The organism is Pseudomonas mosselii (assembly GCF_005796105.1).
GTDB lineage: Bacteria > Pseudomonadota > Gammaproteobacteria > Pseudomonadales > Pseudomonadaceae > Aquipseudomonas > Aquipseudomonas mosselii_C.
This window is the reverse complement of record NZ_VAUO01000012.1, coordinates 1-57,152: the sequence shown is the minus strand read 5'-3', so window position 1 is coordinate 57,152 and position 57,152 is coordinate 1. Positions and strand designations below refer to the sequence as shown.

At 64.1% G+C, this 57,152-nt stretch carries 54 protein-coding genes (1 of these 54 running past the window's edge); 36 read left to right on the top strand and 18 right to left on the bottom strand.

All coding sequences use genetic code 11. From position 1 onward, the window contains the following. The 5 genes from FEM01_RS20155 to FEM01_RS20135 form a co-directional block, all read right to left on the bottom strand. Positions 1–804, bottom strand: the 5' portion of a protein-coding gene (locus FEM01_RS20155; RefSeq protein WP_171031000.1) for a glycosyltransferase. It extends 1,752 nt beyond the left edge of the window; the window shows 804 of its 2,556 coding nt (coding positions 1–804); it begins with the start codon at positions 802–804; its stop codon lies beyond the left edge, outside the window. A 439-nt stretch (positions 805–1,243) separates the two neighbouring features. After that, positions 1,244–3,157, bottom strand: a complete 1,914-nt coding sequence (speA, locus tag FEM01_RS20150; RefSeq protein WP_138221231.1) for an arginine decarboxylase — start codon at positions 3,155–3,157, stop codon at positions 1,244–1,246. A 151-nt stretch (positions 3,158–3,308) separates the two neighbouring features. Further along, the gene (locus tag FEM01_RS20145) at positions 3,309–3,680 is read right to left on the bottom strand and encodes a translation initiation factor Sui1 (protein WP_138221230.1); all 372 of its coding nucleotides are present in this window, start codon (positions 3,678–3,680) and stop codon (positions 3,309–3,311) included. A gap of 213 nt (positions 3,681–3,893) precedes the next feature. After that, complete coding sequence (locus FEM01_RS20140) at positions 3,894–4,430, bottom strand: NUDIX hydrolase (protein ID WP_138221229.1); 537 nt, start codon at positions 4,428–4,430, stop codon at positions 3,894–3,896. A gap of 1 nt (position 4,431) precedes the next feature. Continuing rightward, positions 4,432–5,499, bottom strand: coding sequence for a DUF2333 family protein (locus FEM01_RS20135; RefSeq protein ID WP_138221228.1), 1,068 nt, complete (start codon positions 5,497–5,499; stop codon positions 4,432–4,434). A gap of 247 nt (positions 5,500–5,746) precedes the next feature. Here FEM01_RS20135 and FEM01_RS20130 point away from each other — a divergent pair, with 247 nt between their 5' ends. From FEM01_RS20130 to FEM01_RS20060, 14 genes are all read left to right on the top strand, one after another. Beyond that, complete coding sequence (locus tag FEM01_RS20130; RefSeq protein WP_138221227.1) at positions 5,747–7,363, top strand: response regulator; 1,617 nt, start codon at positions 5,747–5,749, stop codon at positions 7,361–7,363. A 154-nt stretch (positions 7,364–7,517) separates the two neighbouring features. Next, complete coding sequence (locus FEM01_RS20125; RefSeq protein WP_138221226.1) at positions 7,518–9,479, top strand: methyl-accepting chemotaxis protein; 1,962 nt, start codon at positions 7,518–7,520, stop codon at positions 9,477–9,479. A gap of 81 nt (positions 9,480–9,560) precedes the next feature. Then, on the top strand, positions 9,561–11,330 hold the full coding sequence (locus FEM01_RS20120) for a protein-disulfide reductase DsbD (RefSeq protein ID WP_138221225.1): 1,770 nt from the start codon (positions 9,561–9,563) through the stop codon (positions 11,328–11,330). A 177-nt stretch (positions 11,331–11,507) separates the two neighbouring features. Further along, a complete protein-coding gene (gene aroQ, locus FEM01_RS20115) occupies positions 11,508–11,960 on the top strand; it encodes a type II 3-dehydroquinate dehydratase (RefSeq protein WP_011535870.1) in 453 nt (150 codons plus the stop codon). 100 nt (positions 11,961–12,060) lie between these two features. Next, a complete protein-coding gene (gene accB / locus FEM01_RS20110; protein WP_138221224.1) occupies positions 12,061–12,522 on the top strand; it encodes an acetyl-CoA carboxylase biotin carboxyl carrier protein in 462 nt (153 codons plus the stop codon). A 17-nt stretch (positions 12,523–12,539) separates the two neighbouring features. Then, the gene (accC, locus tag FEM01_RS20105) at positions 12,540–13,895 is read left to right on the top strand and encodes an acetyl-CoA carboxylase biotin carboxylase subunit (RefSeq protein ID WP_138221223.1); all 1,356 of its coding nucleotides are present in this window, start codon (positions 12,540–12,542) and stop codon (positions 13,893–13,895) included. A gap of 399 nt (positions 13,896–14,294) precedes the next feature. Next, on the top strand, positions 14,295–15,173 hold the full coding sequence (prmA, locus tag FEM01_RS20100; RefSeq protein ID WP_138221222.1) for a 50S ribosomal protein L11 methyltransferase: 879 nt from the start codon (positions 14,295–14,297) through the stop codon (positions 15,171–15,173). A gap of 42 nt (positions 15,174–15,215) precedes the next feature. Further along, positions 15,216–16,538: a DUF3426 domain-containing protein gene (locus tag FEM01_RS20095; RefSeq protein ID WP_138221221.1), complete on the top strand. Its 1,323-nt coding sequence runs from the start codon at positions 15,216–15,218 to the stop codon at positions 16,536–16,538. 202 nt (positions 16,539–16,740) lie between these two features. After that, entirely contained in the window at positions 16,741–17,754 is a 1,014-nt protein-coding gene (gene dusB / locus FEM01_RS20085; RefSeq protein WP_138221219.1) for a tRNA dihydrouridine synthase DusB, read from the top strand. Further along, the gene (fis, locus tag FEM01_RS20080; protein ID WP_008093076.1) at positions 17,751–18,071 is read left to right on the top strand and encodes a DNA-binding transcriptional regulator Fis; all 321 of its coding nucleotides are present in this window, start codon (positions 17,751–17,753) and stop codon (positions 18,069–18,071) included. Before dusB ends, fis begins: the two co-directional genes overlap by 4 nt. A 79-nt stretch (positions 18,072–18,150) precedes the next feature. After that, entirely contained in the window at positions 18,151–19,758 is a 1,608-nt protein-coding gene (gene purH / locus FEM01_RS20075; protein WP_138221218.1) for a bifunctional phosphoribosylaminoimidazolecarboxamide formyltransferase/IMP cyclohydrolase, read from the top strand. Positions 19,759–19,940: 182 nt separating this feature from the next. Then, the gene (gene purD, locus FEM01_RS20070; RefSeq protein ID WP_138221217.1) at positions 19,941–21,236 is read left to right on the top strand and encodes a phosphoribosylamine--glycine ligase; all 1,296 of its coding nucleotides are present in this window, start codon (positions 19,941–19,943) and stop codon (positions 21,234–21,236) included. Positions 21,237–21,372: 136 nt separating this feature from the next. After that, positions 21,373–24,135, top strand: a complete 2,763-nt coding sequence (locus FEM01_RS20065; RefSeq protein WP_138221216.1) for a hybrid sensor histidine kinase/response regulator — start codon at positions 21,373–21,375, stop codon at positions 24,133–24,135. Between the two features lie 69 nt (positions 24,136–24,204). After that, on the top strand, positions 24,205–24,798 hold the full coding sequence (locus FEM01_RS20060) for a MarC family protein (RefSeq protein ID WP_138221215.1): 594 nt from the start codon (positions 24,205–24,207) through the stop codon (positions 24,796–24,798). Positions 24,799–24,867: 69 nt separating this feature from the next. On the opposite strand, the gene FEM01_RS20055 is transcribed toward FEM01_RS20060, so the two are convergent. The 7 genes from FEM01_RS20055 to cobG form a co-directional block, all read right to left on the bottom strand. Then, complete coding sequence (locus FEM01_RS20055; RefSeq protein ID WP_138221214.1) at positions 24,868–25,491, bottom strand: hypothetical protein; 624 nt, start codon at positions 25,489–25,491, stop codon at positions 24,868–24,870. After that, positions 25,478–26,095 carry a hypothetical protein gene (locus FEM01_RS20050; protein ID WP_138221213.1) on the bottom strand — a complete coding sequence of 206 codons (618 nt, stop codon included), beginning with the start codon at positions 26,093–26,095 and terminating at the stop codon, positions 25,478–25,480. Before FEM01_RS20050 ends, FEM01_RS20055 begins: the two co-directional genes overlap by 14 nt. 63 nt (positions 26,096–26,158) lie before the next feature. Further along, the gene (locus FEM01_RS20045) at positions 26,159–26,848 is read right to left on the bottom strand and encodes a hypothetical protein (protein WP_138221212.1); all 690 of its coding nucleotides are present in this window, start codon (positions 26,846–26,848) and stop codon (positions 26,159–26,161) included. 94 nt (positions 26,849–26,942) lie between these two features. After that, positions 26,943–28,640 carry a precorrin-3B C(17)-methyltransferase gene (cobJ, locus tag FEM01_RS20040; RefSeq protein ID WP_138221211.1) on the bottom strand — a complete coding sequence of 566 codons (1,698 nt, stop codon included), beginning with the start codon at positions 28,638–28,640 and terminating at the stop codon, positions 26,943–26,945. Then, entirely contained in the window at positions 28,637–29,371 is a 735-nt protein-coding gene (locus FEM01_RS20035) for a precorrin-2 C(20)-methyltransferase (protein WP_138221210.1), read from the bottom strand. Before FEM01_RS20035 ends, cobJ begins: the two co-directional genes overlap by 4 nt. Beyond that, entirely contained in the window at positions 29,368–29,994 is a 627-nt protein-coding gene (locus FEM01_RS20030; protein ID WP_138221209.1) for a precorrin-8X methylmutase, read from the bottom strand. Before FEM01_RS20030 ends, FEM01_RS20035 begins: the two co-directional genes overlap by 4 nt. After that, positions 29,987–31,297: a precorrin-3B synthase gene (cobG, locus tag FEM01_RS20025; protein WP_138221208.1), complete on the bottom strand. Its 1,311-nt coding sequence runs from the start codon at positions 31,295–31,297 to the stop codon at positions 29,987–29,989. The genes FEM01_RS20030 and cobG overlap by 8 nt, the downstream gene beginning before the upstream one ends. Positions 31,298–31,445: 148 nt before the next feature. Between cobG and cbiE the strand changes: the two genes are divergently transcribed. From cbiE to cycA, 13 genes are all read left to right on the top strand, one after another. Continuing rightward, positions 31,446–32,657: a precorrin-6y C5,15-methyltransferase (decarboxylating) subunit CbiE gene (gene cbiE / locus FEM01_RS20020; RefSeq protein ID WP_138221207.1), complete on the top strand. Its 1,212-nt coding sequence runs from the start codon at positions 31,446–31,448 to the stop codon at positions 32,655–32,657. Next, a complete protein-coding gene (locus FEM01_RS20015; protein ID WP_138221206.1) occupies positions 32,650–33,744 on the top strand; it encodes a cobalt-precorrin-5B (C(1))-methyltransferase in 1,095 nt (364 codons plus the stop codon). Before cbiE ends, FEM01_RS20015 begins: the two co-directional genes overlap by 8 nt. Beyond that, complete coding sequence (locus tag FEM01_RS20010) at positions 33,741–34,469, top strand: cobalt-precorrin-6A reductase (protein WP_138221205.1); 729 nt, start codon at positions 33,741–33,743, stop codon at positions 34,467–34,469. Before FEM01_RS20015 ends, FEM01_RS20010 begins: the two co-directional genes overlap by 4 nt. Before the next feature lie 83 nt (positions 34,470–34,552). Then, the gene (vapB, locus tag FEM01_RS20005) at positions 34,553–34,783 is read left to right on the top strand and encodes a type II toxin-antitoxin system VapB family antitoxin (protein WP_138221204.1); all 231 of its coding nucleotides are present in this window, start codon (positions 34,553–34,555) and stop codon (positions 34,781–34,783) included. Further along, positions 34,783–35,193, top strand: a complete 411-nt coding sequence (gene vapC, locus FEM01_RS20000) for a type II toxin-antitoxin system tRNA(fMet)-specific endonuclease VapC (protein WP_138221203.1) — start codon at positions 34,783–34,785, stop codon at positions 35,191–35,193. Before vapB ends, vapC begins: the two co-directional genes overlap by 1 nt. Positions 35,194–35,368: 175 nt before the next feature. Continuing rightward, complete coding sequence (locus tag FEM01_RS19995; protein WP_138221202.1) at positions 35,369–35,806, top strand: NfeD family protein; 438 nt, start codon at positions 35,369–35,371, stop codon at positions 35,804–35,806. Between the two features lie 27 nt (positions 35,807–35,833). Then, positions 35,834–36,688: an SPFH domain-containing protein gene (locus FEM01_RS19990; RefSeq protein WP_138221201.1), complete on the top strand. Its 855-nt coding sequence runs from the start codon at positions 35,834–35,836 to the stop codon at positions 36,686–36,688. Between the two features lie 231 nt (positions 36,689–36,919). Next, positions 36,920–37,309 (top strand): DUF2946 domain-containing protein, encoded by a 390-nt coding sequence (locus FEM01_RS19985; RefSeq protein WP_138221200.1) that lies wholly within the window; start codon positions 36,920–36,922, stop codon positions 37,307–37,309. 46 nt (positions 37,310–37,355) lie between these two features. Continuing rightward, positions 37,356–37,838: a copper chaperone PCu(A)C gene (locus FEM01_RS19980; RefSeq protein WP_138221199.1), complete on the top strand. Its 483-nt coding sequence runs from the start codon at positions 37,356–37,358 to the stop codon at positions 37,836–37,838. 17 nt (positions 37,839–37,855) lie between these two features. After that, positions 37,856–38,287, top strand: a complete 432-nt coding sequence (locus FEM01_RS19975) for a DUF2946 domain-containing protein (protein WP_138221198.1) — start codon at positions 37,856–37,858, stop codon at positions 38,285–38,287. Between the two features lie 67 nt (positions 38,288–38,354). Then, on the top strand, positions 38,355–40,421 hold the full coding sequence (locus FEM01_RS19970) for a TonB-dependent copper receptor (RefSeq protein ID WP_138221197.1): 2,067 nt from the start codon (positions 38,355–38,357) through the stop codon (positions 40,419–40,421). A gap of 58 nt (positions 40,422–40,479) precedes the next feature. Continuing rightward, positions 40,480–41,844, top strand: coding sequence for a PepSY-associated TM helix domain-containing protein (locus FEM01_RS19965; RefSeq protein ID WP_138221196.1), 1,365 nt, complete (start codon positions 40,480–40,482; stop codon positions 41,842–41,844). Positions 41,845–42,101: 257 nt separating this feature from the next. Further along, on the top strand, positions 42,102–43,517 hold the full coding sequence (gene cycA, locus FEM01_RS19960; RefSeq protein ID WP_138221195.1) for a D-serine/D-alanine/glycine transporter: 1,416 nt from the start codon (positions 42,102–42,104) through the stop codon (positions 43,515–43,517). 122 nt (positions 43,518–43,639) lie between these two features. Here the strand turns inward: cycA and FEM01_RS19955 are convergent, their stop codons facing one another. After that, positions 43,640–43,939 carry a hypothetical protein gene (locus FEM01_RS19955; RefSeq protein WP_138221194.1) on the bottom strand — a complete coding sequence of 100 codons (300 nt, stop codon included), beginning with the start codon at positions 43,937–43,939 and terminating at the stop codon, positions 43,640–43,642. 524 nt (positions 43,940–44,463) lie between these two features. Here FEM01_RS19955 and urtA point away from each other — a divergent pair. The 6 genes from urtA to FEM01_RS19925 all read left to right on the top strand — a co-directional run bounded on the left by urtA (position 44,464) and on the right by FEM01_RS19925 (position 50,668). After that, positions 44,464–45,729, top strand: a complete 1,266-nt coding sequence (gene urtA, locus FEM01_RS19950) for an urea ABC transporter substrate-binding protein (protein WP_138221193.1) — start codon at positions 44,464–44,466, stop codon at positions 45,727–45,729. A 127-nt stretch (positions 45,730–45,856) separates the two neighbouring features. Further along, positions 45,857–47,344, top strand: a complete 1,488-nt coding sequence (gene urtB / locus FEM01_RS19945; protein ID WP_138221192.1) for an urea ABC transporter permease subunit UrtB — start codon at positions 45,857–45,859, stop codon at positions 47,342–47,344. After that, the gene (urtC, locus tag FEM01_RS19940) at positions 47,344–48,423 is read left to right on the top strand and encodes an urea ABC transporter permease subunit UrtC (RefSeq protein ID WP_138221191.1); all 1,080 of its coding nucleotides are present in this window, start codon (positions 47,344–47,346) and stop codon (positions 48,421–48,423) included. Before urtB ends, urtC begins: the two co-directional genes overlap by 1 nt. Continuing rightward, positions 48,420–49,277, top strand: coding sequence for an urea ABC transporter ATP-binding protein UrtD (urtD, locus tag FEM01_RS19935; RefSeq protein ID WP_138221190.1), 858 nt, complete (start codon positions 48,420–48,422; stop codon positions 49,275–49,277). The genes urtC and urtD overlap by 4 nt, the downstream gene beginning before the upstream one ends. 145 nt (positions 49,278–49,422) lie before the next feature. Further along, the gene (gene urtE / locus FEM01_RS19930; RefSeq protein ID WP_138221189.1) at positions 49,423–50,121 is read left to right on the top strand and encodes an urea ABC transporter ATP-binding subunit UrtE; all 699 of its coding nucleotides are present in this window, start codon (positions 49,423–49,425) and stop codon (positions 50,119–50,121) included. 31 nt (positions 50,122–50,152) lie between these two features. Then, complete coding sequence (locus tag FEM01_RS19925; protein WP_138221188.1) at positions 50,153–50,668, top strand: GNAT family N-acetyltransferase; 516 nt, start codon at positions 50,153–50,155, stop codon at positions 50,666–50,668. A 242-nt stretch (positions 50,669–50,910) separates the two neighbouring features. On the opposite strand, the gene FEM01_RS19915 is transcribed toward FEM01_RS19925, so the two are convergent. Further along, positions 50,911–51,216: a chaperone modulator CbpM gene (locus FEM01_RS19915; protein WP_138221187.1), complete on the bottom strand. Its 306-nt coding sequence runs from the start codon at positions 51,214–51,216 to the stop codon at positions 50,911–50,913. Between the two features lie 2 nt (positions 51,217–51,218). After that, a complete protein-coding gene (cbpA, locus tag FEM01_RS19910) occupies positions 51,219–52,172 on the bottom strand; it encodes a curved DNA-binding protein (RefSeq protein ID WP_138221186.1) in 954 nt (317 codons plus the stop codon). A gap of 163 nt (positions 52,173–52,335) precedes the next feature. Between cbpA and FEM01_RS19905 the strand changes: the two genes are divergently transcribed. Next, positions 52,336–53,604: an Hsp70 family protein gene (locus FEM01_RS19905; RefSeq protein ID WP_138221185.1), complete on the top strand. Its 1,269-nt coding sequence runs from the start codon at positions 52,336–52,338 to the stop codon at positions 53,602–53,604. Positions 53,605–53,695: 91 nt separating this feature from the next. Here the strand turns inward: FEM01_RS19905 and FEM01_RS19900 are convergent, their stop codons facing one another. The 3 genes from FEM01_RS19900 to FEM01_RS19890 all read right to left on the bottom strand — a co-directional run bounded on the left by FEM01_RS19900 (position 53,696) and on the right by FEM01_RS19890 (position 56,037). Beyond that, positions 53,696–54,703, bottom strand: a complete 1,008-nt coding sequence (locus FEM01_RS19900) for an AI-2E family transporter (protein WP_138221184.1) — start codon at positions 54,701–54,703, stop codon at positions 53,696–53,698. Positions 54,704–54,773: 70 nt separating this feature from the next. Next, entirely contained in the window at positions 54,774–55,058 is a 285-nt protein-coding gene (locus FEM01_RS19895; RefSeq protein WP_138221183.1) for a PsiF family protein, read from the bottom strand. Between the two features lie 88 nt (positions 55,059–55,146). Then, complete coding sequence (locus FEM01_RS19890) at positions 55,147–56,037, bottom strand: esterase/lipase family protein (protein ID WP_138221182.1); 891 nt, start codon at positions 56,035–56,037, stop codon at positions 55,147–55,149. A 123-nt stretch (positions 56,038–56,160) separates the two neighbouring features. Between FEM01_RS19890 and osmE the strand changes: the two genes are divergently transcribed. Both osmE and FEM01_RS19880 read left to right on the top strand, forming a co-directional pair. Next, positions 56,161–56,502 carry an osmotically-inducible lipoprotein OsmE gene (osmE, locus tag FEM01_RS19885; RefSeq protein WP_138221181.1) on the top strand — a complete coding sequence of 114 codons (342 nt, stop codon included), beginning with the start codon at positions 56,161–56,163 and terminating at the stop codon, positions 56,500–56,502. A gap of 32 nt (positions 56,503–56,534) precedes the next feature. Beyond that, entirely contained in the window at positions 56,535–57,062 is a 528-nt protein-coding gene (locus FEM01_RS19880; RefSeq protein WP_416781024.1) for a ferritin-like domain-containing protein, read from the top strand. Positions 57,063–57,152 lie beyond the last annotated feature (90 nt).

The following is a 57,152-nucleotide window of genomic DNA, read 5'->3' as shown; positions in this document are numbered from 1 at the left end:
CACATTGTAATCCACCCCCATATTCTTGAATTGACTGACCACACCTCTAATATACTCCGCCTGCTGATATTCATCGGCAGGCATTGTATTCAGCGCATGCCCGCCAGAGGGCCATCCCACTTCGCCGACATAGATCTTGCGCCCCGGAAATGCTGAACTCACCTTATCCACCGCGCTCACCGTGTGGTTCACAGCCTCAGCAAGGTTAACCCCTTCCCAAAAGGGAAGTATATGTATGGTAATTTCATCTACGCAGTCGGCCAAGGAGGGATGACTCAACCATATGTGCCAAAGTTCCGCTGTCGTCACCGGAAGCCCTGTTAACAACTTCACCTCATGTATGTATTCCTTGAGCCGCCTCAATGGCATATCATGCCTGAATAAAACTTCATTCCCCACCACGACCCGCACAATGTTATTGCACCTACGCAAGATCACTGCTGCCCTAGCAATCTCCATTGAATTCTTTCTTTCATCATCACAAATCCAGACACCCAAACTGACCTTCATGCCCAACAAACCCGCGATACGTGGTATCCATGCCTGAGCACCGGAAACCGAGTAAGTTCGAATGTGCGGCAGATAGCGACTGAGCACAGTCAACTCGCGAATGACTTGCTTGAGTGTTACCCGCTTGCGCCGTTGAAAGGAGCGACTGTTTGAATACGGCGTATAGGAAGCACTCTCAATAGGATGCATCGGCGGGATGTCTTTTACCTTGCGGGCCTGCAGCAACACTTTGAAGATGAGCACCGAAAATAGCGCTGTTCCATTGATAAGAACCCCCCACTGCATCACACTCATCTCACACCTCATTATCTAGGCGCAGAAGCAGAACAGCGCTTCCCGTCGTGACATGCTCAAGTGATTCGACGTTAAGGCATCACTGAGAGTGATCATGACCTTGTACGACTACTCACACAGCTGACATTTTTGCCAGTTGACAATTGAACATAGCGCTCGGCGGTTGCCTTAAATGATTGCACGGTGCGGGAACGCGTTGAAAACGATGAAAAGAAGACAATCAGTGAACTTAGTCAGCCATCAACGCTGATGGTAACGACTCATTCGGCAGGAGGTAGAAGAGGGGTTGTCTCTGCGGGCAGCTATCGGTGTGTTTGTGGATCACCACCCACGGTCAACAAGACCACAGGTGGTGAGCGTTTCCAAAATCCAGATCCCGCTGATCGCAGGCCCCTACCATTCAAGTAAGCCGGGATGATGAAAATCCTGGCTTACTCGCTCAAGAAGACAAGTACGAAGACCGCGTCAACCCCAACCGCAGCGCATCCAGGAACTGGGTGCGTTCGCGGGCGCTGATCTTGGCGCTGGCGACCTTGTCGCGGTAGTGGGTCATCAACTCCTCCGGCGACAGGTGCACGTAGCGCAGCATGTCCTCGATGGTGTCGTGGGTCTCGATACCGGCGTGGTACACGCTGCCGTCGGCATTCTGGTAGATGTTCACCGAGTCGGTGTCACCGAACAGGTTGTGCATGTCGCCGAGGATTTCCTGATACGCGCCCACCAGGAACACACCCAACAGATAATCATCGCCGACCTTCACCGCATGCACCGGCATGCTCGTCTCGATGCTCTGCTCATCGACATACTGGTTGATCTTGCCGTCGGAGTCGCAGGTCAGGTCCTGCAGCACCGCGCGACGCATCGGTTCTTCGTCCAGGCGGTGCAGCGGGATGATCGGCAGCACCTGGCCAATCGCCCAGGTATCGGGCAGGCTCTGGAACACCGAGAAGTTGCAGATGTACTTGTCGGCCAGCTTGTCGTTGAGTTCGTCCAGCACCTGGCGGTGCGAGCGCTGGCGGGCCTTGAGCGAGTTGTGCAGGCGGCGGCACACGGCGAAGTAGCACTGCTCGGCCAGGGCCTTCTCGGACAGGCTGATCTTGCCGTCGGCGTACTGCGCTGCCACGTCGCCCATGTAGTGGGTGGCGCGCCAGTAGGTCTCGGTGACCATCTCAATGTCGGTCGGGCCGAGCAGGTCGGCCAGCCACTGTACGGTCTCGGGCAGGCTTTGCTTGTTCTCGATCACCGGCACTTCGTCGTTGTGGCTTTCGACGTCGGTCACCTGGATCACCAGCATGGCGTGGTGCGCGGTCAGCGAGCGGCCACTCTCGGAGAAGATGTGCGGGTGCGGCAGGCCCTGCGCGTCGCAGAACTCCTTGAGCATGCCCACCACCACGCCGGCGTAGTCGTCCATGTCGTAGTTGATCGAGCTGGCGTTGCGCGAGTGGGTACCGTCGTAGTCCACGCCCAGGCCGCCACCAACGTCGATATGGTCCACCGGCAGGCCCAACGCGCGCAGTTCACCGTAGTAGCGAATGGCTTCCTTGAAGCCGTGCTGGTAGTCGGCCAGGTTGGCGATCTGCGAACCCATGTGGAAGTGCAGCAGGCGGATGCCTTGGTCGAGCCCAGCGTCACGGAAGCGCTGCACCACCGAAATCAGCTGCGCGGCAGACAGGCCGAACTTGGACTTTTCACCCCCGGTGTCGGCCCACTTGCTCGAGGCCAACGACGACAGGCGCACGCGCAGGCCCACCTGCGGCTTGACCTTCAGCTCTGCGGCTTCTTCGATCACCAAGGCCACTTCGGACTCTTTCTCGATGACGATGAATACGTTATGGCCCAGCTTCTGGCCCATCAGTGCCAGGCGGATAAACTCGCGATCCTTGTAGCCGTTACAAACGATGGTGCCGCCTTTGGGCGCCAGCGCCAGCACGGCGAGCAGCTCGGGCTTGGAGCCGGCTTCCAGGCCGATGGAAACGTTCTGGGTGGCGATGATGTTCTCCACCACCGCTTCTTGCTGGTTGACCTTGATCGGATACAGCGCGGTGTACTGGCTCTGGTACTCAAGCCGCGCGATATTGGCGTCGAAGGCGCCGGTCAGCTGGCGTACGCGGTCTTGCAAGATGTCCGGGAAACGCACCAGCAACGGCAGCGACAGGCCGCTTTGGCGCAGCTCCTGAACCTGCTCGAAAAGGTCGATCGGGGCGCTGCCCGGACCGTTGGGGCGCACTTCGACGCGCCCGGCGTCATTGATGGCGAAATAACCTGCGCCCCAATGGCGGATGCCATAAACACTGCGGCTGTCGGCCACGGTCCACTGGCTACCATCGTCTTTGCGTGTGCGTCGTACGGACATTCACGTCCCCCATTGATAAGTCGAAGACACTGCCCAGCAGTGGGCGGGCGCAGTGTAGAAGCTGAAAATGACGATTCGTCCATGCCCGGTGGTAGACCCCGTGCACGGAAACGAGTTTAGAAAGCGCTGGGCAAAAAATCGCGTCACGGCCTCAGCCGCCGGACTTTTTCGCCTTGAAACCCTGTTTGATCAGCTCGCCGAGGAGCAACTCGACATGGTCGCCCTGGATCTCGATGACCCCATCCTTGAGCGCGCCACCAGTGCCGCAGCGGCGCTTGAGCGTGCTGGCGAGTTCCTTGAGCTGATCGAGGGGCAGCGGTACACCGCTAATGGTGGTGACGGTCTTGCCGCCACGGCCCTTGCTTTCACGGCGCACGCGCGCGATACCATCACCTTCGGCGACGAACTGCTGCTTGCACACACAGGCATCCACCGGCTTGCTACAGTCAGGACAGTGCCGACCGGCATCGGTGGAATAGACCAGACCGCCAAGGGCGGCGAAGGAAGAAGCTTTCTTGGACACTTTTGTTCCTCTTTGCCGAGGACAAAAAAACTGGTCGACGGGAGCCGACCGCGAAGCCCCACTCTGGCAGGGGCGGCGCTACTGCCGCAAGATCTTGCGACAGCCCGAAAAGGGCGCGCAGTGTAACGATAAATCCGCCGGTTGCTAAGTACCGGATTGCGGCATTTTGCGCAGGTTTAGCGACCTCATCGGCTTATCGCCCAAGCCGTGCGCCTACACGGTATTGGCGAGGTAGCGCTGCAAGGCCACCAGCGAGTCCGGGCAATACGGCAAGCGCGCGCTCTCCTGCTGGGCTTGGGCCACCGGCATGAACCGCGCCTCCATCACCTCTTCGGGCTGCAAGCGCAAAGGCCCGTCCCACACCGCCGAGAACACCGCGCACCAGAGCCGGTTGCCCGGCTGGTCGAAGTGAAACTTCTCGTGAAAGCGCAGCGCCACGCCACTCACACCCAGTTCTTCTTCAAGCTCGCGGGCCGCCGAATCTTCATAGCTTTCCAAATACCCCACCATGCCACCTGCCGCCACATCCCAATACCCCGGATACAGCGCCTTGCTCAGCGTGCGGCGGTGCACGCACAGCTCACCGGCACGGTTGAACAACAGGATGAACGTGCAGCGCCCGATCAGGCCACGCTCGCGCAGTTCAGCCCTGGGCAATGCGCCCAACAGCTGATCATGCGCGTCGACCCAAGCCACCAGCTCGGCATCAGAGGCCGCGCGATGCGCGACCTCGGCGGGGTTGATGGGCATCTCAGCCTTGCGACAGCAGCTGGCGCAGGTCGATCACGGCAGCGTTGGCGCGGGAAATGTAGTTGGCCATGACCAGCGAGTGGTTGGCCCACATGCCAAAGCCGCTGCCGTTGAGCACCATTGGACTCCACAGCGCCTCCTGCGAGGCCTCCAGCTCGCGGATGATCTGCCGCACGCTGACAGTCGCGTTCTTTTTCGCCAGCACATCGGCGAAGTCCACCTCGATGGCACGCAGCAGGTGCGACAGCGCCCACGCTTGGCCACGGGCCTCATAGAACACGTTATCGATCTGCAACCACGGGGTTTCGACCACTTCCTCGTCAACCTGCGGCGCCTGGCCGGCAACCACGGTTTCGGTCTTCAGGTTGCTGTTGAGCTTGACCCGACCCACGCTGGCCGACAGGCGCTGCGACAGCGAGCCCAGGCGGGTGGCGACATCACCCAGCCAGTTGTTGAGGTTGTCGGCACGGGTGTAGAAGATCGCGCCCTGGTCGCCCTTGGCCAGGCGGACCTGGTAACGGGTCAGCGACTTGATGCCCTCTTCGAACTCCGACTCACTCGACGGCAGGATCCAGCTCTTGTTGTCGAAGTTGAAACGCGGCTCGGCCTTGGCCAGGTCGGCGTCTTCGGTGGACTGCGACTGGGAACGGGCGAAGTCCTTGCGCAGCGCGCGCGACAGGTCACGCACCTGGACCAGCACGCCATATTCCCAGCTCGGCATGTTGTCCATCCACAGGCCTGGCGGGAAACGGTCATTGGAGATGTAGCCGCCCGGCTTGTCGAGCAGGGTGCCCGCGACGGTCTTGAGGGTCTCGATGGTGGTGTAGCCGATCACCATCTGCTGGCCGTTGCGCTCAGCGGCAGTCTGGGCGTTCTGCTGCACCGGGAACAGCGCAGGCTCCTCGCTCCAGTACCAGCCTAAGCCGATGCACACCACCAGGTACAAGCCGATCACCGTGCCCAAGGCACGGCTCCACAGGCCGCCCAGGTAGCTGCGGGTGGCTGAGGCACGGGGTTCTGCGCGCTCGCGGGGCTCAGCGTTGGCCTCACGATTTTTCCAGTCCAGCATGGCATTGTCCTTGAGATTCACGACGGTTCAGGGCTTGGACCACCGACAGCTGTCAGGGTGCCACGGCAAGCCCGAATGCCAGCACTATAAAGCAGACGCCGCCTTTCGTATAAGCGACCAACAGGTCAATAACTGAATAATGCTCCCTGAACACTTTGTTGACACTAGGCACTCGCTTGCCGGAAAAGCGGTGCTAGCATAGAGCCATCATCGAACCTGCACCCCTCCTCCAATAAGTAGTCAGGACATGACCCAGCCAGCCGAGCCGAGCCACGAGCGCCTCAAGCAGCATTTCGCCCAACGGGTCATTCACCAAGCCCGACAAATCCTCGAAATCTGGCAACGCCAGCAGCGCGGCGAGTGGTCGAGTGCCGGCCTGGGCGAGCTGTGCGAAGCCAACCTGCGCCTGCAACGCTACGCCGAACGCTTTGAGCAACCTCAGCACTGCAGCCTGTCGCAATCCATCGCCCAGACGCTGCAAGCTATCGAGGCGAACGGCGCACGCCTGAATTCAGAACTCATCGGCGAGCTGAACAACCTGATGCAGCGCCTCTCGCGCACAGGCCTGCGCAAGGGCGACCAACTCGACAACGTGCCACTGCCACCGCTGCGCAAGCCGGTGTATATCGTCTTGCAGGACCATGACCGCGCAGAACGCCTGGCCCAGCAACTGGAGTTCTTCGGCCTGAGCGTGCAAGCCTTGTGCAGCCCCGAAGCATTCCACGCCTCCATGAGCGAGCGCTTGCCTGCGGCGATTGTCATGGACGTCGACTTCGCCGGTCCAGGCGCTGGCCTGCAACTGGCCGCACAGGCGCAGCGAGCACTGGAGCAATCGATCCCACTGCTGTTCTTCAGCCTTCACGAGACCGATACGCTGACCCGCCTGGCGGCGGTACGCGCCGGCGGCCAGGAGTTTCTCACCGGGACCCTGGAGGCTTCGAGCCTGCTGGAGAAAGTCGAGCTGCTGACCAGCGCCACCCAGTACGATCCGTTCCGCGTGCTGGTGATCGACGACTCCCGCGCCCAAGCCCTGCACACCGAGCGCCTGCTCAACGGTGCCGGTATCATCACCCGCACCCTCACCGAGCCGGTACACACCATGCGCGAGCTGGCAGACTTCCAGCCCGACCTGATCATCCTCGACATGTACATGCCCGATTGCACCGGCACCGAGCTGGCCAAGGTGATTCGCCACAACGACCGCTACGTCAGCGTGCCGATCATCTACCTGTCGGCCGAGGATGACCTGGACAAGCAACTGGACGCCATGAGCGAGGGTGGCGATGACTTTCTGACCAAGCCGATCCGCGCCCGCCACTTGGTCACCACCGTGCGTAACCGTGCGGCCCGTGCCCGCCACCTCAAGGCACGTATGGTCCGCGACAGCCTGACCGGGCTGTACAACCATACGCACATCCTGCAACTGCTCGAAGACTGTAGCTTCCGTGCACGCCGCGAAGAGCAGCCGCTGAGTTTCGCGATGCTCGACATCGATCATTTCAAGAAGATCAACGACCGCCACGGCCACCCTATGGGCGACCGGGTGATCAAGAGCCTGGCGTTGTTCCTCAAGCAACGCCTGCGCAAGACGGACTTCATAGGTCGCTACGGCGGCGAGGAGTTCGCCATCGTCATGCCCAACACGCCGCTGGAGGCTGCGCATAAGGTGCTCGACGAAATCCGTCGACGGTTCGCCGAGATCCACTACCCCGCCCAGCCGCATGACCTGCAATGCACATTCAGCGCAGGCGTGGTACAGCTGGATGAACAGCTCGATGCACCGAGCATGGCCAGCGCCGCCGACGAGGCGCTGTACCGGGCCAAGCATGCAGGACGCAACTGCGTGGTGCGGGTCGACCTGTAACGCTCGGGGGCCGGACCGGCGAGGCCGCTAAAGCCACCAAAATGGCACTGTGCCACTTTTTATGGCGCCAAGCCCCTGTCGTCATCACCTCGTCATAAAACAGCAATAACTTCAGGCCCGACCTCTCCACTCCCCCCGCAGGAAGTTCGCGGCTATGCGCCTGAAGTGGCTGACCAATTTCAACACCCTGTTGCTGGTGACCGTGTGTATCGCCCTGGGCACCACCCTCTGGTGGTCGCAGCGTGCGCTGGAGCGCCCCTATCAGCTGATGGAACGTTACCTGGGCCTGTCCCAGCAGTTCCAAAACGATGCGGCGCGTAATATCCAGGCGTACCTGGGCAGCGGCGACGCCCTGCGCCATTCGGCAGCGGTGGAAGCCAACACCCGCTTGCAAACGGCCCTGGCCGACTGGCCCGAGGAACTGGCCGGCAAGCTACGCCCCAGCCTGGACAACCTGCAGGCCTTCACCGGCAACGAACTGCTCGCCGCTGGCAAGCTGGCCGGCGACCCACAAGCCCTGCTGCTGCAAGCCGAGCGTGAGCTGGGGGCGAATTTCGAACAACTGGCCAGCTACGCCCGAGACAGCGGCAGCAGCGAGAGCGAGCGTTACCTCGCGCCGCTGTTCGATGCCTCGCTGCACCTGGGGCGCCTGTCGCTAGCCCGCGACAAGCTGGTCAGCAGTGGCCGCGCCGAGCTGGCCAGCGAGGTCGAGCGCGAACTGCAACTGATCGTCACCCAGGCCCAACGGATCGACAGCCTGCCGTTGCTGGGAGTGACCCGCGCCGCCGAATCCAGTGCCGACGACTTCGCCGCGATGATGGGCCTGGCGTCCCAGGGCAGCAGCCAGCAGGAAGACGTCGCGGTCGGCCTGAAACGCGAGTTACAAAGCCTGCTCAACCGCTACCCGGCCGAACTGCAACGCACCCGCGAGCAGATCGAGCGGCGCACTGCGCTGGCCGCCAGCACCAACCAACAGCTGGACGCGGTGCAACAGGCCATCGCCGGCCTTGAGCCCGAGGTTCGTGGCCAGCATGCGAAGATCGCCGCCGAGGTGCGCATCATGCAGGGATTGATGATCGCCCTGATCCTGTTGATCGCCCTGTTGATCGACACCCTGCAACGGCGCCTGGCACGCACCCTCACCGGGTTGGCACCGGCCCTGTCCCGCTGGGCCGAGGGCGACTTCGCCCAGCCCATCGCCCTGGGCAAGACCAACCGCGAGCTGCACGATATCCAGGACTCGCTCAACCGCCTGCGTCAGTACTTGGTGGAGCTGGTCGGCACCCTGCGGCACAACGCCGAACAGGTCGCAGGCAGCAGCCACGCCCTGGCGGGCATGAGCAGCGCGCTGCACGAGGGTGCCGAGCGCCAGGCCGGCGATACCGCGCAGATTCGCGATGCACTGGGCGAACTCGAAGCCACCATTCAGCAAGTAGCCGGTGATGCCAGCGCCGCTGCCGATGCCAGTCGCGATGCCGGCCGTGCGGTGGAACAGGGCCAGGCGGTGATCGGCCAAAGCCTGTCGGGCCTGCGCTCGCTGGTGGACGAGGTGCAAGGCAATGCGCGCATGATCGAACAACTGGCCGAAGAGTCAGCCACCATCGGCGGCGTCCTCACAGTGATCCGTTCGATTGCCGAACAGACCAACCTGCTGGCCCTCAACGCCGCCATCGAAGCGGCAAGGGCCGGCGAAATGGGCCGTGGCTTTGCCGTGGTCGCCGACGAAGTGCGCTCGCTGGCCCAACGCACCACCGGTGCCACCGGCGAGATCCAGGCACTGATCGACCGTTTGCAGCAGGCGGCGCGCGACTCGGTGCAGGGCATGCGGGCTCAGCTTGAGCACGCTGAAGCCACCGCTGACCAGGCCCAATCGGCCGACGGCGCGCTCGACGAGATCGTCGCTGCGATTCGAACCATCGCCGACACCGCAGTGCGCATCGCCGACGTGACCGCACAGCAGAGCGGTGCGGTGAGCGAGATCCGCGATCACAGCGAACGGATTCACGCACTCGGCGGCGACAACCTGCAACGCATCGGTGAAGGGCGCGAGCAAGGCGAGCAACTGCTCAAGCTAGGAGGCGAGCTGAATACGGCGGTGCGCGCATTCAGGCTCTGAGTCCGCCCCCGGTCAGGCGCAGGCCCCAAGCCCTGCCAACTCCGTTATCATGCCCGCCAGGTTCCACCTCGCGAGTCCGCCATGCGCCGCCTGTTTCTGCTGCTGTTCCTGCTGCTGGCCAGCCCCACCTTCGCCAGCAGCCTGCTCGACAACCGCCCCAGCGCCACACTCGGCGCAGCCTCCCTGTCCAATAACGCCGACTTCCTGCCGGTGCAGGAGGCTTTCAAGCTAAGCCTGGTGCAGGCCGATGCCCACAGCGTCAAATTGCGCTTCATCGCCACCGACGGCTACTACCTCTATCGCCACCGCTTGCAGTTCCGAGCCGAGCCTGCGGACATCACGCTCGGCGCGCCGAACATCCCCCCTGGCGAGGCCAAACACGACGAGTTCTTCGGCGAGGTCGAGGTGTACCACGGTGTGCTCGACATCGAACTGCCACGCAGCGACGCCCGCGCCTTCACCCTGGTGGTCGGCTACCAGGGCTGCGCCGACAAGGGCCTGTGCTACCCACCACAAACCGAGCGCCTGAGCATCGATGGAGAAGGCGCGCCAAGCACTACCGCTGGCGTGGCCGCAGCGGGTTGGAGCTGGAAGTCGCTACTGCTGTTCTTTCTCGCCGGCCTCGGCCTGACCTTCACGCCCTGCGTGCTGCCCATGCTGCCGATCCTCTCCGGCGTGGTGCTGCGCGGCCAGGTCGGTGGCCTGCGCGGGCTGTCACTGTCGCTGGCATACGTGCTGCCGATGGCAGCGAGTTTCGCCGTGCTGGGTGCGCTGATGGGGCTGTTCGGTGCCGGGTTGAACCTGCAAGCACGCCTGCAATCGGCCTGGGTACTGGTGCCGTTCGCGGCGTTCTTCGTGCTGTTCGCCCTGGCCATGTTTGGCCTGTTCGACATCAAGCTGCCGCAGGCGCTGAGCAACCGTCTGGACAACCTCGCCAACCGTACCCAAGGCGGCTCGTTGCTGGGCGCCGCAGTGCTGGGCGTGCTTTCCAGCCTGCTGGTCTCGCCGTGCGTATCGGCGCCGCTGGCCGGCGCCTTGCTGTACATCAGCGCCAGCGGTGATGCCCTGGGCGGTGCGCTCAAGCTGTTCGCCCTGGGCCTGGGCATGGGCGCGCCGCTGTTGCTGATCGCCACCGGCGGTGCCGCCTGGCTGCCGAAAAGCGGTGCGTGGATGAACAGCGTGAAAAATACCATCGGCGTACTGCTGCTGGGTCTGGCCATCGGCCTGCTCAGCCGAGTGCTGCCAGGGCCGGTCACACTGCTGCTGATCGGGTTGCTGGCGGCCGGCGTAGCGCTGTTCCTCGGCGCCCTGGAACTGGTAGTGAAAACCCCGCGCCAGCGCCTAGCGCAACTGCTAGGCCTGGCGCTGCTGGTGTATGCCCTGGCCTGCTGGTACGGCGCCCTGAGCGGTCAAGGCGATCCGCTGCGTCCATTGCCACCACCGCCTGGCGCCGCTGCGCAGACAGCGTCCAAGGCCGACGCCTGGCAGACCCTCACCCGCGCCGCCGCCCTCGACGCCGCGCTGGCCGAAGCCAAGGCGGCGGGCCAGCCGGTGCTGCTGGACTGGTATGCCGACTGGTGCATCAGCTGCAAGGTCATCGAGCACGAGGTACTCAACGCGCCACAGGTCCAATCTCAACTGGGCACGTTCCGCCTGCTGCGCCTGGATATCACCCAAAGTAACGCCGAACAGCGCGCCCTGCTCGACCGCTACGGCCTGTTCGGCCCGCCGGCACTGATGTTCTTTGCCGCGAACGGCAGCGAAATAACCGCCGATCGGGTGGTAGGCGAGATAAACGCCGGCGATTTCGCAGAAGTTTTGACACGCGTACGCGGCCAACTCGGTCTATAACTTCCCCCTGGCGGTGAAAAATCTGGTTGCAAGTGACCAGAGTTAATCATCTGGTCACATATTTTGCGCGAATCTCGGGCATCGTGCTGGCTATTGCCGGGAACTGGACACCCGACGCAGGTTACGGCATAGTCGCCGCGCTATGTCGAATTGCCCTACAAAACCAAGGAATAGCAGATGGCAACCCTACTGGTGCTGCACGGCCCCAACCTGAACCTGCTCGGCACGCGTGAACCGGGCCATTACGGCGCAGCCACCCTTGCGCAGATCAATCAGGACCTGGAGCAGCGCGCACGCGCCGCCGGCCACCACCTGCAATACCTGCAGAGCAATGCCGAGTACGAATTGATCGACCGCATCCACGCCGCGCGCAACGAAGGCGTGGACTTCATCCTGATCAATCCGGCCGCTTTCACGCACACCAGCGTCGCATTACGTGACGCGTTGCTTGCGGTGAGCATCCCATTCATCGAAGTGCACCTCTCCAACGTGCACAAGCGTGAACCGTTCCGTCACCACTCCTACTTCTCCGATGTCGCCGTAGGGGTGATCTGCGGCCTGGGCGCCACCGGCTACCGGTTGGCCCTGGAGTCTGCGCTGGAACACCTGGCTGCCAACGCACAGCCCTGATGACACAAGGTCTTGGCCCCTATGGGCCGAGGCTCAGAAGAAACGTTTTCGACACGTTTTCAAATTACGTCCCCGACCGAACCTTGGGAGTTGATGATTAATGGATATCCGTAAAGTCAAGAAGCTGATCGAACTGCTGGAAGAGTCTGGCATCGACGAACTGGAGATCAAGGAAGGCGAAGAGTCCGTTCGCATCAGCCGTAACAGCAAGACTCCAGCCGGCGCCCAGTACTTCGCAGCCCCTGCACCGGTTGCAGCGCCCGTCGCTGCTGCCCCGGTTGCCGCAGCAGCCCCGGCCGCCGAAGCCGCCGCCGCGCCAGCCCTCAAAGGCACCGTGATCCGCTCGCCGATGGTCGGTACCTTCTACCGCAAGCCATCGCCGACCTCGCCGAACTTCGCTGAAGTCGGTCAGGCCGTGAAGAAAGGCGACACCCTTTGCATCGTCGAAGCCATGAAAATGATGAACCACATCGAAGCCGATGTGGGCGGTGTGATCGACGCCATCCTGGTAGAAGACGGCCAGCCGGTTGAGTTCGACCAGCCGCTGTTCACCATCGTTTGATTCGCGGAGAGCCAACGATGTCTGGGAAGCTCGAAAAAGTTCTGATCGCCAACCGCGGGGAAATTGCCCTGCGGATCCTGCGTGCCTGCAAAGAGCTGGGTATCAAGACTGTCGCCGTGCACTCCACGGCCGACCGTGAACTGATGCACCTGGGCCTGGCAGACGAGTCGGTCTGTATCGGCCCTGCATCGTCCAAGGATTCCTACCTGCACATTCCAGCGATCATCGCCGCTGCCGAAGTGACAGGCGCCACCGCCATCCACCCGGGCTACGGCTTCCTCGCGGAAAACGCCGATTTCGCCGAGCAGGTGGAAAAATCCGGTTTCGCCTTCATCGGCCCGAAAGCCGACACCATTCGCCTGATGGGCGACAAGGTTTCGGCCAAGGACGCGATGATCAAGTCGGGCGTACCGACCGTGCCGGGCTCCGACGGCCCGCTGCCGGAAGACGAAGAAACCGCACTGGCGATCGCCCGTGAGGTTGGCTACCCGGTGATCATCAAGGCCGCCGGTGGCGGTGGTGGTCGCGGCATGCGCGTGGTGCACAAGGAAGAGGACCTGATCGCCTCGGCCAAGCTGACCCGTACCGAAGCTGGTGCCGCGTTCGGCAACCCGATGGTCTACCTGGAGAAGTTCCTGACCAACCCACGTCACGTGGAAGTCCAGGTACTGTCCGACGGCCAGGGCAACGCCATCCACCTGGGCGACCGCGACTGCTCGCTGCAGCGCCGTCACCAGAAGGTCCTGGAAGAAGCCCCGGCCCCAGGCATCGACGAGAAGGCCCGTCAGGAAGTCTTCAAGCGTTGCGTCGACGCCTGTGTCGAGATCGGCTACCGCGGTGCGGGTACGTTCGAGTTCCTGTACGAGAACGGCCGTTTCTACTTCATCGAGATGAACACCCGCGTCCAGGTCGAGCACCCGGTCTCGGAAATGGTCACTGGTATCGACATCGTCAAGGAGATGCTGAGCATCGCCGCTGGCAACAAGCTGTCGTTCCGCCAGGAAGACGTGGTGATTCGTGGTCACTCGCTGGAGTGCCGGATCAACGCCGAAGACCCGAAGAAGTTCATTCCTAGCCCAGGCAAGGTCAAGCACTTCCACGCCCCAGGCGGCAACGGCGTACGCGTCGATTCGCACCTGTACAGCGGTTACTCGGTTCCACCGAACTACGACTCGCTGATCGGCAAGCTGATCACCTACGGCAAGGACCGCGACGAAGCCATGGCGCGCATGCGCAATGCCCTGGACGAGATCGTCGTCGACGGCATCAAGACCAACATCCCACTGCACCGCGACTTGGTGCGTGATGAAGGTTTCTGCAAAGGCGGCGTCAACATCCACTACCTCGAGCACAAACTGGCCAACCAGGAGTGATCGCGTTAGCGAGATGACAGAACCCCGGCCCAGTGCCGGGGTTTTTTATGGCTCAGGGAATCTGCGGGCGCCCCTACAGGTGCAACGCTAGATTCAGGCATTGCACAATCCTGTGGGAGCGGGTTCACCCGCGAAACAGGCGACGCGGTGGATGGCACCGGCTACGCCGGTGTTCGCGGTGGTCCGGCACCCCGGTAAACCCGCTCCCACAGGATAGGCGGCGCGCTTGCAAAATCAGTTCTCTGCGCGAGAGCGCAGTCCAAAAGGCTGGGTGATCCCCTACAGGAGTGGACTACCGCCGCGTGAACCGCTCCTCTACAAACCCCCCGCACTCGCGTAAACTGGCGCCCTTTCGCGCAGCCTCGGGCTGCCCCTGTCGATTTACCAAAGGTGCCCGCCATGCCCTGGCTGCAAGTACGCCTGGCCATCAGCCCGGAACAAGCCGAAACCTACGAAGACGCCCTGCTCGAAGTGGGCGCTGTCTCGGTGACGTTCATGGACGCCGAAGACCAACCGATCTTCGAACCGGACCTCAACACCACCCCGCTGTGGTCGCACACCCACCTGCTGGCTCTGTTCGAGGCCGACGCGCAGCCCGAGCAGGTGTTCGCTCACCTGCGCCTGCTGACCGGCGACAGCCTGCCCGAACACAAGGCCGAGGTGATCGAGGATCAGGACTGGGAACGCAGCTGGATGGACAACTTCCAGCCGATGCGCTTCGGGCAGCGCCTGTGGATCGTGCCCAGCTGGCACGAGGCGCCGGAAAAACACGCGGTCAACCTGCTGCTGGATCCGGGCCTGGCCTTCGGCACCGGCACCCACCCGACCACCGCGCTGTGCCTGGAATGGCTCGATGGCCAGCAGTTGCAAGGCACCCAGGTACTGGACTTCGGTTGCGGCTCGGGCATCCTGGCCATCGCGGCGCTGCTGCTGGGCGCCCGTGAAGCGGTCGGCACCGACATCGACGTGCAGGCCCTGGAAGCCTCCCGCGACAATGCCCAGCGTAACGGTATCGCCGACGACGCCTTCGCCCTGTACCTGCCCGAGCAAATGCCGGCCATGCAGGCCGACGTGCTGGTCGCCAACATCCTGGCCGGCCCATTGGTTTCGCTGGCCCCACAGTTGTCCGGCCTGGTCCGCCCCGGCGGCCTGCTGGCGCTGTCGGGCATCCTCGCCGAACAGGGCGAGGACGTAGCAGCCGCCTACGCGGCCGATTTCGACCTGGACCCGATCGTCGTGCGCGACGGCTGGGTACGGATCAGTGGTCGCCGCCGCTAGGTCAAACTAGACTTCACTCCTGCACAGCCCCCGGATCGCCGCATGACCGACAGTTTCGTCACCCAGTGCCCGCATTGCCAGACCAGCTTTCGCGTCACCCACCACCAGTTGAGCGTGGCCCGTGGCGTGGTGCGCTGCGGCCAGTGCCTACAGGTGTTCAATGCGGCCAAGCAGTTGCTGGAACAGAACCGCGTGGCCAGCGACCCGGCATCACTTGCCGCCCCCGCAGCGGTGACGCCTGTGCCTGTGCCTGTGCCGACACCCAGCGAGCCGCTCGCGGCCCCCGCCCAGGACCTGGCCAGCACCACCGAGGCGCTGGAGGCTTTGGACCTGGACCACGAACTGGCCCGCCTGGAGCGCCGCCGCCCAAGTGATCGCCGGGTGGCCAGCGAAGAAGCGACGCTACATGCCCGACGCGATGAGCACGGCCCTGACGAACACGCCGACACGCCATTCGGTACCGCCACCGACGATCGGTCCGAACCCGAAGCCGTCCGTGAGGATGCCCCGGTACTGATCGAGCAACAGCCGCTGACGGCGCAAGCGGCGTCTGTGGATGAGCGCACCGAGCCCACCCTGGGCAACGCCGACTTCGACCTGGACGATGAGCCAGCGACGCACCAGCCGGCCCTGGACGACGCCTTCGAGCAACCGCCAGGGCTGTCGAGCCAGGCCGAGCCGTTGCCGGCCAGTGGTTTCTCGGCGCTGGACGACGAGCACCCCATTGACCGCCTGTCGGCCCATGACGACGACACACCGGATGCGCCTGCCAGCGAACGCCTGGAGCCCAGCCTGGGCAGCAAGCCGGAGCGAGTACGCAAGGAACCGCTGGTGGACGTGGTCGACGACCCGCTGCAACTGGGCTGGGAAAAACCCGCGCCGAACTGGGGCAAGCGCGTGTTGTGGAGCCTGCTGACACTACTGGCGGCCGGGCTGCTGGCCTTCCAATACGTCTGGTACCACTTCGACGAGATGGCCCGCCAGGATCAATACCGCCCCTGGTTCCAGCAGGTCTGCCCAATGCTGGGTTGCCAAGTGCCGACACGCGTCGACATCTCGCGGATCAAGAGCAGCAATCTGGTGGTGCGCAGCCATCCCGACTTCAAGGGCGCGCTGATCGTCGATGCGATCATCTATAACCGTGCGCCGTTCGCCCAGCCGTTCCCGCTGCTGGAGTTGCGTTTTGCCGACCTCAATGGCCAGCTGATCGCCAGCCGTCGCTTCAAACCCAGCGAGTACCTGTCGGGCGAGCTGGCCGGTCGCGGCGAGATGCCCAGCCAGACGCCGATCCACATCGCCCTGGACATTCTCGACCCTGGCCCCAAGGCCGTGAACTACAGCCTGAGCTTCCGCTCGCCTGAGTAAGCGGCAAGCGGCAAGGCAAGAAAACCCAGACCTGCTTCTGTCTTGCCGCATGCAGCTTGCCACTTGCCGCAGCCGCAGCCGCGCCAGCGGCCACCGTTGTTCAGATTTTATCCAAATCCTTCTTTATCCGGTCACCGAGAGCGGGTATTATGCCCACCCTTTTTCAAACTCCCATGATCCGGCCCCACAACAGGGAACTCCTATGTCGGCGGTACGCATCGGCCCATACACACTGCGCAACAACCTGATCCTCGCGCCCATGGCCGGGGTCACTGACCAGCCTTTTCGAACGCTGTGCAAGCGCCTGGGGGCAGGCATGGTGGTGTCGGAAATGGTGTCCAGCGACATGAGCCTGTGGAACAGCCGCAAGTCGAGCCTGCGCCGCATTCACGAAGGTGATCCCGAGCCACGCTCGGTGCAGATCGCCGGTGGTGACGCGCAGATGATGGCAGCCGCAGCCCAGGCCAACGTCGCCGCCGGTGCGCAGATCATCGACATCAACATGGGTTGCCCGGCGAAAAAAGTCTGCAACAAGGCGGCCGGCTCTGCTTTATTGAGAGACGAAGCCTTGGTCAGCGAGATCCTGCATGCCGTAGTCGGCGCTGTAGAGGTCCCGGTGACGCTGAAAATCCGCACCGGCTGGGACCGGGCAAACAAGAACGGCCTGAACGTGGCGAAAATCGCCGAACAGGCCGGAATCCAGGCGCTGGCGGTGCATGGCCGCACACGCGCCGACCTGTACACCGGTGAAGCCGAGTACGACACCATCGCCGCGATCAAGCAGGCAGTGTCGATCCCGGTTTTCGCCAACGGCGACATTACCTCGCCGGAAAAGGCCCGGGCGGTGCTGGACGCCACCGGGGTCGACGGCCTGCTGATCGGCCGTGCTGCCCAGGGGCGGCCGTGGATTTTCCGCGAGATCGAGCATTACCTGCGCACGGGCGAGCATGTTCCCGCACCGACGCTGGATGAAGTGGAACGTATTCTGCTGGAACACCTGGCCGCGCTGCATGCCTTCTACGGCGATGTGATGGGTGTGCGGATCGCCCGCAAGCACGTGGGCTGGTACCTGGCGACCCGACCTGGCGGCAAGGAATTCCGCAGCCAGTTCAACGCGTTGCAAGACACACAAGCGCAGTGCGCCAACGTTCAGGCCTATTTTGCCGAACGTCGACAGAGCCTTGGCACAGAGGACGAACAAGGGGTGGCCGCATGACGATGATGACCGAGACATTAGTGAGTGGAACAACGCCCGTGAGCGATAACGCCAACCTCAAGCAGCACCTGAATACGCCGAGCGAGGAGGGCCAGACCCTGCGCGACAGCGTCGAGAAGGCGCTGCACAACTACTTCGCCCACCTGGAAGGCGCTACCGTCACGGACGTGTACAACCTGGTGCTTTCGGAAGTCGAGGCGCCCCTGCTCGAGAGCGTGATGAACTACGTCAAGGGCAACCAGACCAAAGCCAGTGAGATGCTCGGGCTCAACCGGGGCACGCTGCGCAAGAAGCTCAAGCAATACGATCTGTTGTAAGGCCAGAACCCCCGACAAAAAAGGCGCTCATGCAAAGAGGCGCCTTTTTTGCTGAATCCACCGCGTTATGGAATCCGAAATGACCGACCAGACTACCCGCCTGCCAGTCCGCCGCGCCCTGATCAGCGTCTCCGACAAGACCGGTATCCTCGAATTCGCCCGTGAGCTGCAACAGCTCGGTGTCGAGATCCTGTCCACCGGCGGCACCTACAAGCTGCTCAAGGACAACGGCGTTAACGCGGTGGAAGTGGCTGACTACACCGGCTTCGCTGAAATGATGGACGGCCGGGTCAAGACCCTGCATCCGAAGATCCACGGCGGCATCCTTGGCCGTCGCGGCACCGACGATGCCATCATGAACGAGCACGGCATCAAGCCGATCGATCTGGTCGCGGTCAACCTGTACCCGTTCGAAGCCACCATCAACAAGCCGGGCTGCGACCTGCCGACCGCGATCGAGAACATCGACATCGGCGGTCCGACCATGGTCCGTTCGGCAGCGAAAAACCACAAAGACGTGGCCATCGTGGTCAACACCGGTGACTACGCCGGCATCGTCGAGAGCCTCAAGGCCGGTGGCCTGACCTACGCCCAGCGCTTCGACCTGATGCTCAAAGCGTTCGAGCACACCGCCGCCTACGACGGCATGATCGCCAACTACATGGGCACCATCGACCAGGCCCGCGACAGCCTGTCGACCGAAGGCCGCAGCGAATTCCCGCGCACCTTCAACAGCCAGTTCGTCAAGGCCCAGGAAATGCGCTACGGCGAGAACCCGCACCAGAGCGCGGCGTTCTACGTCGAAGCCAAGAAAGGCGAAGCGAGCGTCTCCACCGCCCAGCAACTGCAAGGCAAGGAGTTGTCGTTCAACAACGTGGCCGACACCGACGCCGCGCTGGAATGTGTGAAGAGCTTCGTCAAGCCGGCCTGCGTCATCGTCAAGCACGCCAACCCGTGCGGCGTGGCGGTCGTACCTGAAGACGAAGGCGGTATCCGCAAGGCCTACGACCTGGCCTACGCCACCGACACCGAATCGGCCTTCGGCGGCATCATCGCCTTCAACCGCGAACTGGACGGCGAAACCGCCAAGGCCATCGTCGAGCGTCAGTTCGTCGAAGTCATCATCGCCCCGAAAATCTCCCAGGCCGCCCGTGAAGTGGTCGCTGCCAAGCAGAACGTACGTCTGCTCGAATGCGGTGAATGGCCAGCCGAGCGTGCTGCCGGCTGGGACTTCAAGCGTGTCAACGGTGGTCTGCTGGTACAGAGCCGCGATATCGGCATGATCAGCGCCGATGACTTGAAGATCGTTACCAAACGCGCCCCGACCGAACAAGAGATCCACGATTTGGTGTTCGCTTGGAAAGTCGCCAAGTTCGTCAAGTCCAACGCCATCGTCTACGCCAAGCAGCGCCAGACCATCGGTGTCGGCGCCGGCCAAATGAGCCGCGTCAACTCCGCACGTATCGCGGCCATCAAAGCCGAGCACGCTGGCCTGCAAGTTCAGGGCGCAGTCATGGCCTCGGACGCGTTCTTCCCGTTCCGCGATGGCATCGACAACGCCGCTAAAGTCGGTATCAGCGCCGTGATCCAGCCAGGCGGCTCGATGCGCGATGCCGAAGTCATCGCCGCTGCCGACGAGGCCGGTATCGCGATGGTCTTCACCGGTATGCGCCACTTCCGCCACTGATTTACGGCAATCGGCCGCACTGAAGCAGGCATCTGCTGCGTTGGGGCAGTTTCCGCTGATGCTCATTGCCAAAAGGCAACTCCGCTCATCGGAAACGGCCCCGCCTTGCATCTACCCGCTTCATTGCGACCTCGTACAACGCGAGGCTTTGCCTCCTGTCCGAAAGAATTCGAGGTTTTGACATGAAAGTTTTGATCATCGGCAGCGGCGGCCGTGAGCACGCCCTGGCTTGGAAAGTCGCCCAGGACCCACGGGTCGAGAAAGTCTTCGTGGCCCCTGGCAACGCGGGCACCGCCATTGAAGCCAAGTGCGAGAACGTCGCCATCGACGTCACCGCCCTGGAACAACTGGCCGATTTCGCCGAGCAGAACGTCAACCTGACCATCGTCGGCCCTGAAGCGCCCTTGGTTCTGGGCGTGGTCGATCTGTTCCGCAGCCGCAACCTGGATTGCTTCGGCCCGACCAAAGGGGCCGCCCAGCTGGAAGGCTCCAAGGCCTTCACCAAGGATTTCCTGGCCCGCCACAAGATCCCCACTGCCGACTACCAGAACTTCACCGAGATCGAGCCGGCCCTGGCCTACCTGCGTGAAAAAGGCGCACCGATCGTGATCAAGGCCGACGGCCTGGCAGCCGGCAAAGGCGTGATCGTCGCCATGACCCTGCAAGAAGCCGAAGACGCCGTGCGCGACATGCTCGCCGGCAACGCCTTCGGTGAGGCGGGTTCGCGCGTTGTGATCGAAGAGTTCCTGGATGGTGAGGAAGCCAGCTTCATCGTCATGGTCGACGGCCATAACGTGCTGCCGATGGCCACCAGCCAGGACCACAAGCGCGTCGGCGACCAGGACACCGGCCCGAACACCGGCGGCATGGGCGCCTACTCGCCGGCCCCGGTAGTCACCGCCGACGTGCACCAGCGCGTGATGGACCAGGTGATCTGGCCGACCGTGCGCGGCATGGCCGAGGAAGGCAACGTCTACACCGGTTTCCTGTATGCCGGCTTGATGATCGACAAGGCGGGTAACCCCAAGGTCATCGAATTCAACTGCCGCTTCGGCGACCCGGAAACCCAGCCGGTCATGCTGCGCCTGGAGTCGAGCCTGGTGCTGCTGGTCGAAGCCGCGTTCGCCAAGGCCCTGGACAAGGTCGAAGCACAGTGGGACCCACGTCCGAGCCTGGGCGTGGTCCTGGCAGCCGGCGGCTACCCAGGCGACTACGCCAAAGGTGACGCGATCAGCGGCCTGGACGCCGCCGCGCAGATCGAAGGCAAGGTGTTCCATGCCGGCACTTCGCTCAAGGATGGCCAGGTGGTGACCAACGGCGGCCGCGTACTCTGCGCTACGGCCATGGGCGCCAGCGTTGCCGACGCGCAGCAGCAAGCCTACCGCCTGGCCAAACAAGTCAGCTGGAACGGCAGCTTCTACCGCACCGACATCGGCTACCGTGCCATCGCTCGCGAGCGCGGTGAACACCAGCAGTGATATCGCACCGAACCGCCGCACAGCCTCAGGCTTGCGGCCTTCGGCTCGTCGACAAGGCCCCGCAAGGGCCTTGCCTTCACCTTGGCGTGCCGCGCATAGTTGTCGCCTGGCTCATTCGCTAAGAAAGGATTTCGTCGTGCGCAGGCTTCGGATTGCCACAGCCTTGATCGCCAGCTTACTGGCCCTGCTCTGCCTGCTTCCGGCCCACGCCGAACAAGCCGGGGGATGGTCGGCGCTGCTCGACGAGCAGGCCAGCCTGCAACTCTCCGACGTCCGCTCCGAGCGTTACCGCAACCAGTTCAGCCCCGTGGCCCTCGACGAACTGGATGCCGCCCTCCCCGACCAGGCCCTGTGGCTGCACTATCGCCTGGAGCCTACCGACCAGGAACAACTGGTGCGTATCTTCGCCCCAGACCTGTCGCGCCTGGACCTTTACGCCCTCGAAGGCGGCAAGCTGCTGCGCCAGTTGCACCACGGGCGCCACGGCGAGAGCAATACCGACTTGCACAGCAGCGACCATATTCTGCCGCTGCCCCACGGCAGCCAGCCGGTGGACGTGTACCTGCGCCTGGTGTCCGAGCATCAGTTGCGCCCTGCCGTAAGCCTTGAACCTGCGGCCTACGCCGCTGCGGACCAGCGTCTGCCGTTGCTGTTCGGCCTGCTGTTCGGCGGCTTGGCGATGCTGATCGTGCACAATCTGATCCGCTTCGCCTACACCCGCTCCAGCACCACCCTGATCCTGGCCCTGTACCACGGCCTGATGCTGTTCAGCGCATTGATCCTGCTCAACCTGGGCGGGCCTTGGTCGCACCTGTGGTACAGCGCACAAACCCCCGTGGCCTACCTCACCTTGGTGCTGGCGGGACTTGCCGGGCTGTATTTCACCCAGCATTTCTTCGCCCGCTGCAACTCGGCGCGCCTTAACCGCCTGCTGCAAGGCGAAATGCTGGTGGTCGGGCTCAGCGGCCTGATACTGCTGTTCGTCGATACCCTGCCGCTGAACCTGATGACCTACGTCCTGATCGCACTGGGCAGCCTGAGCATGCTACTGGTCAGCAGCTACCACTGGTACAAGGGCTTCGTGCCAGCCCGGCTGTTCGCCCTGGCCATGCTCATATTCAACCTCGGCGGCCTGGTGTTGTTGCCCGCGCTGCTGGGCCTGACGCGCACCCCGACGCCCTGGCTGCTTGGCATCCTCATGGTACTGACGGTGGTCAGCGGCATGCTGCTCAACCTGTCAGTCAGCGAGCGCCTGCGGCGCATGAGCGAGGAGCGCTTTCGCGCCAGCCGCGCGCTGGCCGCCAGCGACGCCGAAATCAACGCCAAGGCCGAGTTCCTGGCCAAGATCAGCCATGAGATCCGCACCCCGATGAACGGCGTGCTGGGCATGACCGAGCTACTGCTGGGCACCCCGCTGTCGGTCAAGCAACGCGACTACGTACAGACCATCCACAGTGCCGGCAACGAGCTGCTGACCCTGATCAACGAGATCCTCGACATCACCAAGCTGGAGTCGCGGCAGATCGAACTGGACGACGTGCAGTTCGACCTCAACGCGCTGATCGAGGACTGCCTGAATATTTTCCGGGCCAAGGCCGAACAGCAGAACATCGAGCTGATCAGCTTCACCCAGCCCCAGGTCCCCCGGGTCATCAGCGGCGATCCGACGCGCCTGCGCCAGGCCCTGTCGAGCCTGCTCGACAATGCCCTTAAAAACACCGACCACGGCGAGATCCTGCTAGTGGTGGCCCTCGACCAGCGTGGCGAAGCCCCACGCCTGCGCATTGCCGTGCAGGACAGCGGCGAACCCATGCCTGCGGCAGAACGCAACGCCCTGCTGCAAGCCGAGCTGCACAGTCGCCACTTTCTCTCCAGCCACAAGCTTGGCGGCCATCTGGGGCTGGTAATCGCCAAGCAGCTGATCGGCCTGATGCAGGGCGAGTTCGGGATCAAGACCAGCACCAGCATGGGCAACACCCTCTGGCTGACGCTGCCGCTCGACCCACAACGCCTGGAGCAGCCCCCCGCCGACGTCGAGGGCCCACTGCGCGAGGCACGGGTTCTGGTGGTGGACGACAACGATACCTGCCGCAAGGTGCTGGTGCAGCAGTGCAGTGCCTGGGGCATGAACGTCAGCGCCGTGCCTTCGGGCAAGGAGGCGCTGGCGCTGCTGCGCACCAAGGCGCACCTGCGCGACTATTTCGATGTGGTGCTGCTGGACCAGAACATGCCCGGCATGACCGGCATGCAGCTGGCGGCGAAGATCAAGGAAGACCCGAGCCTGAACCACGACATCCTGGTGGTGATGCTCACCGGCATCAGCAACGCCCCCAGCAAGATCATCGCCCGCAACGCCGGGATCAAGCGCATCCTGGCCAAGCCGGTAGCCGGCTACACCCTCAAGACCACCCTGGCCGAGGAGTTGGCCCAGCGCGGTCGCGATCAGCTCATCACACCACTGCCCGGCAGCCCCCCGCCGCCTCTGCATTTGCCAGGGGACTTCCGCATCCTGGTGGCCGAGGACAACAGCATCTCGACCAAGGTGATCCGTGGCATGCTCGGTAAGCTGGACTTGGAGCCGGATACCGCCAGCAACGGTGAAGAAGCGCTGCTGGCAATGAAAGCCAAACGCTATGACTTGGTGCTGATGGACTGCGAGATGCCGGTGTTGGACGGTTTCAGCGCCACACAGCAGTTGCGCGCCTGGGAGTCCGCCAATCAGCGTCCGCGAACACCGGTCGTGGCACTGACCGCGCACATTCTCGCCGAGCACAAGGAGCGCGCCCGCCTGGCCGGTATGGACGGGCACATGGCCAAGCCTGTGGAACTCTCGCAACTGCGTGAGGTGATCCAGTTCTGGGCGGGACAACATCAGGCAAGCACCGCGCCCCTGGAATAATAGCGCGCACAGGCAACGCCCTGGCCTGCTGGTACACTTGCCCCACCCTGGCCTCTGCGGACCCACCCCATGCTTCATATGTTGTTCAGCGTCTACCTGAAGATGCTCGTGCTCTACAGCCCGTTCTTCGTGCTCTCGTGTTTCATCAGCCTGACCCGTGGGCATTCGAGCAAGGAGCGCAAGCAACTGGCCTGGCGGGTGGCGTTTGCCACGTTGATCGCCAGCGTGCTGCTGTACCTGTTCGGGCGGGCGATCTTCGGTGTGTTCGGGATCACCGCCGACGCCTTTCGCATCGGCGCAGGCTCGGTGCTGTTCATCTCGGCCTTGGCCATGGCCCAGGGCAAGTCGGCGGTCCAGACCGACAACGTGCAACAAGACGTGACCATCGTGCCGCTGACCATCCCGCTGACCGTAGGCCCTGGCACCATCGGTGCGCTGCTGGTGATGGGGGTCAGCCAGCCGCATTGGGACGATAAGCTGCTGGCCATCGTCAGTATCGCCTTGGCCAGCCTCACGGTCGGCCTGGTGCTCTACCTTTCGCACCGTATCGAGCGCCTGCTGGGCGACCAGGGCTTGCAGATCGTCAGCCGCCTGATGGGGCTGTTCGTCTGCGCCCTGGCAGCGCAGATCATCTTCACCGGCATCAAGGGTTACTTGGGCTAAGGCCCCGCCGGGCAAGCAACCCGCTCACCCTTGATGGGGGCCTCGGCGCGGGCTGAACCAGACCAGACACTACAGCGCCAGCTCATGAACATCCTTCAGGCCGATACCCGCCAGCGCGCGCTCGACCTTGCTACGGTGTTCCTGCTCGAACAGGCGGCAATTGAAGCGCACCAACTGCGCTTGTACTTGCGTGTTGCGCCGCTCGCGGAACAGAAAGCCTGCGCTGAACGCCTCAACCTCGCCGGCTTCGTGATAAAGAACCATGTCCACGTAGTTGCGGCTGACCGGCGCGCACGTCAACAACTGAAACCGTCCACGCTGGCCGCAGTGTGACTCGAAGTGCAGCAGGGGCGGACCGCTCTTGCGCAACGCCCTCAACGCGAGCGCCATGCTGCTAGCATGTTGCTCGCCAGCCAGCGCATCGATCCGTTTGAGCGCCTGGTCGACAATCACGGGGCGCTGCCGATCCGGCCAGTGGACTGCCTCAGCCGACAGTGCATCCCAACCGAGGTACTGCAACTGCCGACGGTAGAACGCGTACTGCTGCTGATGACTTTCGCCGGCCATGCTTTTGAACGTGGTGCTCTCGGCCCACAACGCAGCGAGCTTCACGGCACGGCGCTGCTCAATGCTCACCCCGGGTATGAACGCTGCCAGGCTGCTCGTGACGACAGTGGCTTCAGGCTGGTCCATGGCACGCTCCTGACTCGACAGCACCAAGATCGGTGATCGATTGCGCGTTGCCCGTTTCACCGAGCCGCCTATGCAGCTTGAAGCGGTAGCTCAACGGCACCAGCTCGTCAGGCGTCGCCGTGGTGTGGCGAATATCAGCGCCATCACCGCAGGCCAGGCTGCTCAACACCAGTGTGGGACCGGCCAGCACGATACCCAGTTCATGCACACTCGCCGTCGAATCAACTTGGGCGTGCGTGAACGGCCGCAGGTGCTGAAGGGCATCGCAGGTGGCCAGCCTGCACACAACAGGCTCAAGCGCGTCGGCAAGCTGCGGATGCAGGGTTTTCAGGCGCTCTGCGATAGATCTCACCGGCGACGGGGGCGCCTCGCGCTGATAATCGGCCGTGCTCGTAGCCACGATCCAGCCACAGCGCTCCAACGCCGTGCGGTAAGCCCTGTACCAGCGCGCATAATCATCGAAACGTGAGCCCTCGTGTTTATCTGCAACCAACTGGGCGTACAAGACCGAGTCCAGCACATAGTCTTGTGATGCCGCAGCCGCTGGCGTAACCAGCAGGGCCGTGCCGCCTGCCAGGTACAGGGATGGAACGTCGTTTTTCATCGGATGCCTCTTGCTCAAGGCCAACGGAAGGAGCAGCGGGGCTTGTGCAGCCCCGCACGGGTGTCAGATCTCGAACTCCAGGGCACTCTCGATGCCCTTGTCGATCATTTTCTTCTCGATCGCAAGGCGCAGCTCATCGGTGTAGACCACCTCGTTGAAGCTCAGCACCGCCGAACCGCTGTAGCGGTCAGTGCTGGCGCTCTTCCACTCATACACCAAGGTGTCGAGGTTGTTCTCGCCCGGCGCAGCACTGAAGGCGCTCACCAGCATGAACAACTCGCCTTCGGGCGTTTCGATGCAGGTGCCCAGGCCGGTGGTCGACACCGGATGGCCCTTGACGTTCTGCTTGAAGATTTCCTGCGCTTGGGTGATTTCGCCAAGCGCCCCGACAGCCTTGCTGGCCAGTTCGGTCATGGCCTCGGCCAACGGCCCGCCCAGCAGCGCCTGGCCTGCGGCCTTGGCGACCTTGAACACGACAGGCCCCAAGGTCAGGGAGCCGCTCTGGTCATAATCACGCTCATAGGAGCGCTGGCCGACCACCCAGCCGCAGGTCCGCATCACTTCAAGGAACTTGTTGAACCAGGCTTCGGCCTCGCCATCACGGTCATGGGCCTTGGAGGCCACTCGCGAGGCAAACTGGAAAGTGGTCTTGGCGTCGCGCCGGGCCTTGGCGGACATTCCGGCGCTGAGCGCCATCAGGGACTGTTCGACGACAGCGAGGCTGTCGCCTTTGATCGGGGCGTGTTCGGTCATTGCAAGCGCTTCCTGGTAGGCCTCGGCGGGAATCGCCGGGGGCCTACCAAGTTATTCGGGATCGCTGCGCAATAACGCCGTGAACCGGTTCCCTTCAGGCTTGATCGGCCATCGGATACCAGCGCGGGGTGTATACCCACTCCCCACCATCGGCACGTGGCAAGCGCACGGTGGTAGAGGACCCCACCAGGACCATGGTGCGCATATCGACCATTTCCGGCACCAGTTCAGCCAGAGAGACGACCTTCAATGTCTGCGCCGGCCTACCGACATCACGGCCAAGGACTACAGGGGTATCGCCATTGCGATGACGCCGCACCACCTCCAACGCGACGCCCAGCTGGTGCGGGCGGGCCTTGGAGATCGGGTTGTAGAACGCCAACACCAGGTCAGCCTGGGCGGCCAGGTCCAGGCGTTTCTCGATGATCGACCAGGGCTTGAGGTTGTCCGACAGCGACATCACGCAGAAGTCATGCCCCAGCGGCGCGCCGGCCAATGCCGCCGTGGCCAGCGAAGCCGAAACCCCTGGGAGCATTTGCAGGTCGACCCGATGCCAGGCCGGATCGCTTGACTCATGCAGGGCTTCGAGCACGGCGGCAGCCATGGCGAACACCCCAGGATCACCCGAAGAGACCACCACCACCGAGCGCCCTTGAGCGGCCAGCTCGAAGGCATGCCGGGCACGTTGCAGCTCTTCGCGGTTGTCGGTGCAGTGCAACACCTGATCGTCGCGGAACGGGCCGGCCATGCGCACATAGGTTTCGTAGCCGAGTACATCCTCGGCCCGCGCCAATTCGGCCTTGACCGCCGGCACCATGAACTGCGCGGCACCCGGCCCGAGGCCGATCACCGCCAGGCGGCCGCGCTGGCGACCTACCTGCCGGATGTCCACTGGCGATTCAGCCACGCCGACGGCTACGGCGCCCACCGCCTCGCTACGCGCCTGCGGCACGGCTCGGGTGAGCATCTGCACCAAGCTGTCTTCAGCGGGCACGAAGCGCACGGTGACATTCAACGCCTGCGCCGCTTGATGCAGCCCAGGCTCGGCCATATCCGTCTCGCTGGCCAGCAGGCACGCCAGCGCCGGTTCCGCGAGGCCTGCGAGCTGCAAACCGTCGCGCACCTGCTCAAGCACATCCGCGCCCCCAGCCGACACCGCGACCACCACGCTGCGTGGGTAGATCAGCAACTCGTCACGACTGGCCGGACGTGCCGCACACCCCACATGGATGGCGCGCTGCGCGCTGTCGCTGGCCACCAATTGCGCCTGTTCGAGCCACGGCGCATCCCCCTCGAGGCGAACCGGCGCTCCCGCCAGCAGGTCGCTGACGAAGCGCTTGCCTTGCTCCAGGTCCGCCAGGGCATAGCCCTCGGGCGGGTTGAGCAGGCAGGTGCCGAAGCGCAGTTCACCGCTGGTGGTGATGGCGGCGTTCACCCCCAGCACCTCGGCGATCTCCCGCGCCATCAGGTTGACACCGCCCAGCCCACCCAGCAGCGGTACTACCGCGCTGCCATCCTCGGCCACCGCCAGTACCGGCGGCTCGGCACCCTTTTCACTGAGCAGCGGCGCCAGGCTGCGAATCACGATACCCGCTGCGCACAGCGCGATGATCGGGGTGGCCTGCTGGTAAAGGCTACGCAGGGTGTCGCCGAAGGCTGCATAGTGCCGATCGGCATCCGTTACGCGGCCTTCCAGGCCATGCACGACGGCCTGCGGATAACGTTGCTGGATCCGCCGTGCGGTGGCTTGGCTACCCGCGCCGAGAATGACGATGGCCGGGGCCTGGTTCATCCCTGCCATTTTTCCCCCGGCACGATGATCAACGAGAAATACGGCGAGGACTGCGGATCGACGTCATCGAGCGGCACGATCTTCTGGTTGGCCATGGTCGCCCGCTCAACGTACAGCGCCCGCCCGTCCAACCCCAGCTCATTGAGCACCTGGCGCACCTTGGGGAAGTTGCGGCCCAGCTTCATGATCACCGCCGCGTCAGCGTCGGCCAGACGGCGCTTGAGCTCGTCATGCGGCAGTACGCCAGACAGCACGGTGAGGGTCTGGTTGCGGTAGACCAGCGGCGCGCCGAGTACCGAGGCACCACCGAGCATCGAGCATACGCCCGGGATCACTTCGGCCTGATAACGCGAAGCCAGGCGGTCGTGCAGGTACATGTATGAGCCGTAGAAGAACGGATCGCCCTCGCAGATCACCGCCACGTCGCGGCCGGCATCCAGGTGTTCAGCCACCTGCACGCTGGCCTCGTCGTAGAAGTCGCTGATCACCTGCTCGTAGGACAGCGGCGCCGGCAGGGCTTCGGTGGTCACCGGGTAGACCAGCGCCAACTGGGTCTGCTCGGCGTGCAGGTGCGCTTCGATGATACCGAAGGCATTGCCACGCTTGCCCTTGGCCACGAAGTACGCCACCACCGGCGCCTCGCGTAGCAGGCGCAGGGCCTTGACCGTGATCAGTTCGGGATCGCCAGGACCGACGCCCAGCCCAAGGAGTCTTCCACGCGCGTGCATCATTCCACCTCCGTGGCCAGGGCGTTGACCGCCGCTGCGGCCATCGCGCTGCCGCCCAGGCGGCCCTGCATGATCACGAAAGGCACGCCACGGCTGTCCGCCGCGAGCATGGCCTTGGACTCGGCCGCGCCAACGAAGCCAACAGGAAAACCCAGAATCAACGCAGGCTTGGGCGCCCCGGCATCGAGCATTTCCAGCAGGTAGAACAACGCGGTGGGGGCATTGCCGATCACCACCACACTGCCTTCCAGGTGTGGGCGCCACAACTCCAGCGCTACCGCCGAGCGGGTGTTGCCGACGTCCTTGGCCAGGGCTGGCACGCTGGGGTCGCGCAGGGTGCAGATCACCGGGTTGTTGGCCGGCAGGCGGGCACGGGTGATGCCTTCGGCAACCATGTGCGCGTCACACAGGATCGGCGCGCCGTTGGCCAAGGCTTCGCGCCCAGCAGTGCCTGCGCCTTCGGAGAACTGCAAACCATCGATGGCCTCGACCATGCCACAGGCGTGGATCACCCGTACGGCGAGTTTTTCCAGGTCGGCTGGAATCCGCTCGAGCCGGGCTTCCTCGCGGATGATTCGGAAGGAATTGCGATAGATCTCCTGACCATCGCGGATGTAGTCAATCATCAAGGTGCTCCGTCGGCAGGTCGAGCATGGCGCCTGCTTCTTCTGGGGTAAGGTCGGATGCGCGCAGGCGACCGAAGCCTGGCGTGCGCGCATCGCGCAAGTAAAGGTCGTAGCGGCCCGGCGTGCGGGCCAGCAGGGTCGCCGGGGCAATGTGCGCCGCAGCGCAAGAACGCAGGCAACCGGACAGGTGCACGCGGCCCGGGGCGCCGCTGTGCAGGTGCGCCGCCAGGCGGATGGCGTCGGCCTTGGTGTCGGCCTGAGCCTTGGCGCAGCCACTTGATCCGGTGCAGGCGGTAACCTGCGCCAGAGGGTGGTCGGGCGCGCACAGCAGGCCGGTGGCGGCCAGGTCTGCCTGAGCCTGCGCAAGGTACGCAGGGTCCAGCGAGGTCAGCACCAGGCTCTGCCAGGGGCTCAGGCGCAGGCTGCCATCGCCCCACTGACGGGCACAGCGCGCCGCGGCGCGCAGCATGCTTGGCGTCAACCGGCCCAACGGTGGCGCGACCCCAAGGGCCAAGCCCTGACGTTGGGGCAGCACACCCAGCCAGGGGCGACCGGCCGCCGCGCGATGCCAACCGGGGGTAATAGCACTCACACGAATCGCCAGCCCTTCGAGGAAGTGCGCCACCGAGCAACTGGCGAGCAGCTGACGCATCCGCGCCTGCTCGGGGCTCGCCAGGTCAAGGAAACGCTCAAGCACCGCGCGCACCAGTGCCAAGCCCTGCTCCAGCGGCACTGCGCCCAGCGCACGCCCATCGGCCGGACACCCCGCCAGGCCGAACACCAGCCAAGTCTCTGGCCCGCGCTGCTCGGCCGACAGCCACAGGTCGTGGGGATGTTCGAGCATCGCCACCCCCTCGCCGCCATCGAGTTGCACGGCGAACTTGGCTGACAGCGCATGAAAACGCGGGGTGGACTCCAACAGGTCGAGGATCTGCCCAGCCAGCGGGCGAGTGTCCAGCAACATCGCCGGGTCGAACCCAGCCAAAGGGCTGAGCATCAGATTGCGCACATCGTCGCCGGCCGCCTCACGTGGACCGAGCCCGGCGGCCAACAGGTGCGCGACCAGGCCTGACTGCTCGGCGCCGATGCCGCGAATCTGCAGGTTGGCGCGGTTGGTCGCCTCGATCACGCCCCCCGCGAAGCGTTCAGCGGCCTCGGCCACCGCGTCGGCCTGATCGGCCAACAGCAGGCCGCCAGGCAGCTTGATCCGACAAATGCCGCCATCGCGTGCGGCAACGATGCGCCACAACCCCGGGCAGGCCGAGGGACGGGGCGAAATGTCGGAGGGCGGGAGCGGCTTCAAAGGGGCATCCGGGAGTCGTGAAAGTGCGCTTCAGTGTAGAAGGCGCGGTATTATGCCTGCTTTGTCCGGCGGCATGAAAAACCGGTGGTCGAACGCCGTGTGAAAAGCGCTCCGCGCTGCCCCCAGCATTTGAATTGACGAGGAACGGATGGCCCCCTGGCTCACAGTAGTAGGCATCGGCGAAGACGGTTTCAGCGGCCTGGGCAGGCAGGCCCGACGCGCCCTGCTGGCCGCCACACGCATCGTCGGTAGCCCACGCCAGTTGGCGCTGTTGCCACGCTGTATAGGCGGTGCACGCGTGCACTGGCCCAGCCCTTTCTCGCTGTCACCGGTGCTGGCCCTGCGCGGCGAACCGGTGTGCGTGCTGGCCAGTGGCGACCCGATGTTCTACGGCGTTGGCGCAAGCCTCGCACGCCAAGTGCCGAGCAACGAAATGCAGGTGCTGTCGATGCCCTCCTCCTGCGCCCTGGCCGCCGCCCGCCTGGGCTGGCCGTTGCAGGACGTGCAGGTGGTTTCGCTGGTGGCGCGCCCGCTGGCAGCGCTCAATGCCCACTTGTACAGCGGCCTGCGCCTGCTGGTACTGAGTAACGACGAGCACAGCCCCGCAGCCATCGCGGCGCTGCTGCGCGAGCGCGGCTTCGGGCCGAGCCGGTTGCAGGTCTTCGAACACCTGGGCGGCCCCGAGGAGCGCCAGCTCTGCGGCAGCGCCAATGACTGGGCGCACCGCAACATCGCCGCCCTGAACCTGGTCGCCATCGACTGCCAGGCCACGCCCGACGCCCTACGCATGCCGCGTGTCGCCGGCCTGCCCGACAGCGCGTTTCAGCACGACGGCCAACTGACCAAGCGCGATATTCGCGCCATCACCCTCGCGCGCCTGGCGCCGCAACCCGGCGAGCTGCTGTGGGATGTCGGCGCCGGCTGCGGTTCGATTGGTATCGAGTGGATGCGCGCCCACCCCAGCTGCCGCACCCTGGCCATCGAAGCCGATGAAGGCCGCCAAGGTTTCATCGAGCACAACCGCGACGCCCTCGGCGTACCGGGCCTGCAACTGGTACGCGGCAAGGCGCCCCAGGCCCTGCAAGACCTCGAACAACCCGACGCGATCTTCATCGGCGGCGGTGTCACCCGCGATGGGGTGCTGGCGCTGTGCTGGGAGCGCCTGCGCCCCGGTGGACGACTGGTGGCCAATGCCGTGACCCTGCAAAGCGAGGTGATGCTGGCGCAGTTCCAGCAACACCACGGTGGCGAGCTGACGCGCATCCATATCGCCCACGCGCAACCGCTCGGGGCCTTCGACACCTGGCGCCAGGCCCTGCCGATCACCCTGCTCGAAGTGGTCAAGCCCGCCGATGCGTGAAGAAACCCGCGAACACCCCGCCCCCTTGCGCAGCGGCCTGACCACCGGCAGCTGCGCCACCGCCACGAGCCTGGCGGCAGCGCGCCTGTTGCTGAGCGGCCAGCACAACGACGCAGTGTCAATCACCCTGCCCAAGGGCAAGGTGGTGCAGATGCGCCTGGAGTTCTGCCGCCTGATCGACGGCGGCGCCGAAGCCGGGACCCTCAAGGATGCCGGCGACGACCCCGATGTCACCCACGGTGCCCTGCTGTACAGCCAGGTGCGACTCTTGCCTGAGCCAGGTATCCGCTTTGTCGCAGGATCAGGCGTCGGCACCGTGACCCGCCCAGGCCTGGTGCTGGGCGTGGGGGAGCCGGCAATCAACCCGGTGCCACGCCGAATGATCAGCGAACACCTGCAAGCGCTGGCCTGCGAGTGCGCTTACGGCGGCGGCTTCGAAGTCACGGTGAATGTTCGCGACGGCGAGGCCTTGGCGCTGAAAACCATGAACCCGCGCCTGGGCATTCTCGGCGGGCTTTCCATCCTGGGCACCAGCGGCATCGTCCGCCCGTTCTCCTGCGCGGCCTACATCGCCTCGATCCACCAAGGCATCGATGTCGCCCACACCAACGGCTACACGCACATTGCCGCCTGCACCGGCAATGCCAGCGAGGACACCATGCGCCGGGTCTATGACCTGCCGGAAATCGCCCTGATCGAGATGGGCGACTTCGTCGGCGCCGTGCTCAAGCACCTGCGCAAGGTACCGGTGGCCCGCCTAAGCCTGTGCGGCGGCTTCGGCAAGATCAGCAAGCTGGCCGCCGGGCACATGGACCTGCACAGCCGCCACTCCAGCATCGACCTGCCGCAACTGGCCGGCTGGGCGGCCGGCATCGGAGCCGCAACGGACCTACAACAAGCGATCATCGCCGCCAACACCAGCCAGCAGGCGCTGGCCCTGGCCCACGCCGCAGGCATCGCCTTGGGCGACGAGGTCTGCCGCCACGCCCTGGCGTTCGCTCGCAGCGTAGTGCCAGACCAGGTGCAGGTGGAAGTGTTCGCCATCGACCGCCAGGGCGGTATCGTCGGCAAGGCCGGTGTGCAATGAGCGGTCGCATCCTGCTGCTGGGCGGCGTGACCGAAGCCCTGGCCATCGCCCGTCAACTGGGGCCACAGCACGTCTACAGCCTGGCCGGGGTCGGTCGCGTGCCTCAGGACCTGAGCTGCCAGGTGCGCGTCGGCGGTTACGGCGGCGCCGAAGGCTTGGCCGATTACCTGCGCGAGGCGCGCATCGACCTGCTGATCGACGCCACCCACCCGTATGCCGCGCAAATCAGCGCCAACGCAGCCCTCGCCGCGCGCAGCGCAGGGGTCACCTGCTGGGCCTTGCGCCGCCCGGCCTGGCAGGCGCAACCCGGCGACGACTGGCGCGAGGTGGCCGACTGGGCCGCGCTGATCGAGGCGTTGGCGCCCTTCCAGCGCCCGCTGTTCACCCTCGGGCGCGAGCCTTTGCAGCACCTCGACGAGATTCCAGCGCACCAGTTCTGGACCCTGCGCGCCCTCGAAACCTGCCCAGGCAATGCGCGCTGCGAGGTGATCGGCGCCCGCGGGCCGTTTTGCATCGACGATGAACGCGCGCTGTTCGAGCGCCGCCAGATCGACGTGCTGGTGAGCAAGAACAGCGGCAGCACGGCGACCGAGCCAAAGCTTGAAGTAGCGCGCGAACGTGGGGTGCCGGTGTTGGTGCTGAAACGTCCCGCACTGCCTGAGGTAGATCGCCAGTTCGATAGTCCGCATCAGTTGCTGCAAGCACTAGGCGGCACCGCGCCCTGACAGGAAAAACGTATATCCCATTGACATATACCCGCGTCGACTTAAACTTCGGACATACATTCGCGCTTTCAAGGAGGCCCGTCATGGAGCAAGGTGCAGTCTTCAAAAGCAATCGCAGCCAGGCCATCCGCATGCCAAAGGCACTCGCCCTTCCCGAAGACGTCACTCGCGTGGATATCGTCGCAATCGGTCGTTCACGCATCATTTCACCTGCTGGGGAAGCTTGGGACCACTGGTTCGACGGTGATGACGTGACAGCGGATTACATGGCATGTCGTGACCAGCCCGTCGATCAGGAGCGCGAAGGATTCTGATGCTCAGGTACATGCTCGATACCAACATCTGCATTTTCACCATCAAGAACAAACCACAACAGGTACGTGATGCGTTCAACCGCCATCACGGTCAACTGGCGATCAGTACGATAACGCTGATGGAACTGGTTTACGGCGCGGAGAAGTCTGCCGCCCCGGAGCGCAACCTTGCAGTGATCGAAGGCTTCGCCGCGCGGCTCGAAGTACTCGACTATGACCAGACGGGGGCAGCGCATACCGCCCAGCTGCGTGCCGAACTGGCAAAGGCCGGCACGCCGATCGGCCCCTATGACCAGATGATCGCTGGCCACGCGCGCGCGCGTGGGCTGGTGCTGGTCACCAATAACCTTCGCGAATTTCAACGAGTGCCGGGGTTGCGAGTGGAAGACTGGTTGTCCTCTGCGTTTTGAGGACCCCCACCTTAAGATGGTGGATGCGTCTCGCGTGGGATGGCGCCGGTGTTCACGTCAGGTTCTAGTTTTGATTCAAGGCCGTGGCTTCCAGGTCATGTCGGACATGCCTGATGGCCCTTGGCTTCGATCTTGCCTTAAACTCTGCTCCCCTCTAATCGGAAGGCCCACCCATATGGAAATGCAATGGTGGATCTGGCTCGTCTTCGGCGTGGCCTTGATCCTGCTGGAACTGGTCCTGCCCACGTTCTTCATTCTCTGGTTCGGCATCGGCGCCGTGCTGGTGTCGTTCGTCGCGCTACTGGCCCCCAGCCTGCAACTGGATACGCAGGGGCTGCTGTGGGTAGTGTTCTCGTCCATCACCACGCTGCTGTGGTTCAAGCTGTTTCGCAGCAAGAAGCCCGACGTGCGCTGGACCGCTGACAGCGTGATCGGTGAAGTCGGCCTGCTGACCGTCGGTGTCTCGCCGTTCCAGAAAGGCCGCGTGCGCTTCCAGAAGCCAATCCTGGGCAACGAAGAATGGACCTGCATCGCTGACAGCGACATCCCCGCCGGCGAGCGCGTGCGCCTGACCGCCATCGAAGGTAACACCGCCCGCATTACCCGGGCCTGACTCCGCACTAAAAGGAAGTTTGCACACATGACCAGCCTTATCGTCGTCGGCACCCTGGCCGCATTCGTACTGATCACCGTCTTCAAGGGGGTGCGCATCGTGCCCCAGGGCGAAGAATGGATCGTCGAGCGCCTGGGCCGCTACCACAGCACACTCAAGCCTGGCCTGAACATCGTCATCCCGTACATGGACGTGGTCGCCTACCGCCTGCCGACCAAGGACATCATCCTCGATGTGCAGCAGCAGGAGATCATCACCAAGGACAACGCGGTGATCGTCGCCAACGCCCTGTGCTTCGCCAAGGTCGTCGACCCACAGAAGGCCTCCTACGGCGTGCAGAACTTCTCGTTCGCCGTCACCAGCCTGACCATGACCTCGCTGCGCGCCATCGTCGGCGCCATGGATTTGGACGAAGCGCTGTCGAGCCGCGAGCAGATCAAGGCACGCCTGCGTGAGGCGATGTCCGAGCAGACCGAAGACTGGGGCGTGACCGTGCGCTCAGTGGAAATCCAGGACATCAAGCCATCGCCGAGCATGCAGACTGCCATGGAGCGCCAGGCGGCCGCAGAGCGTGAGCGTAAAGCCGACGTGACCCGCGCCGAAGGCAACAAGCAGGCCGCCATTCTCGAAGCCGAAGCGCGCCTGCAATCGGCCAAGCTGGACGCCGAAGCGCAGGTCAACCTGGCCGAAGCCTCGGCCCGGGCGATTACCCTGGTCAAGGAAGCGGTGGGCAACGAGATCACCCCGGCCATGTACCTGCTGGGCGAGCGCTACATCGGTGCCATGGAAAACCTGGCCGGTAGCGACAATGCCAAGGTCGTGGTGCTGCCTGCCGACCTGCAAGAGACCGTGCGCGGTCTGATGGGCCGAGGCAAGGCCTAAGCGACACGCCCCCTGTAGGAGCGGCCTTGTGTCGCGAACGGGCTGCGCAGCGGCCCCAGATCATTGGCATCCTGCACAATCGCTGGGGGCGCTTCGCACCCCTTTCGCGGCACAAGGCCGCTCCTACAGGGGTCGTGTGTGGGGCGCTACTGCGTCACTTCACCGCACCCCGGCATTTTTTCCTATACTCCGCCGTACAATAGCCATCACGATTCCTGACCGGATCTCTCCATGCCCCCACGTCGGCACATCGCCTGGATAGCCTGCCTTGCAGTGCTGTTCAACCTGCTGGCCATGCCGCTGTCCTCCGCCGCGCCCAAGGGCCCGGCCGAGCAGCTGCTGTGGGGGGCGTTCTGTTCGAGCATGGCGAACAAGGCCAAGGTCGATGTGCAGGCCTTGGCCAAGATCGACCTCGGCCCACAGAGCGACAACAGTGCCGGCATGCTGAACTGCTGGTGCTGCTCGGGCGCCGCGCCCCTGCTGGCACTGCCTGGCTACCCGCCACAGTTGCACAACCCGCCGCTGCGGCCCGCGCGCCACGCACCGGCGCTTGCCGCCTACCAGCCCACGCCGCGCCAGTTATGGCCCGCGCTCAATCCCCGTGCCTCTCCGCTGGCCTGAGTTCAATCCGCTATGCGCCTGAACCTGAACCCATCGGAGAATCACCATGCTCAAGCAAGCCCTCGTCCTGGCCGCCCTGCTGTTGCCCGGCACCTATGCCAACGCCCACGAATACACCGTCGGTGATCTGCACATCGCCCACCCTTGGTCGCTGGCACTACCGCCCAACGCGCCTAATGTGGCTGCCTACTTCGTGGTGCACAACAACGGCAAGGTCGATGACCGCCTGCTCTCGGTGGATACCCCGATCAGCAGCGACGCGCAATTGCACGAGCACGCCATGACCGCTGGCGGCACCATGAAGATGCAGCAGGTGCCCAGCGTAACCGTGCCGGCCGGCAAGGACGTGACCTTCGCCCCGAGCGCCTACCACGTGATGATCCTGCAACCGAAGGACCGCAGCCTGCTGGCCGATGGCAAGCGCTTCCCGCTGACCCTGCACTTCGAGAAAGCCGGAGACATCACCGTCGACGTCGCCGTACAGCAGCAGCCGCCCGCCGAGCAGCAAGGTCACGCCCACACGCACTGACCTGACTGGCGCTCGCCATGAGCCTGTCGCGCAACAGCTCCGCCCGCAGCACCCGCCCTGATCGCAGGCGCGTCGGTGGCGGCTGGCTGAGTCTGTTCGCCATGTGGATGATCTTCATCGGACCACTGGTTTCCCAGTCCATGCCGATGGAGCACCACGCCAGCATGTCCATGCCGATGAGCATGGACATGCCCATGGAACATGCCCACGGCGACATGCATCACCCAGGTCACGGCAACGACGGCCAGCTGCATGTGATGTGGGAAAAGTGCGGGTACTGTAGCCTGCTGTTCAACTGCCCCGCCCTGCCCCAAACCCTCAGCCCGCTCAGCGCGGGCAGTGTGCTGCCACCCGCCACGCCCCTCTTCGCGACACGCCAGGGCCACGCCCGGCAGGCCGTGTTCCCCGGTGCGCGCAGCCGCGCGCCACCCCACTCGATCAGCGTCTAAAGCCCATACAGAACGCCCGGAGCCTACTGGCTCCGCGCCCGTGCCTTTCTGATCGACTGGAATCACTATGTCCAGCTGTACCTTTGTATCCGCGCGCGCGCTGCGCGGAACCCTCGCCGTGCTCTGCGGCTCGCTGCTCGCGCCCCTGGCCCTGGCCGACGACACCGGCCATGAAGGCCACGCGCCCGACGCCCCTGAACTGAGCCCGACGGTGATCACCTCCATCGCTCCCAGCGCTGCGCTGACCGTGGTCACCAACCCCAAGGACCCACGCCAGCCGGTGCCGGCCAGCGATGGCGCCGACTACCTCAAGACCATTCCCGGCTTCTCGGCGATCCGCGCAGGCGGCACCAACGGCGACCCGGTGCTGCGCGGCATGTTCGGCTCACGCCTGAACATCCTCACCAACGGCGGTGTGATGCTCGGCGCCTGCCCCAACCGCATGGACGCCCCGACCTCGTACATCTCGCCGGAAACCTACGACCGCCTCACCGTGATCAAAGGCCCGCAAAGCGTGATCTGGGGCCCCGGCGGTTCGGCGGGGACCGTGCTCTTCGAACGCGAACCGGAACAATTCGGCGAGTTGGGCAGTAGGGTCAATGCCAGCCTGATGGCCGGCTCCAACGGCCGCTTCGACAAAGTGCTCGACGCGGCCGCCGGCAACCCGCTGGGCTACGTACGCTTCGTCGGCAACCAGTCGCACTCGGACGACTACGCCGATGGCAACGGCGACAGCGTGCCGTCGCGCTGGAACAAGTGGAACGGCGACGTCACCCTCGGCTGGACCCCCGACGCCGACACCCTGCTCGAACTGACCGCCGGCAAGGGCGATGGCGAGGCCCGCTACGCCGGGCGTGGCATGGACGGCTCGCAGTTCAAGCGCGAGAGCCTGGGCCTACGTTTCGAGAAGTCCAACCTCGGCGGCGTGCTCGACAAGCTCGAAGCGCAGCTCTACTACAACTACGCCGACCACGTGATGGACAACTACAGCCTGCGCACCCCGTCCGGCACCGGCATGATGGCAGGCCCCATGGCCGCCAACGTCGACCGCCGCACCCTCGGCGCACGGATCAAGGCCACCTGGCGCTGGGCCGACGTGCAACTGGTCAGCGGCCTCGACGCCCAGACCAACGAGCACCGCGCGCGCAGCGCCATGGGCGTCGATACCTATAAAGACGTGGCATGGGAGAAGGACGCCGACTTCCACAACTACGGGGTGTTCGGCGAACTTACCTGGTACGCCACCGGCAACGACCGGCTGATCACCGGCGCCCGCCTGGACCGCGCCTCGGCCAAGGATTACCGCGACGCCAGCGCCACTAACGGCAACACCCGCGCCGACACCTTGCCCAGCGGCTTCGTGCGCTACGAGCACGATCTTGCGGCACTGCCGGCGACCACCTACGTCGGCCTCGGCCATGCCCAGCGCTTCCCGGACTACTGGGAGCTGTTCTCGCCCGACCAGGGCCCGGCAGGCACCGTCAACGCCTTCGACAGCATCAAGCCAGAGAAGACCACCCAGCTGGACTTCGGTATCCAGTACCAAGGTGAACGCCTGGAAGCCTGGGCCTCGGGCTATGTCGGCCAGGTGCGTGACTACATCCTGTTCGACTATCGCACCGGGATGATGGGCATGAGCAGCACCCAGGCGCAGAACATCGACGCGCGCATCATGGGCGGCGAGCTGGGCGCGGCCTACGCGCTCAGCGAAAACTGGAAGGCCGACGCCACCCTGGCCTATGCCTGGGGCAAGAACAGCAGCGACGGCAAGGCTCTACCGCAGATGCCCCCGCTGGAAAGCCGCCTGGGCCTGACCTACAGCCGCGATGCCTGGAGCGTCGGCAGCCTGTGGCGGCTGGTCTCGGCGCAGAACCGCGTGGCCGAGAACCAGGGCAACGTGGTCGGCAAGGACTACCAGAAGAGCAGCGGCTTCGGCGTGTTCTCGCTCAACGGCGCCTACAAGGTCAACCGTAACCTCAAGCTCAGTGCGGGCGTCGATAACCTGTTCGACAAAACCTACGCCGAGCACCTCAACCTGGCCGGGAACGCCGGGTTCGGTTTCTCGTCCAGCGACCCACAACCGGTGAACGAGCCAGGCAGGACATTCTGGACCAAGGTCGATTTCAGCTTCTGACAACAACAACCGGGCGCGGGCCTGACCGCGCCCAACCTGGTCGAAATGCGAGGCTCCGATGAGCAAACCAAACGTGTCGTTCTACAACCTGGCGTGGCGCTGGCATTTCTATGCCGGGCTGTTCGTCGCGCCCTTCATGATCCTGCTGGCAATCACCGGGATCATCTACCTGTTCAAGCCGCAGCTCGACCCGCTGCTGTACCGCGACCTGATGGTGGTCGAGGCCGGCCATCACCGGCAGAGCGCCGATACCCTGCTGGCCTCCGTGCAGCAGGCGTATCCACAGGGCCACGTGGGTAAGTACCTGCCGCCACTGAACGCCGAGCGCAGCGCGCAGTTCGTGGTGCATGCCGGTGGTCGCGAGCTGAACGTGTTCGTCGACCCGTACAGCGCCAAGGTGCTGGGCGAGCAGGACGGCAAGCAGAACCTGCAAGCCATCGCCCGCGCCCTGCACGGCGAGCTGATGGTCGGCACCGTCGGTGATCGCCTGGTGGAATGGGCCGCTGGCTGGGGCATCGTGCTGGTGGTGTCAGGGCTTTACCTGTGGTGGCCGCGCGGGCGCAGCAGCGCGGGCGTACTGTGGCCGCGCCTGAGTGCCAGAGGGCGAGTGTTCTGGCGCGACCTGCATGCGGTCACCGGTTTCTGGGGCTCGGCTTTGTTGCTGCTGATGCTGATCAGCGGCATGACCTGGACCGGCTTGTGGGGCAAGCAGTACGCCGAGCTGTGGAATCGCTTTCCAGCTGCCATGTGGACCGACGTGCCCAAGTCCGACCGGCAGGCCGGCGAGCTGAACGAAGCACACCGCCAGACCGTGCCCTGGGCCCTGGAGAACACCCCGATGCCGGTGTCCGGCGCACACGCCGAACATGCCGGGCATCACATGGCCGACAGTGCACCGGCAGCGCCGCTGGTAAGCCTGCAACAGGTCGAGGATATCGCCACGCTGCGCAACGTCGAGCCGGGCTACAGCATCACCTTGCCGACCACTGCCGACGGCGTGTTCACCCTCGCGGTGTTCGCCGATGACCCTCGCAACGATGCAACGCTGCATGTGGACCAGTACACCGGCAAGGTGCTGGCCGATGTGCGCTGGCAAGACTACAGCACAGTGGCCCGCGCCACCGAGCTTGGGGTGATGCTGCATGAAGGGAAGATGTTCGGGCCGCTGAACCAGATCATCATCCTGCTGGTGTGCCTGATGATCCTGCTCGGTTCGGTGAGCGGCCTGGTGATGTGGTGGAAGCGCCGCCCGGCTGGCGGCCTCGGCGTACCGCCGCTGCGCCATGATCTGCCGCGTTGGAAGACCGCGGTGGCGGTGATGTTGGTGCTGGGCGTGGCGTTCCCGTTGGTGGGAGTATCGATGGTCGTGATGTGGGTGGTCGACAGCCTGGTGCTTCGCCGTCGGGTGATGGTTCGGGCGTGAGATTGCCGGGGGCGCTTCGCGCCCCTTTCCGGCCGGTCCACAGGAGGTACGCGGTCCCTTGTAGGAGCGGCCTTGTGTCGCGAAAGGGCTGCAAAGCAGCCCCAGGATGCAGGAAGCAACCACCGACCCTCGCCATACGCTCAGTCAATCTGCACTGCCAACATCGTGTCGATCTGTCACGCCTCTATCTGGAACGGGCGTGTTAGCCTACCCGGCTAGTTCAGACAAGAAGACTGACACTCAACGGAATGCAGCCTATGACCCAACCCACGCCAACGCAGGCTGAAGACCAGCACCTGCAACGCAACCTGACTAACCGACACATCCAGCTCATCGCCATTGGCGGTGCCATCGGCACCGGCCTGTTCATGGGCTCTGGCAAGACCATCAGCTTGGCCGGCCCTTCGATCATCTTCGTCTACATGATCATCGGCTTCATGCTGTTCTTCGTCATGCGCGCCATGGGCGAGTTGCTGCTGTCGAATCTCAACTACAAGTCGTTCATCGACTTCTCCGCCGACCTGCTCGGCCCCTGGGCTGGTTACTTCACCGGCTGGACCTACTGGTTCTGCTGGGTCGTCACCGGCATCGCCGACGTGGTGGCGATCGCTGCCTACACCCAGTTCTGGTTCCCCGAGCTGCCGCAGTGGATACCCGCGCTGAGCTGCGTGGCGCTGCTGCTGTCGCTGAACCTGGTGACCGTAAAGCTGTTCGGCGAGATGGAGTTCTGGTTCGCGCTGATCAAGATCATCGCCATCCTCGGCCTGGTCGCCACCGGCCTGTACATGGTCATCACCGGCTTCCAGTCGCCCAGCGGCAACACCGCCTCGCTGGCCAACCTGTGGAGCGACGGCGGCATGTTCCCGCATGGCCTGATGGGCTTCTTCGCCGGCTTCCAGATCGCCGTGTTCGCCTTCGTCGGCATCGAGCTGGTCGGCACCACCGCTGCCGAAGCCAAGGACCCTGCACGCACTCTGCCACGGGCGATCAACTCCATCCCGATCCGCATCATCGTGTTCTACGTGCTGGCGCTGGTCGCGATCATGGCGGTCACCCCATGGCGCGATGTGGTGCCAGGCAAGAGCCCGTTCGTCGAGCTGTTCGTGCTGGCCGGCTTGCCGGCAGCGGCGAGCATCATCAACTTCGTGGTGCTGACCTCGGCAGCCTCGTCGGCCAACAGCGGCGTATTCTCCACCAGCCGCATGCTGTTCGGCCTGGCCCAGGAGGGCGATGCGCCCAAGGCGTTCGAAACCCTCTCGCGCCGCTCAGTGCCGGCCAACGGCCTGTACTTCTCCTGCGCCTGCCTGCTGCTGGGCGCGGTACTGATCTACCTGGTGCCGGACGTGGTCGAGGCATTCACCCTGGTGACCACGGTGTCGGCGGTGCTGTTCATGTTCGTCTGGACGCTGATCCTGCTGTCGTACCTGAGCTACCGGAAAAACCGCGCCGCGCTGCACCAAGCATCGAGCTACAAGATGCCCGGTGGGCGCTTGATGTGCTACGTGTGCCTGGTGTTCTTCGCCGGCATCCTGGTGCTGCTGAGCCTGGAAGCCGACACCCGCTCGGCGCTGGTGGTGACGCCGATCTGGTTCGTGATCCTGGCGGTGACCTATCAGTTCGTGCGCAGCAAGCGCCAGCCGCGTGCGGCATTGCGTGACGCCTCAGGCAACTGATCCAGCAATGGGGCTGCTTGCGCAGCCCTTCGCGGGTAAACCCGCTCCCACAGGATGCGCGCAGTCCAGGCTGTAGGAGCGGGCTTGTCCCGCGAAGGGCCGCACAGCGGCCCCTGCGGTTGTCAGCCTTGCTCCAACCCTTCGAGCACCGCCTCGGCCAGCGCCAGGCCTTTCTCCAGCGAGTTTTCCGTCGCCGTCAGCAAACTGCGCAACGGCTCATCCGCCTTTTCCAGTGCCGTGGCATTGGTCTCATACGCCGCCTTCAATGCCGCCACGGCGCACACCAGCGCATCCTCGCTATCGACCCCGGCATGCACCGAGAGCATCGGGGCGTGGGCGTGATTGCAGGTGCCGAACTGTGAACTGCCGGTGATAGGACGGGGTTTGCAAATGGCGGGGCTGGCCAGCGATTCCTGGTTCATGGGTGCACCTCGCGTTGGGCGGTGCACATGAGAGGTGCGCCAGCGACAGGCGCGAACGGTGGATCTGGAACGATCTTCTTGAGCATGGTGCATCTCCTTGCGGCTCTCTGTTGGTTAAGCCCCGTGCCCATACGCCAATAAGGGTGGACGGAGCCGTGCGGGTTGGCGTGCCGGACAGAGAGAGCCGGTGAGCCCGAAGGCTCCCACACACGGCTCCGCCCATAACGGGTGCAGCCATGCAGAGCACTGCTGAAAGTGCTCACTCTCTGTATCCGGGACGCCAATCCCGAACCGCAGAAACTACTGCGGTGCGGCACGGTACTCAAGTACCGCTTGTGTGTCAAAAGTGTTCACCATACCCAGGCCCCAATCCTGTGCACGCCCAACGCGCAAGCACCATCGTGGACACGCAAAACGCCCCGATTCGTCGCACAGCCGCTCTATTGCGAGCTTTTCGCCGCCAGGCACAGCCCTTGCAATCTCCGTTTCAGCCAGCACCACAACAATCACATCGGAGTGAGCACATGAAGCGTCGCAGTCTGATCAAGGCCTTCACCCTTAGCGCATCCATCGCCGCGATGGGCCTGAGCTGGAGCATCCAGGCCGCCGAAACCATCAAGGTGGGCATCCTGCATTCGCTGTCGGGGACCATGGCGATTTCCGAGACGTCCCTCAAGGACATGGCGCTAATGACCATCGACGAAATCAACGCCAAGGGCGGGGTCAACGGCAAGCAACTCGAAGCGGTGGTGGTGGACCCGGCGTCCAACTGGCCACTGTTCGCCGAAAAGAGCCGCCAACTGCTGACCCAAGACAAGGTGGCAGTGGTGTTCGGCTGCTGGACCTCGGTGTCGCGCAAGTCGGTGCTGCCGGTGTTCGAAGAGCTCAACGGCCTGCTGTTCTACCCGGTGCAATATGAAGGCGAAGAGATGTCGCCTAACGTGTTCTACACCGGTGCCGCGCCCAACCAGCAGGCGATTCCGGCGGTGGAGTACCTGATGAGCGAAGACGGCGGCAGCGCCAAGCGCTTCTTCCTGCTGGGCACCGACTACGTCTACCCACGCACCACCAACAAGATCCTGCGCGCCTTCCTGCACAGCAAGGGCGTGGCGGACAAGGACATCGAAGAGGTCTACACCCCGTTCGGCCACGCCGACTACCAAACCATCGTCGCCAACATCAAGAAGTTCTCCGCAGGAGGCAAGACAGCGGTCATCTCCACGGTCAACGGCGACTCCAACGTGCCCTTCTACAAAGAGCTGGCCAACCAGGGCCTGAAGGCCACCGACGTGCCGGTGGTGGCGTTCTCGGTCGGCGAAGAAGAGCTGCGCGGCATCGACACCAAGCCGTTGGTGGGGCACCTGGCGGCGTGGAACTACTTCGAGTCGGTGGAGAACCCGGTCAACCAGAAATTCGTCGCTGACTGGAAGGCCTACGCCAAGGCCAAGGGCCTGCCGGGCGCCGACAAGGCGGTAACCAACGACCCGATGGAAGCGACCTACGTGGGCATCCACATGTGGGCGCAGGCAGTCGAGAAAGCCAAGTCCACCGATGTCGACAAGGTGCGCGAGGCGCTGGCCGGGCAGAGCTTCAAGGCCCCATCCGGGTTCACCCTGACCATGGACAAGACCAACCACCACCTGCACAAGCCGGTGATGATCGGCGAAATCCAGGACGACGGGCAGTTCAGCGTGGTGTGGCAGACCGAGGAACCACTGCGCGCGCAGCCTTGGAGCCCGTTCATTCCGGGGAATGACAAGCGGCCGGATTATGCGGTGAAAGGTAACTGAGTGACTGGGGCCGCTATGCGGCCCATTCGCGGGCAAGCCCGCTCCCACAAGTATCGAGAGCGCCCAGAGACCTGTGGGAGCGGGTTTACCCGCGAAGAATCCACCGCCGATTTCCAGGATTGAACGCATGCTCAGACTCCTGCTGACCTTACTGCTGCTATTGCCCCTGACCACCCACGCCAGCGAGGGCGAATTCTTCCTCACCGCCAAGCCCGCCGAGCAAGCCCGTCTGCTCGAAGGCTGGGCGGCGCAACCCGACCCCGCGCGCCTGGCGCTGCTGGAAAACCTGCGCCAAGGCCGTATCGCCGAAGGCGACACGCGCAAACTGCGCCTGAACAACCGCCTGCGCGCACTGATAGACAACGCCCTGGCCAGCCATCAACTGCACAGTGAACAGGCCAGCGTGCGCCTGGCCGCTGCGCAGCAACTGCAAAAAAGCGCACAGCCGGCGCAAATGGCTGTGCTCGACCGACGCTATGCCAGCGAACCGGACGCCGCTGTCCACGCAGCCCTCGGCTTGGCCCTAGCCAATCTGCAACTGGGCGCCAGCGAGCCTGGCGTACGCCTGGCCGCCGTGCGCCTGCTCGGCGAAACCGGCGACCCACTGGCCCGCACCCGCCTCGAAGCGCTGCTGCAACCAGGCGCCGAAACCGATGCAGCCGTGCGCACCGCCGCCGAAACCAGCCTGGCCCAGGTGCAGCGCAAGTTGCTGCTCGGCGAACTGCTCGGCCAGGCGTTCAGCGGCTTGTCGCTGGGCTCGATCCTGCTGCTCGCGGCGCTGGGCCTGGCGATTACCTTCGGCCTGCTCGGGGTGATCAACATGGCCCACGGCGAGATGCTCATGCTCGGCGCCTACAGCACCTACATGGTCCAGGTACTGGTACAGCGCTACGCCCCCGGCGCCATCGAGTTCTACCCGCTGATCGCCCTGCCGGTGGCCTTCGCCGTCAGTGCCGGCATCGGCATGGCCCTGGAGCGCACGGTGATCCGCCATCTGTATGGCCGACCACTGGAAACCCTGCTGGCCACCTGGGGGATCAGCCTGATCCTGATCCAGGCCGTGCGCCTGATCTTCGGCGCGCAGAACGTCGAGGTGAGCAACCCGGCGTGGCTGTCTGGCGGCATCCAGCTGCTGCCCAACCTGGTGCTGCCCTACAACCGTGTGGTGATCATCGGCTTCGCCCTGGCCGTGGTGCTGCTCACCTGGCTGCTGCTCAACCGCACGCGGCTGGGCCTGAACGTGCGCGCGGTGACCCAGAACCGCAACATGGCCGCCTGCTGCGGCGTGTCCACCGGGCGTGTCGACATGCTCGCCTTCGGCCTCGGCTCGGGCATCGCCGGGCTCGGTGGCGTGGCCCTGAGCCAAGTCGGCAACGTCGGCCCGGACCTGGGCCAGAGCTACATCATCGACTCGTTCCTGGTGGTGGTGCTCGGCGGCGTCGGGCAACTGGCCGGCAGCCTCTGGGCAGCTTTCGGGCTAGGCATCGCCAATAAATTGCTGGAGCCGCAGATCGGTGCGGTACTTGGCAAGATCCTCATCCTTGCGCTGATCATTCTGTTCATCCAGAAGCGTCCGCAAGGCCTGTTCGCACTCAAGGGACGGGTGATCGACTGATGAACCAGCCACTGATCGTCACCGCTGCACACAAAGCCGGACCGCGTCTCACCCTGGCCCTCGGCACTGCCGTCGTGCTGGTGCTCCTGGCCTTGCCGTTGCTGTCGCTGCTGCCTGATGGGCACACGCTGCAGGTCTCGGCCTACACCCTCACGCTGGTGGGCAAGATCCTCTGCTACGCCATCGTCGCCTTGGCCCTGGACCTGGTCTGGGGCTACGCCGGGATGCTGTCGCTGGGGCATGGCCTGTTCTTCGCCCTCGGCGGCTATGCCATGGGCATGTACCTGATGCGCCAGGCCGCTGGCGACGGGCTGCCAGGGTTCATGACCTTCCTGTCGTGGAGCGAGTTACCCTGGTACTGGACCGGCACCCAGCACTTCGCCTGGGCCCTGTGCCTAGTGGTGCTGGCACCAGGGCTGTTGGCCCTGGTGTTTGGCTTCTTCGCCTTCCGTTCGCGGATCAAGGGCGTGTACTTCTCGATCATGACCCAGGCCCTGACCTTTGCCGCCATGCTGCTGTTCTTTCGCAACGAGACCGGCTTTGGCGGCAACAACGGCTTCACCAGCTTTCGTACCCTCCTGGGTTTCGAGATCGCAGCGCCTGGCACTCGGGCGGTGCTGTTCAGCCTCACCGTGCTGTTGCTGCTGGGCAGCCTGTACCTGTGCTGGCGCCTGACCCAGAGCAAGTTCGGGCGCCTGCTCACCGCCGTGCGCGACGCCGAGAACCGGCTGATGTTCTGCGGCTACGACCCGCGCGGCTTCAAGCTGCTGGTGTGGGTGCTCAGTGCCGTGCTGTGTGGCCTGGCGGGCGCCTTGTACGTGCCTCAGGTGGGCATCATCAACCCCAGTGAAATGTCGCCGACCAACTCCATCGAGGCGGCGGTGTGGGTGGCCCTCGGCGGGCGCGGCACGTTGATCGGCCCGCTGCTCGGCGCAGGCCTGGTCAATGGCATGAAGAGCTGGTTCACCGTGGCGTTCCCGGAGTTCTGGCTGTTCTTCCTCGGTGCACTGTTCATCGTCGTCACCCTGTACCTGCCCAAGGGCGTGGTGGGCCTGGTGAAGAAAAGGAGCCAGCCATGAGAGGCGTTCCCCCCGTACATCCCGAGTTCATGCTGGAGCCGGTGTTCGACAACCTCGGCACCAGCCGCGACGCCATCGGCCTGGGCCAGGCACGCAAAGCCGGGCTCGATACGCGCCATGGCACGGTGCTGAGCCTTGAGGACATCAGCGTCAGTTTCGACGGTTTCAAGGCCCTCAACGCCCTGAACCTGTACATCGGCGTGGGCGAGCTGCGCTGCATCATCGGCCCCAACGGTGCGGGCAAGACCACCCTGATGGACGTGATCACCGGTAAGACGCGTCCCGACACCGGCAGCGCCTATTTCGGCGAGACCCTCGACCTTACGCGCATGAGCGAGTACCAGATCGCGCAGGCCGGGGTCGGTCGCAAATTCCAGAAGCCCACGGTGTTCGAGGCGCTGAGCGTGTTCGAGAACCTCGAACTGGCATTGAAGACCGACAAGTCGGTGTGGGCCAGCCTCCTAGCGCGTCCGCGCGCCGAGCAGCGCCAGCGCATCGAGGAGGTGCTCGGCACCCTGCGCCTGCTGCCGTTGGCCCAGCGCCAGGCCGGGTTGCTGTCGCATGGGCAGAAGCAGTTCCTGGAAATCGGCATGTTGCTGGTGCAGGAGCCGCAATTGCTGCTGTTGGACGAGCCGGTGGCGGGCATGACCGACGCCGAGACCGAATTCACTGCCGAACTGTTCAGGTCGCTGGCGGGCAAGCACTCGCTGATGGTGGTGGAGCACGACATGGGCTTCGTCGGCAGCATCGCCGACCATGTGACGGTGCTGCACCAGGGCAGCGTGCTGGCGGAGGGATCGCTGGCCCAGGTGCAGGCGGATGAGCGGGTGGTCGAGGTGTATCTGGGCCGCTAGACATGCATCTCTGTGCCGGCCTCTTCGCGGGTAAACCCGCTCCCACAGGTTAGGTGCAGACCCCAAGAGCAGCGCCGACTCTGTGGGAGCGGGTTTACCCGCGAATGGGCCGGCACGGGTAAAACAGACTCTCCAGGAAGCACACATGCTCAAGATCGACACCCTGCACCAGTACTACGGCGGCAGCCACATCCTGCGCGGCCTCTCGTTCGAGGCCAAGATCGGCGAGGTCACCTGCCTGCTCGGGCGCAACGGCGTGGGCAAGACCACCCTGCTGCGCTGCCTGATGGGCTTGTTGCCGGCCCGCGACGGGCGCATGGAGTGGGAAGGCAAGCCGATCACCCACCTCAAGCCCCAGCAGCGCGTGCACGCCGGCATCGCCTACGTGCCCCAGGGCCGCGAGATCTTCCCGCGCCTGACGGTGGAGGAGAACCTGTTGATGGGCCTGTCGCGTTTCGCGGCGCATGAGGCGCGCGAGGTCCCGGCGTTCATCTACGCGCTGTTCCCGGTGCTGGAGCAGATGAAACAGCGCCGGGGCGGCGATCTGTCCGGCGGCCAGCAGCAACAACTGGCTATCGGCCGGGCCTTGGCCAGCCGTCCACGCCTGCTGATCCTCGACGAACCAACCGAAGGTATCCAGCCCTCGGTCATCAAGGAAATCGGCGCGGTGATCCGCAAACTGGCTGACCGTGGCGACATGGCCATCCTGCTGGTGGAGCAGTTCTACGACTTCGCAGAGGAACTGGCCGACCAATACCTGGTAATGGCCCGTGGCGAAATCATCCAGCGTGGGCGTGGCGAAAACATGCAGGCTGAGGGTGTGCGCGGGCTGGTTACCATTTAATCTGCACCGACCCTTTCTGCGAGACGCTGTCATGAGTTACCCGATCCGCGATGCCCTGCCCACCGACCTGCCGGGTATCCTCGACATCTACAACGACGCCGTGCGCCACACCACGGCGATCTGGAACGAAACCCCGGTAGACCTGGCCAACCGCCAGGCCTGGTTCGAGGCGCGCGCACAACAGGGCTATCCGATCCTGGTGGCGGTGGATGCCACGGGTGTACTGGGTTACGCCTCGTTCGGCGATTGGCGACCATTCGAAGGTTTCCGGCTGACCGTGGAGCATTCGGTGTATGTGCGTGCCGACCAACGCGGCAAGGGCCTGGGCCCGGTGCTGATGGCCGCGCTGATCGAGCGGGCCCGGGATTGCGGCAAGCATGTGATGGTAGCGGCGATCGAGAGCGGTAACGCGGCGTCGATACGCCTGCATGAGCGCCAAGGCTTCGTGGTGACCGGGCAGATGCCGCAGGTGGGGGTGAAGTTCGGGCGCTGGCTGGATTTGACCTTCATGCAGTTGGTGCTCAATCCTGGGGCTGAGCCAGGCTAAAGACCTACCCACCTCTAACCTGCAATGCACGCCCCTTGTAGGAGCGGCCTTGTGTNTGGGAGCGGGCTTGCCCGCGAACACCGGCAAAGCCGGTGCCATCCACCGAGTCGCCTGCTTCGCGGGCAAGTCGGGGCGCCGAACCGCCGCTCCCACAGGGTACGCGGAGCGCTTGCGAAATCAGTTCTCTGCGCGACAGCGCAGCCCAAAGGGCTGGGTGATCTCCTACACGAGCCTGCGGGCGGTTACATCTGGGTGAACCGGCCCAGCCGCTGGCGCAGCATGCTGTTCTCGCTGCGCAGTTGCTGCACCTCTTCCAGCAACTCAAGCGCCAGGGCCACCCCTTCCCATTCAAGCTCCAGCTCTTGATGCAGCTTGACCGCGCGCTTCAAGGTCACCGGCGCACGGTCGTCGAACAGCCACTCCTCAGGCGTTCGCCCCAATGGTTCAACGATGCCGTGTTCGACGATTTCGATCACGCAGTCGGCCGTGAGGTCGGCTTCCTGGCAGAGGGTTCGCATGTCCAGTTGAACGATCAGGGTGCTGCTCATGGTCACTTACTCCATTGAGTCCTCGGATTGAATGCGGCTTTCTCGGAGAGCTTGGTCCACAACTCACGTGCATCGGCATCGGACTGGGGTGGCATCACCACCTTGAGCTGGGCGTACAGGTCGCCGCGCTCGCCCTGCTTGTTCAGCAGCCCCATGCCCTTGACGCGCAGGCGCTGGCCGCTCTGGCTATCGGGGCGAATGGTCAGGTTGATCTTGCCGGTCAGCGTCGGCACCGCCACCTTGGCGCCCAAGGCCGCTTCCCACGGCGCCAGCGGCACGGTGATGATCAGGTCATGGCCTTCGACATCGAACTGCGGGTGCGGCGCCATGCGAATGGTCAGGAACAGGTCGCCATTCGCGCCACCGCCCACACCCGGCGCGCCCTGGCCCTTCAGGCGAATGCGCTCGCCATCGGTGACCCCAGCGGGGATCTTCACGTTCAGGGTCTTGGTGGTGAACCCGGTGCGCTGGCCCGCCGCGTTGGTTTGCGGCACCTGGAAGCTGATCTGCTTGGACTCCTTGTTCAGGGTCTCTTCGAGAAACACCGCCAGTTCCAGTTCCACATCCTGCCCCCGCCGACCGGCGCTGCGTTGCTGACGAGCGCCGCCGAACGGGTTGCCGCCCCGGCTGCCGAAGATCGAACTGAAGAAATCGGAGAAGTCACCGCCTTCGAAGCCGCCACCATTGCCACCGCGGCCCTGCCAGCCAGGCGGGGCCTGGAACGGCCGGCCATGCTGGCCGCCGTACTTGCGAATCTCGTCGTACTCGGCGCGCTTGTCCTTGTCACCAAGCACCTCGTAGGCCTCGTTGGCCTCCTTGAACTTGTCCTCGGCGCCGCTCTCCTTGCTCACGTCGGGGTGATACTTGCGCGCGAGCTTGCGGTACGCGGCCTTGATCGCCTTCTCGTCCGCGCCCGGCTCGACGCCGAGTATCTTGTAGTAGTCTTTGAAGTCCATGGATGGATCACCAGTAAGAATGTGCGTATTGCTGCTGAAGATTGGGGTCAAGCATAGCCTTTCAAGGTCGCCTCGCACCTGCGCCAAGACAGACGACCGGTCTTGATTTAGTCGGCAACTGGCATAAACTGCGCGGCCGTTTTGCCTCCGGAAGCTTTCGCAAATGTCTGACGTATCCCCGGCCCGTGCCCTTGGTATCGACTTCGGCACCTCCAACTCCACGGTCGGCTGGCACCGCGAGGGCACCTCGTCGCTGATTGCCCTGGAAGACGGCAAGATCACCCTGCCCTCGGTGGTGTTCTTCAACATCGAGGAACGTCGCCCGGTGTACGGCCGCCAGGCGCTGCACGAGTACCTGGAAGGCTACGAAGGCCGCCTGATGCGCTCGCTCAAAAGCCTTTTGGGCTCCAAGCTGATCAAGCACGACACCAGCGTGCTGGGCAGCGCCCTGCCGTTCAAGGATCTGCTGGGCATGTTCATCGGCGAGCTGAAAAAGCGCGCCGAGGCCAGTGCCCAGCGCAGCTTCGACCAGGTGGTGCTAGGCCGCCCGGTGTTCTTCGTCGACGAAGACCCGGCTGCCGACCAGGAGGCCGAGGATACCCTGGCTGACGTGGCCCGCAAGATCGGCTTCAAGGATGTCTCGTTCCAGTACGAACCCATCGCTGCGGCGTTCGACTACGAGTCGGGCATCAGCCGCGAAGAACTGGTACTGATTGTCGATATCGGCGGCGGCACCTCGGACTTTACCCTGATCCGCCTGTCGCCAGAGCGCCATTTGCTGGACGAGCGCCAGGACGACATTCTCGCCACCGGCGGCGTGCACATCGGCGGCACCGATTTCGACAAGCAACTGAGCCTGCAAGGCGTGATGCCTCTGTTCGGCTACGGCAGCCGCATGAAGAGCGGCGCGCTTATGCCTACCAGCTACCACCTCAACCTGGCGACCTGGCACACCATCAACGCCCTGTACGCGCAAAAGTCGCAGCTGGCCTTGGGCAGCATGCGCTATGACATCGAGGACACGCAGGGCATCGACCGTCTGTTCAACCTGATCGAACAGCGCGCCGGGCACTGGCTGGCGATGGAAGTCGAGGCCAGCAAGATCGAGCTGACCGACCGCGACAGCCGCCGTATCGACTTGGGCCGGGTAGAGCCGGAGTTGGCCGCCGAGCTGACGCGGGCGCTGTTCGAAGAGGCCATCGACGGCCTGCTCGAACGCGTACGCGGGAGTGTGACCGAGCTGCTGGCCAAGGCTGGTGTGAGCGAGGGGCAGGTGGACACGGTGTTCTTCACCGGCGGCTCCAGCGGCATCCCGGCGCTGCGCAACAGCGTGGCGGCGATGCTGCCCAATGCACGGCATGTCGAAGGCAATATCTTCGGCAGCATCGGTAGCGGGCTGGCGATCGAGGCGCGCAAGCGTTACGGCGCCTGAGGGCGCAGCTGCAAGCTTCAAGTAAAAGCAGATCTGCGAACTGCCGACATCTGCTTTTACTTGCAGTTTGAGGCTTGCAGCTTGCCGCTCCTCAAACCAACTCCATGCGCCTCAACTCACTCTTGAGGTAGGCATAGTAGATCGGCCCCGCCACGACACCTGGCAGGCCGAACGCCGCCTCACACACCAACATCGCCAGCAGCAGCTCCCACGACTTGGCGCGAATCTGCCCACCGACGATCCGTGCGTTGAGGAAATACTCGACCTTGTGGATCACGATCAGGTAGCCCAGCGCCGCCGCCGCCACCCACAACGACAACGACAAACCCACGATAGTGATCAGGGTGTTGGACATCAGGTTACCGATTACCGGCAACAGTCCGAGCAGGAACGTCAGCACGATCAGCGTCTTGGTGAGCGGCAGGTGCACACCGAACAGCGGCAAGACCACCGCCAGGAACACCCCGGTGAAGGCGGTGTTGAGCAGCGAGATCTTGATCTGCGCGAAAACGATGTTGCGAAACGCCTGCACCAACAGGTTCAAGCGCTCGAACAACGCGGCCGCCAGCGGCTTGCGCCGGGACACGTCGGGGATGCGCTGCAAGGCGATGATCGCACCGAGGATCATGCCGATCAGCAAGGTGACGAACATGTGCGCCATGCCCTTGCCTACCAACTGAAGGTCGCTCAGGTGGCTCTTGATCCAGTCGCCAATGGCCACCTTGAACTCCGCCGCGCTGGCCGGCAGATAGCCTTCGATAAACGGCGGCAACTGACCACGGGCGCGCTCCACCAACGCCATGAACTTGTCCAGCGAAGCGCCGGGATTCTCGGCCTCGTGCAACAGGAAGCTGAATGCCCCGGCGATCAGCAGGGTCAAGGTACTGACCACCAGCGTGCCGAGCAGCGCCACCGCCAGCCAACGCGCGCGCTGCCCGGCGATCAGCGGTTGCAGACGCGGGGTAAGCATGTTGACCAGTTCGAACACAAGCAGCCCGGCCAGCAGGCTGGGCAGCAACTTCAGGGGCAGGGCCAGCAACAGCCCGGCCATGACGATCAGCAGGCTGGCAAGGGTGATCTGGCGGGGGGTGAAGGTCATACAGCCTCGACGGCAGACAGCAGAAAGAATCGCAGTCTGCCAGCCTTCACGGCACACGCATAGGCGCAGCTCACTTCTTCTTCAGGCAGTCGCTCATGAACGCCTTGCGCGCATCGCCCTTGAGCGCCTGGGTGGTGGCGTCGGCGTTGCAGGTCTTCATTTTTTCCTGCTGGGTCGGCGCCGGCTTGGTCTTCAGGCAGGTGCTCATGAACGCCTTGCGTTCATCGCCCTTGAGCGCCTTGGCGGTAGCGTCGGCGTTGCAGGTCTTCATCTTCTCCTGTTGCGCGGTGGCAGCAAATCCTTGCCCGGCGAGCAACATGCCCAGCACCAGTATGGACACCTGTAGCCTCTTCATGACGCGATCTCCTAGGGTGCGCGCTCGGCGCGCGGGTCGAGCTTGAGTGTAGACAACATTTTTCACCCCTCCCGCGCTGCGTGATCTCTCACAACCCCGCCGCCCGCAGCCGCGCGGCATGTTCGGTGAACAGGCGCACCGGCTCGGCCCCCTTGCCCACCGCGCCAAGCGACTGATTGACGATGTCCAGGTGATCCAGCGGATAGTCATCGCCGATCACCTGCCCCAGGTGCGAGCTGTAGCGCCCGACCATCCCATCGCACTGGCCCTTTTCCCGTACGAAACTACGGGCGAACAGCCGGCAGAAGCGATGGCTGCCATCGAAGCGGTTGCGTCCCTGGTCGGTCAGCCCCGGCTGCAAGGTGCCAGACCAGGAGTAATAGCGCACCCCATTGACCTCAGCAGCCCCCTCGCCACCCCACACCTCCGGCAGCCCCTGTGGATAAGCCTGGTTGAACAACGCCACGCCCTGGGTGGTAAGCGACTGGTGCGAGGCATGTACATCCACTGGCAACGGCGTGCGCCGCCAACCTGTCTCCAGCCACACCAGCAGCAACGCCACGCCATGCAGGATGGCCTTAAGAAGGCGCCCTTGGGGTGAGTGACCGGGCGCGCTGCGTTCCAGATGATCGGCCAGCTCAGAGCCGTGGTTGGGCCCTGCCACCGAAGTGACCGAGGCAACCCGGTCGGGGCGCTTGGCCGCCGCGTAACGTGCGCTCAGTGCCCCCTGGCTGTGGCCGATCAGGTTGACCTTGTCGGCCCCGGTGCGCTGGCAGATGGTCTCGATGATCGCCAGCAACTGTTCACCGCGCACCTCGCTGCAATGCAGCGGCGAGACCTGTACCGCAAACACCTGCGCGCCACCTCGGCGCAGCGCCGGGACGATGCCGAACCAGTACGGGTAGAGCACCAGGCGCACGAAACCGAGCATGCCCGGCACCAGCACCAGCGGATAACGGGTCGCCAGATGCTTCTGCATTGCCCTGCCTCCTGCGCGTGGACGATCTGGCCACACTACAGCGCACGCCAAGCCAATCGCAATCGAACTCCCGTCGCGCTGTGCGGTTCAAAGCAAAACAGACCCTGAGCAAGGAGCAGGACCATGTACAGACAGACCCTGGCCATCCTTCTGGCAAGCGCGACCCTCGCCGCCTGTGGCAGCCGCCCGGAAAACCCGGTGGATTACGTCACGTACCGCGACGAGCCGTTGGTCAAGCAGGTGGAGAACGGCATGACCATGCAGCGCGTGATCGCCATTGGCGGTAGCCCGTCGAGCGTGATCGACCTGCCCCACGGCGGCACCTGCAACAACTACGTGCTAAACCGCGACGGCCATCAGCAGGCCTACTACGTGCGCTTCGACGCGACCGGCCATGTCGATGACAAAGGCTTCAAGACCTGCAAACAACGCCAGGAAGACCAAGACGCCACCCATGGCGCATGACCTGACCACCCCTGATGCTGACGGAGATGAACATGAGTGCTGAACTGACCGATGTAAAAACCCTACGTGAACGCGCCCGCCAACACGTGGAGCAAGGTGCGGTAACCGAGGGCTACCATGCCGACCGTGACAACATCCTGCGCCTGCTCAACGAATCGCTGGCCACGGAACTGGTGTGCGTATTGCGCTACAAGCGCCACTACTTCATGGCCAGCGGCATCAAGGCCAGCGTGGCCGCCGCCGAGTTTCTCGAACACGCCAACCAGGAAGCCGAGCATGCCGACAAGCTGGCAGAGCGCATCGTGCAGCTGGGCGGCGAGCCGGATTTCAACCCTGACAACCTGACGAAGAACGCCCACGCCCAGTACGTGGCCGGCGATTCGCTGAAAGAGATGGTGCTCGAAGACCTGGTGGCCGAACGCATCGCCATCGACAGCTACCGCGAGATCATCCAGTACATCGGCGACAAGGATCCGACCACGCGGCGAATCTTCGAAGACATCTTGGCCCAGGAAGAAGAGCACGCCGACGATATGTCCGATCTGCTTGAAGGGCTTTGATCGTCCGGGGCGCTATGCGCCCCATTCGTGGGCAAGCCCGCTCCCACAGGTTGGACTGCCCCCCAAAAGTTGGACAGTTTTAAGCAGCAG

Coding starts and splice junctions, on each gene's coding strand:
- speA (WP_138221231.1), bottom strand. CDS start 3,157: ATGTCCGTACGACGCACACGCAAAGACGATGGTAGCCAGTGGACCGTG.
- FEM01_RS20140 (WP_138221229.1), bottom strand. CDS start 4,430: ATGCCCATCAACCCCGCCGAGGTCGCGCATCGCGCGGCCTCTGATGCC.
- FEM01_RS20135 (WP_138221228.1), bottom strand. CDS start 5,499: ATGCTGGACTGGAAAAATCGTGAGGCCAACGCTGAGCCCCGCGAGCGC.
- FEM01_RS20130 (WP_138221227.1), top strand. CDS start 5,747: ATGACCCAGCCAGCCGAGCCGAGCCACGAGCGCCTCAAGCAGCATTTC.
- FEM01_RS20125 (WP_138221226.1), top strand. CDS start 7,518: ATGCGCCTGAAGTGGCTGACCAATTTCAACACCCTGTTGCTGGTGACC.
- FEM01_RS20120 (WP_138221225.1), top strand. CDS start 9,561: ATGCGCCGCCTGTTTCTGCTGCTGTTCCTGCTGCTGGCCAGCCCCACC.
- aroQ (WP_011535870.1), top strand. CDS start 11,508: ATGGCAACCCTACTGGTGCTGCACGGCCCCAACCTGAACCTGCTCGGC.
- accB (WP_138221224.1), top strand. CDS start 12,061: ATGGATATCCGTAAAGTCAAGAAGCTGATCGAACTGCTGGAAGAGTCT.
- accC (WP_138221223.1), top strand. CDS start 12,540: ATGTCTGGGAAGCTCGAAAAAGTTCTGATCGCCAACCGCGGGGAAATT.
- prmA (WP_138221222.1), top strand. CDS start 14,295: ATGCCCTGGCTGCAAGTACGCCTGGCCATCAGCCCGGAACAAGCCGAA.
- FEM01_RS20095 (WP_138221221.1), top strand. CDS start 15,216: ATGACCGACAGTTTCGTCACCCAGTGCCCGCATTGCCAGACCAGCTTT.
- dusB (WP_138221219.1), top strand. CDS start 16,741: ATGTCGGCGGTACGCATCGGCCCATACACACTGCGCAACAACCTGATC.
- fis (WP_008093076.1), top strand. CDS start 17,751: ATGACGATGATGACCGAGACATTAGTGAGTGGAACAACGCCCGTGAGC.
- purH (WP_138221218.1), top strand. CDS start 18,151: ATGACCGACCAGACTACCCGCCTGCCAGTCCGCCGCGCCCTGATCAGC.
- purD (WP_138221217.1), top strand. CDS start 19,941: ATGAAAGTTTTGATCATCGGCAGCGGCGGCCGTGAGCACGCCCTGGCT.
- FEM01_RS20060 (WP_138221215.1), top strand. CDS start 24,205: ATGCTTCATATGTTGTTCAGCGTCTACCTGAAGATGCTCGTGCTCTAC.
- FEM01_RS20055 (WP_138221214.1), bottom strand. CDS start 25,491: ATGGACCAGCCTGAAGCCACTGTCGTCACGAGCAGCCTGGCAGCGTTC.
- FEM01_RS20050 (WP_138221213.1), bottom strand. CDS start 26,095: ATGAAAAACGACGTTCCATCCCTGTACCTGGCAGGCGGCACGGCCCTG.
- FEM01_RS20045 (WP_138221212.1), bottom strand. CDS start 26,848: ATGACCGAACACGCCCCGATCAAAGGCGACAGCCTCGCTGTCGTCGAA.
- cobJ (WP_138221211.1), bottom strand. CDS start 28,640: ATGAACCAGGCCCCGGCCATCGTCATTCTCGGCGCGGGTAGCCAAGCC.
- FEM01_RS20035 (WP_138221210.1), bottom strand. CDS start 29,371: ATGATGCACGCGCGTGGAAGACTCCTTGGGCTGGGCGTCGGTCCTGGC.
- FEM01_RS20030 (WP_138221209.1), bottom strand. CDS start 29,994: ATGATTGACTACATCCGCGATGGTCAGGAGATCTATCGCAATTCCTTC.
- cbiE (WP_138221207.1), top strand. CDS start 31,446: ATGGCCCCCTGGCTCACAGTAGTAGGCATCGGCGAAGACGGTTTCAGC.
- FEM01_RS20015 (WP_138221206.1), top strand. CDS start 32,650: ATGCGTGAAGAAACCCGCGAACACCCCGCCCCCTTGCGCAGCGGCCTG.
- FEM01_RS20010 (WP_138221205.1), top strand. CDS start 33,741: ATGAGCGGTCGCATCCTGCTGCTGGGCGGCGTGACCGAAGCCCTGGCC.
- vapB (WP_138221204.1), top strand. CDS start 34,553: ATGGAGCAAGGTGCAGTCTTCAAAAGCAATCGCAGCCAGGCCATCCGC.
- vapC (WP_138221203.1), top strand. CDS start 34,783: ATGCTCAGGTACATGCTCGATACCAACATCTGCATTTTCACCATCAAG.
- FEM01_RS19995 (WP_138221202.1), top strand. CDS start 35,369: ATGGAAATGCAATGGTGGATCTGGCTCGTCTTCGGCGTGGCCTTGATC.
- FEM01_RS19990 (WP_138221201.1), top strand. CDS start 35,834: ATGACCAGCCTTATCGTCGTCGGCACCCTGGCCGCATTCGTACTGATC.
- FEM01_RS19985 (WP_138221200.1), top strand. CDS start 36,920: ATGCCCCCACGTCGGCACATCGCCTGGATAGCCTGCCTTGCAGTGCTG.
- FEM01_RS19980 (WP_138221199.1), top strand. CDS start 37,356: ATGCTCAAGCAAGCCCTCGTCCTGGCCGCCCTGCTGTTGCCCGGCACC.
- FEM01_RS19975 (WP_138221198.1), top strand. CDS start 37,856: ATGAGCCTGTCGCGCAACAGCTCCGCCCGCAGCACCCGCCCTGATCGC.
- FEM01_RS19970 (WP_138221197.1), top strand. CDS start 38,355: ATGTCCAGCTGTACCTTTGTATCCGCGCGCGCGCTGCGCGGAACCCTC.
- FEM01_RS19965 (WP_138221196.1), top strand. CDS start 40,480: ATGAGCAAACCAAACGTGTCGTTCTACAACCTGGCGTGGCGCTGGCAT.
- cycA (WP_138221195.1), top strand. CDS start 42,102: ATGACCCAACCCACGCCAACGCAGGCTGAAGACCAGCACCTGCAACGC.
- FEM01_RS19955 (WP_138221194.1), bottom strand. CDS start 43,939: ATGAACCAGGAATCGCTGGCCAGCCCCGCCATTTGCAAACCCCGTCCT.
- urtA (WP_138221193.1), top strand. CDS start 44,464: ATGAAGCGTCGCAGTCTGATCAAGGCCTTCACCCTTAGCGCATCCATC.
- urtB (WP_138221192.1), top strand. CDS start 45,857: ATGCTCAGACTCCTGCTGACCTTACTGCTGCTATTGCCCCTGACCACC.
- urtC (WP_138221191.1), top strand. CDS start 47,344: ATGAACCAGCCACTGATCGTCACCGCTGCACACAAAGCCGGACCGCGT.
- urtD (WP_138221190.1), top strand. CDS start 48,420: ATGAGAGGCGTTCCCCCCGTACATCCCGAGTTCATGCTGGAGCCGGTG.
- urtE (WP_138221189.1), top strand. CDS start 49,423: ATGCTCAAGATCGACACCCTGCACCAGTACTACGGCGGCAGCCACATC.
- FEM01_RS19925 (WP_138221188.1), top strand. CDS start 50,153: ATGAGTTACCCGATCCGCGATGCCCTGCCCACCGACCTGCCGGGTATC.
- FEM01_RS19915 (WP_138221187.1), bottom strand. CDS start 51,216: ATGAGCAGCACCCTGATCGTTCAACTGGACATGCGAACCCTCTGCCAG.
- cbpA (WP_138221186.1), bottom strand. CDS start 52,172: ATGGACTTCAAAGACTACTACAAGATACTCGGCGTCGAGCCGGGCGCG.
- FEM01_RS19905 (WP_138221185.1), top strand. CDS start 52,336: ATGTCTGACGTATCCCCGGCCCGTGCCCTTGGTATCGACTTCGGCACC.
- FEM01_RS19900 (WP_138221184.1), bottom strand. CDS start 54,703: ATGACCTTCACCCCCCGCCAGATCACCCTTGCCAGCCTGCTGATCGTC.
- FEM01_RS19895 (WP_138221183.1), bottom strand. CDS start 55,058: ATGAAGAGGCTACAGGTGTCCATACTGGTGCTGGGCATGTTGCTCGCC.
- FEM01_RS19890 (WP_138221182.1), bottom strand. CDS start 56,037: ATGCAGAAGCATCTGGCGACCCGTTATCCGCTGGTGCTGGTGCCGGGC.
- osmE (WP_138221181.1), top strand. CDS start 56,161: ATGTACAGACAGACCCTGGCCATCCTTCTGGCAAGCGCGACCCTCGCC.
- FEM01_RS19880 (WP_416781024.1), top strand. CDS start 56,535: ATGAGTGCTGAACTGACCGATGTAAAAACCCTACGTGAACGCGCCCGC.